This window comes from Pseudomonas sp. (assembly GCF_030684895.1).
In the GTDB taxonomy this organism is placed as follows: Bacteria; Pseudomonadota; Gammaproteobacteria; order Pseudomonadales; family Pseudomonadaceae; genus Aquipseudomonas.
This window is the reverse complement of the sequence record NZ_JAUXXP010000076.1, coordinates 1-52,919: the sequence shown is the minus strand read 5'-3', so window position 1 is coordinate 52,919 and position 52,919 is coordinate 1. Positions and strand designations below refer to the sequence as shown.

Annotated in this window: 51 protein-coding genes, 2 tRNA genes and 1 pseudogene; 37 read left to right on the top strand and 17 right to left on the bottom strand. The window is 61.1% G+C overall.

The window, feature by feature from the left end; genetic code table 11:
* Positions 1-193 (top strand): hypothetical protein (locus tag Q8M42_RS17040; protein ID WP_304863271.1); only part of this gene is annotated, 193 nt, incomplete at its 5' end.
* 55 nt (positions 194-248) lie between these two features.
* Here Q8M42_RS17040 and typA read toward each other — a convergent pair.
* Positions 249-2,069, bottom strand: coding sequence for a translational GTPase TypA (gene typA / locus Q8M42_RS17035; RefSeq protein WP_304863273.1), 1,821 nt, complete (start codon positions 2,067-2,069; stop codon positions 249-251).
* A 161-nt stretch (positions 2,070-2,230) separates the two neighbouring features.
* The gene (gene thiI / locus Q8M42_RS17030; protein ID WP_304863275.1) at positions 2,231-3,685 is read right to left on the bottom strand and encodes a tRNA uracil 4-sulfurtransferase ThiI; all 1,455 of its coding nucleotides are present in this window, start codon (positions 3,683-3,685) and stop codon (positions 2,231-2,233) included.
* A gap of 326 nt (positions 3,686-4,011) precedes the next feature.
* Between thiI and glnA the strand changes: the two genes are divergently transcribed.
* From glnA to ntrC, 5 genes are all read left to right on the top strand, one after another.
* The gene (gene glnA, locus Q8M42_RS17025) at positions 4,012-5,418 is read left to right on the top strand and encodes a glutamate--ammonia ligase (RefSeq protein ID WP_275962192.1); all 1,407 of its coding nucleotides are present in this window, start codon (positions 4,012-4,014) and stop codon (positions 5,416-5,418) included.
* Between the two features lie 174 nt (positions 5,419-5,592).
* A complete protein-coding gene (locus Q8M42_RS17020; RefSeq protein ID WP_304863281.1) occupies positions 5,593-6,147 on the top strand; it encodes a DUF4124 domain-containing protein in 555 nt (184 codons plus the stop codon).
* Positions 6,148-6,150: 3 nt separating this feature from the next.
* Positions 6,151-6,768, top strand: coding sequence for a DUF4124 domain-containing protein (locus Q8M42_RS17015; protein WP_304863283.1), 618 nt, complete (start codon positions 6,151-6,153; stop codon positions 6,766-6,768).
* 210 nt (positions 6,769-6,978) lie between these two features.
* Positions 6,979-8,061: a nitrogen regulation protein NR(II) gene (gene glnL, locus Q8M42_RS17010; protein ID WP_304863736.1), complete on the top strand. Its 1,083-nt coding sequence runs from the start codon at positions 6,979-6,981 to the stop codon at positions 8,059-8,061.
* The gene (gene ntrC / locus Q8M42_RS17005) at positions 8,058-9,491 is read left to right on the top strand and encodes a nitrogen regulation protein NR(I) (RefSeq protein ID WP_304863284.1); all 1,434 of its coding nucleotides are present in this window, start codon (positions 8,058-8,060) and stop codon (positions 9,489-9,491) included. Before glnL ends, ntrC begins: the two co-directional genes overlap by 4 nt.
* 290 nt (positions 9,492-9,781) lie before the next feature.
* On the opposite strand, the gene Q8M42_RS17000 is transcribed toward ntrC, so the two are convergent.
* On the bottom strand, positions 9,782-10,213 hold the full coding sequence (locus Q8M42_RS17000; protein WP_304863286.1) for a hypothetical protein: 432 nt from the start codon (positions 10,211-10,213) through the stop codon (positions 9,782-9,784).
* On the opposite strand from Q8M42_RS17000, the gene trmL reads away from it, so the two are divergent.
* Positions 10,212-10,673, top strand: a complete 462-nt coding sequence (trmL, locus tag Q8M42_RS16995; RefSeq protein WP_304863288.1) for a tRNA (uridine(34)/cytosine(34)/5-carboxymethylaminomethyluridine(34)-2'-O)-methyltransferase TrmL — start codon at positions 10,212-10,214, stop codon at positions 10,671-10,673. The genes Q8M42_RS17000 and trmL overlap by 2 nt on opposite strands.
* 196 nt (positions 10,674-10,869) lie before the next feature.
* On the opposite strand, the gene secB is transcribed toward trmL, so the two are convergent.
* Genes secB through Q8M42_RS16980 form a run of 3 tightly spaced genes read right to left on the bottom strand, consistent with a single transcriptional unit; the run spans position 10,870 to position 12,065 of the window.
* A complete protein-coding gene (secB, locus tag Q8M42_RS16990) occupies positions 10,870-11,355 on the bottom strand; it encodes a protein-export chaperone SecB (RefSeq protein ID WP_304863290.1) in 486 nt (161 codons plus the stop codon).
* A 40-nt stretch (positions 11,356-11,395) separates the two neighbouring features.
* Positions 11,396-11,650, bottom strand: coding sequence for a glutaredoxin 3 (gene grxC / locus Q8M42_RS16985; protein WP_304863292.1), 255 nt, complete (start codon positions 11,648-11,650; stop codon positions 11,396-11,398).
* Between the two features lies 1 nt (position 11,651).
* Entirely contained in the window at positions 11,652-12,065 is a 414-nt protein-coding gene (locus tag Q8M42_RS16980; protein ID WP_304863294.1) for a rhodanese-like domain-containing protein, read from the bottom strand.
* Between the two features lie 147 nt (positions 12,066-12,212).
* Here Q8M42_RS16980 and gpmI point away from each other — a divergent pair, with 147 nt between their 5' ends.
* The 3 genes from gpmI to Q8M42_RS16965 all read left to right on the top strand — a co-directional run bounded on the left by gpmI (position 12,213) and on the right by Q8M42_RS16965 (position 16,491).
* Positions 12,213-13,748, top strand: a complete 1,536-nt coding sequence (gene gpmI, locus Q8M42_RS16975) for a 2,3-bisphosphoglycerate-independent phosphoglycerate mutase (protein WP_304863296.1) — start codon at positions 12,213-12,215, stop codon at positions 13,746-13,748.
* A gap of 159 nt (positions 13,749-13,907) precedes the next feature.
* Entirely contained in the window at positions 13,908-15,149 is a 1,242-nt protein-coding gene (locus Q8M42_RS16970; RefSeq protein WP_304863298.1) for a murein hydrolase activator EnvC, read from the top strand.
* A 40-nt stretch (positions 15,150-15,189) separates the two neighbouring features.
* Complete coding sequence (locus Q8M42_RS16965; protein ID WP_304863300.1) at positions 15,190-16,491, top strand: S41 family peptidase; 1,302 nt, start codon at positions 15,190-15,192, stop codon at positions 16,489-16,491.
* Between the two features lie 97 nt (positions 16,492-16,588).
* Here Q8M42_RS16965 and Q8M42_RS16960 read toward each other — a convergent pair whose 3' ends face one another.
* The 8 genes from Q8M42_RS16960 to hisB all read right to left on the bottom strand — a co-directional run bounded on the left by Q8M42_RS16960 (position 16,589) and on the right by hisB (position 22,352).
* Entirely contained in the window at positions 16,589-17,344 is a 756-nt protein-coding gene (locus tag Q8M42_RS16960; RefSeq protein ID WP_160089766.1) for an ABC transporter substrate-binding protein, read from the bottom strand.
* Positions 17,345-17,481: 137 nt separating this feature from the next.
* Positions 17,482-18,237, bottom strand: coding sequence for an ABC transporter substrate-binding protein (locus tag Q8M42_RS16955; RefSeq protein WP_304863306.1), 756 nt, complete (start codon positions 18,235-18,237; stop codon positions 17,482-17,484).
* A gap of 97 nt (positions 18,238-18,334) precedes the next feature.
* Positions 18,335-19,072: an ABC transporter substrate-binding protein gene (locus Q8M42_RS16950; RefSeq protein ID WP_304863308.1), complete on the bottom strand. Its 738-nt coding sequence runs from the start codon at positions 19,070-19,072 to the stop codon at positions 18,335-18,337.
* A 164-nt stretch (positions 19,073-19,236) separates the two neighbouring features.
* Entirely contained in the window at positions 19,237-20,007 is a 771-nt protein-coding gene (hisF, locus tag Q8M42_RS16945; protein WP_090379512.1) for an imidazole glycerol phosphate synthase subunit HisF, read from the bottom strand.
* Positions 20,008-20,084: 77 nt separating this feature from the next.
* Positions 20,085-20,822 carry a 1-(5-phosphoribosyl)-5-[(5-phosphoribosylamino)methylideneamino]imidazole-4-carboxamide isomerase gene (gene hisA / locus Q8M42_RS16940; RefSeq protein ID WP_304863311.1) on the bottom strand — a complete coding sequence of 246 codons (738 nt, stop codon included), beginning with the start codon at positions 20,820-20,822 and terminating at the stop codon, positions 20,085-20,087.
* 36 nt (positions 20,823-20,858) lie between these two features.
* Positions 20,859-21,119: a DUF2164 domain-containing protein gene (locus tag Q8M42_RS16935; protein ID WP_304863314.1), complete on the bottom strand. Its 261-nt coding sequence runs from the start codon at positions 21,117-21,119 to the stop codon at positions 20,859-20,861.
* On the bottom strand, positions 21,120-21,758 hold the full coding sequence (hisH, locus tag Q8M42_RS16930; protein ID WP_304863316.1) for an imidazole glycerol phosphate synthase subunit HisH: 639 nt from the start codon (positions 21,756-21,758) through the stop codon (positions 21,120-21,122).
* Positions 21,759-22,352: an imidazoleglycerol-phosphate dehydratase HisB gene (gene hisB, locus Q8M42_RS16925; RefSeq protein ID WP_304863738.1), complete on the bottom strand. Its 594-nt coding sequence runs from the start codon at positions 22,350-22,352 to the stop codon at positions 21,759-21,761.
* Positions 22,353-22,681: 329 nt separating this feature from the next.
* On the opposite strand from hisB, the gene Q8M42_RS16920 reads away from it, so the two are divergent.
* The 22 genes from Q8M42_RS16920 to rfbD all read left to right on the top strand — a co-directional run bounded on the left by Q8M42_RS16920 (position 22,682) and on the right by rfbD (position 44,055).
* On the top strand, positions 22,682-24,916 hold the full coding sequence (locus tag Q8M42_RS16920) for an AsmA family protein (RefSeq protein WP_304863318.1): 2,235 nt from the start codon (positions 22,682-22,684) through the stop codon (positions 24,914-24,916).
* Positions 24,913-25,989 (top strand): A/G-specific adenine glycosylase, encoded by a 1,077-nt coding sequence (mutY, locus tag Q8M42_RS16915; protein WP_304863320.1) that lies wholly within the window; start codon positions 24,913-24,915, stop codon positions 25,987-25,989. Before Q8M42_RS16920 ends, mutY begins: the two co-directional genes overlap by 4 nt.
* Positions 25,986-26,258, top strand: a complete 273-nt coding sequence (locus Q8M42_RS16910; protein WP_304863321.1) for an oxidative damage protection protein — start codon at positions 25,986-25,988, stop codon at positions 26,256-26,258. The genes mutY and Q8M42_RS16910 overlap by 4 nt, the downstream gene beginning before the upstream one ends.
* Before the next feature lie 220 nt (positions 26,259-26,478).
* Positions 26,479-26,554: transfer RNA gene (locus Q8M42_RS16905), tRNA-Phe, on the top strand.
* A gap of 131 nt (positions 26,555-26,685) precedes the next feature.
* Positions 26,686-26,931, top strand: coding sequence for a hypothetical protein (locus Q8M42_RS16900; protein ID WP_304863323.1), 246 nt, complete (start codon positions 26,686-26,688; stop codon positions 26,929-26,931).
* 19 nt (positions 26,932-26,950) lie between these two features.
* Entirely contained in the window at positions 26,951-28,465 is a 1,515-nt protein-coding gene (locus Q8M42_RS16895; RefSeq protein ID WP_304863324.1) for a type I restriction-modification system subunit M, read from the top strand.
* A complete protein-coding gene (locus tag Q8M42_RS16890; protein WP_304863326.1) occupies positions 28,455-29,699 on the top strand; it encodes a restriction endonuclease subunit S in 1,245 nt (414 codons plus the stop codon). The genes Q8M42_RS16895 and Q8M42_RS16890 overlap by 11 nt, the downstream gene beginning before the upstream one ends.
* A 305-nt stretch (positions 29,700-30,004) precedes the next feature.
* Positions 30,005-30,670: a YecA family protein gene (locus tag Q8M42_RS16885; RefSeq protein ID WP_304863329.1), complete on the top strand. Its 666-nt coding sequence runs from the start codon at positions 30,005-30,007 to the stop codon at positions 30,668-30,670.
* Between the two features lie 261 nt (positions 30,671-30,931).
* Positions 30,932-31,234, top strand: a complete 303-nt coding sequence (locus tag Q8M42_RS16880; protein ID WP_304863331.1) for a type II toxin-antitoxin system HigB family toxin — start codon at positions 30,932-30,934, stop codon at positions 31,232-31,234.
* On the top strand, positions 31,234-31,593 hold the full coding sequence (locus tag Q8M42_RS16875; RefSeq protein ID WP_304863333.1) for a type II toxin-antitoxin system HigA family antitoxin: 360 nt from the start codon (positions 31,234-31,236) through the stop codon (positions 31,591-31,593). The genes Q8M42_RS16880 and Q8M42_RS16875 overlap by 1 nt, the downstream gene beginning before the upstream one ends.
* 62 nt (positions 31,594-31,655) lie before the next feature.
* Entirely contained in the window at positions 31,656-34,913 is a 3,258-nt protein-coding gene (locus tag Q8M42_RS16870; protein WP_304863335.1) for a type I restriction endonuclease subunit R, read from the top strand.
* Positions 34,913-35,641, top strand: coding sequence for a M48 family metallopeptidase (locus tag Q8M42_RS16865; protein ID WP_304863337.1), 729 nt, complete (start codon positions 34,913-34,915; stop codon positions 35,639-35,641). The genes Q8M42_RS16870 and Q8M42_RS16865 overlap by 1 nt, the downstream gene beginning before the upstream one ends.
* A 250-nt stretch (positions 35,642-35,891) precedes the next feature.
* Complete coding sequence (locus tag Q8M42_RS16860; RefSeq protein WP_167146445.1) at positions 35,892-36,665, top strand: ABC transporter ATP-binding protein; 774 nt, start codon at positions 35,892-35,894, stop codon at positions 36,663-36,665.
* Positions 36,666-36,684: 19 nt separating this feature from the next.
* On the top strand, positions 36,685-37,437 hold the full coding sequence (locus tag Q8M42_RS16855; protein ID WP_304863341.1) for an ABC transporter substrate-binding protein: 753 nt from the start codon (positions 36,685-36,687) through the stop codon (positions 37,435-37,437).
* 50 nt (positions 37,438-37,487) lie between these two features.
* Entirely contained in the window at positions 37,488-38,183 is a 696-nt protein-coding gene (locus Q8M42_RS16850; RefSeq protein ID WP_304863344.1) for an ABC transporter permease, read from the top strand.
* Positions 38,180-38,950: an ABC transporter permease gene (locus Q8M42_RS16845; RefSeq protein ID WP_304863347.1), complete on the top strand. Its 771-nt coding sequence runs from the start codon at positions 38,180-38,182 to the stop codon at positions 38,948-38,950. Before Q8M42_RS16850 ends, Q8M42_RS16845 begins: the two co-directional genes overlap by 4 nt.
* A 36-nt stretch (positions 38,951-38,986) precedes the next feature.
* Positions 38,987-40,216, top strand: coding sequence for a methyltransferase (locus Q8M42_RS16840; protein WP_370692673.1), 1,230 nt, complete (start codon positions 38,987-38,989; stop codon positions 40,214-40,216).
* Between the two features lie 293 nt (positions 40,217-40,509).
* A tRNA-Thr gene (locus Q8M42_RS16835) sits at positions 40,510-40,585 on the top strand.
* A gap of 128 nt (positions 40,586-40,713) precedes the next feature.
* Entirely contained in the window at positions 40,714-41,766 is a 1,053-nt protein-coding gene (gene rfbB / locus Q8M42_RS16830; RefSeq protein WP_304863349.1) for a dTDP-glucose 4,6-dehydratase, read from the top strand.
* An 11-nt stretch (positions 41,767-41,777) separates the two neighbouring features.
* On the top strand, positions 41,778-42,644 hold the full coding sequence (rfbA, locus tag Q8M42_RS16825) for a glucose-1-phosphate thymidylyltransferase RfbA (RefSeq protein ID WP_304863351.1): 867 nt from the start codon (positions 41,778-41,780) through the stop codon (positions 42,642-42,644).
* A gap of 2 nt (positions 42,645-42,646) precedes the next feature.
* A complete protein-coding gene (gene rfbC, locus Q8M42_RS16820) occupies positions 42,647-43,192 on the top strand; it encodes a dTDP-4-dehydrorhamnose 3,5-epimerase (RefSeq protein ID WP_304863354.1) in 546 nt (181 codons plus the stop codon).
* Positions 43,189-44,055, top strand: a complete 867-nt coding sequence (gene rfbD, locus Q8M42_RS16815; protein WP_304863357.1) for a dTDP-4-dehydrorhamnose reductase — start codon at positions 43,189-43,191, stop codon at positions 44,053-44,055. Before rfbC ends, rfbD begins: the two co-directional genes overlap by 4 nt.
* Here rfbD and Q8M42_RS21030 read toward each other — a convergent pair.
* Both Q8M42_RS21030 and Q8M42_RS21025 read right to left on the bottom strand, forming a co-directional pair.
* Entirely contained in the window at positions 44,052-44,780 is a 729-nt protein-coding gene (locus Q8M42_RS21030; protein ID WP_370870355.1) for a methyl-accepting chemotaxis protein, read from the bottom strand. The two genes, rfbD and Q8M42_RS21030, sit on opposite strands and share 4 nt — an antisense overlap.
* 135 nt (positions 44,781-44,915) lie before the next feature.
* A pseudogene (locus Q8M42_RS21025) lies at positions 44,916-45,677 on the bottom strand (MCP four helix bundle domain-containing protein); the annotation flags it as partial.
* 168 nt (positions 45,678-45,845) lie between these two features.
* Between Q8M42_RS21025 and Q8M42_RS16805 the strand changes: the two are divergent.
* The 5 genes from Q8M42_RS16805 to dctM all read left to right on the top strand — a co-directional run bounded on the left by Q8M42_RS16805 (position 45,846) and on the right by dctM (position 52,374).
* A complete protein-coding gene (locus Q8M42_RS16805) occupies positions 45,846-47,660 on the top strand; it encodes an ATP-binding protein (protein ID WP_304863361.1) in 1,815 nt (604 codons plus the stop codon).
* The gene (locus tag Q8M42_RS16800) at positions 47,657-49,051 is read left to right on the top strand and encodes a sigma-54 dependent transcriptional regulator (protein WP_304863363.1); all 1,395 of its coding nucleotides are present in this window, start codon (positions 47,657-47,659) and stop codon (positions 49,049-49,051) included. Before Q8M42_RS16805 ends, Q8M42_RS16800 begins: the two co-directional genes overlap by 4 nt.
* A 293-nt stretch (positions 49,052-49,344) precedes the next feature.
* Entirely contained in the window at positions 49,345-50,334 is a 990-nt protein-coding gene (gene dctP / locus Q8M42_RS16795) for a C4-dicarboxylate TRAP substrate-binding protein DctP (RefSeq protein ID WP_304863366.1), read from the top strand.
* Positions 50,335-50,461: 127 nt separating this feature from the next.
* Positions 50,462-51,094 (top strand): TRAP transporter small permease, encoded by a 633-nt coding sequence (locus tag Q8M42_RS16790; RefSeq protein WP_304863368.1) that lies wholly within the window; start codon positions 50,462-50,464, stop codon positions 51,092-51,094.
* The gene (gene dctM / locus Q8M42_RS16785) at positions 51,091-52,374 is read left to right on the top strand and encodes a C4-dicarboxylate TRAP transporter large permease protein DctM (RefSeq protein WP_304863372.1); all 1,284 of its coding nucleotides are present in this window, start codon (positions 51,091-51,093) and stop codon (positions 52,372-52,374) included. The genes Q8M42_RS16790 and dctM overlap by 4 nt, the downstream gene beginning before the upstream one ends.
* Before the next feature lie 195 nt (positions 52,375-52,569).
* Here the strand turns inward: dctM and Q8M42_RS16780 are convergent.
* Positions 52,570-52,919: FAD-dependent monooxygenase (locus Q8M42_RS16780; RefSeq protein ID WP_305284918.1), on the bottom strand; the 350-nt coding region annotated here is incomplete at its 5' end.

Below are 52,919 nucleotides of genomic sequence, written 5' to 3'. Positions count from 1 at the left end.
TCCTTTGAATAGCGGATTAACAGAGGAAAATGCGGCGCGCATTAGAACACATGGCGAGTTGCCATCACTCGCACGACGCGTGACCTACCTCACAGAACCGGCCGCTCATCCTGAACTTCTGACCACCGGTTGCTGTCGCGCAACTTACAGAAAACGCCCCGAGCCGACAATGCCGACTGATCAACCAGAATAAAAAAGCCCCCGCAGGCTCTCGCCGGCGGGGGCTTTATAGTCAGCTAGAACTGGTATCAGTTCTTGGCTTTCTTGGCAGCGCGGGTGCGCTCGCCTTCGTCGAGGATCTTCTTGCGCAGACGGATCGACTTCGGCGTAACTTCGCACAGCTCGTCGTCCTGGATAAATTCCAGAGCCTGTTCCAGGGTGAATTTCACCGGTGGAACCAGGGCGATGGTTTCGTCCTTGCCGGAAGCGCGCATGTTGTCGAGCTTCTTGCCTTTGGTTGGGTTTACGCCCATGTCGTTGTCACGGCTGTTCAGACCAACGATCTGACCGTTGTAGATTTCCTGGCCGTGCTCAACGAACAGCTTGCCGCGCGCCTGCAGGGTTTCCAGGGAGTAGGTCAGTGCCTTGCCGGTTTCTACCGAGACCAGTACACCGTTCTGACGGCCGGACATGTCGCCGGACTTCATGGTGTCGTAGCGATCAAAGATCGAGGTCAGGATGCCAGCACCGTTGGTCAGGGTTAGGAACTGGTTACGGAAACCGATCAGACCGCGAGCAGGGATGTTGTATTCCAGACGCACACGGCCTTTGCCATCCGGCACCATGTTGGTCAGGTCGCCTTTACGCAGACCCATCTCTTCCATGACCTTGCCCTGGGATTCTTCCGGGGTGTCGATGGTGACGTTCTCGAAGGGTTCCTGCTTCACGCCGTCAACCTGACGGATGATCACTTCCGGACGACCCACACCCATTTCGAAGCCTTCGCGACGCATGGTTTCGATCAGTACCGAGAGGTGCAGCTCACCACGGCCGGAGACTTTGAAACGGTCAGCGCTGTCGCCTTCTTCAACACGCAGGGCCACGTTGTACAGCAGCTCTTTGTCCAGACGCTCTTTGATGTTGCGGCTGGTAACGAACTTGCCTTCTTTACCGCAGAACGGCGAATCGTTGACCTGGAAGGTCATGGATACGGTCGGCTCGTCAACGGTCAGCGGCTTCATCGCTTCGACGTGGTTGATGTCGCACAGGGTGTCGGAGATGAACAGCGAGTCCATGCCGCTGACGCAGACGATGTCACCGGCGGTGGCTTCTTCAACGTCGATGCGATGCAGACCGTGGTGGCCCATCAGCTTGAGGATACGGCCGTTGCGCTTTTTGCCGTCAGCGTCGATGGCGATCACCGGGGTGTTCGGCTTGACGCGACCACGGGCGATACGGCCAACGCCGATAATGCCGAGGAAGCTGTTGTAGTCCAGTGCGGAGATTTGCATCTGGAACGGGCCGTCGATATCCACCTTGGGGGACGGCACGTTGTCGACGATGGACTGGTACAGCGGGGTCATGTCTTCGGCCATATCGGTGTGATCCAGACCGGCAATGCCGTTCAGGGCCGAGGCGTAGACGACTTTGAAGTCCAGCTGCTCTTCAGTAGCACCGAGGTTGTCGAACAGGTCGAAGATCTGGTCCAGAACCCAGTCCGGACGCGCGCCTGGACGGTCAACCTTGTTGATTACCACGATTGGACGCAGGCCGGCTTCGAAGGCCTTCTTGGTCACGAAACGGGTTTGCGGCATCGGGCCGTCTTGGGCGTCGACCAGCAGCAGCACGGAGTCAACCATCGACATCACGCGCTCAACTTCACCGCCGAAGTCGGCGTGGCCGGGGGTGTCAACGATGTTGATGTGGTAGCCGTTCCAGTTGATCGCGGTGTTCTTGGCGAGAATGGTAATGCCGCGCTCTTTTTCCTGGTCGTTGCTGTCCATCACGCGCTCGTCGTTGAGCTCGTTGCGCTCAAGGGTGCCGGACTGACGCAGGAGTTTGTCTACCAGGGTGGTCTTACCATGGTCAACGTGGGCAATGATGGCGATGTTGCGTAGATTTTCGATCACGTGTGTATCTCGATCAGAGGATTCGGTGTGCCGCTTATTCTAGGCGGCGAGTATTAACTAATTGCGTTTTCTGCCAGGCGGCGTACGAGCGTTGTGGCTGTTACGCCGCCTGTGGGTCGGGAGGGCGATGGCGGATACTGCCGCCATTCAACCCGGGCGTTTTATGCCGGACGATAAACGCGCACATTGGCATGCCCCTCACTCAGCAAGTGGTGGGCGTGCAAACGACTCATCACACCTTTATCGCAATACAACAGGTACTGACGCGCCTCATCCAGCTCCTTGAACTTACTGTTCAGGGCATAGAACGGCAGCGCCATAACCTCGACGCCTGACAAGGCGAGCGGCTCGTCCTCGGCGGCATCGGGGTGACGAATATCAATAATCACATGGCTGGCCAGGGCTTCGCTGACTTCCTCGACCTGCACATCCTTGCCCAGCTCGTCGATCACTTTGTCGATCGGCAGCAAGGTCGCGCGCTCCAGGGCGCGCTCGAGGATGGCCATATCGAACTGGCTTTCCTCGTATTCGATGCGCAGCTTCTTCGCCTTGGTGGTCGGGTTGACCGAAATCACCCCGCAGTATTCCGGCATATGTTTGGCGAACTCGGCGGTGCCAATGCGCGTGGCGGTGTCGATGATGTCCTGCTTATGGCTGGCCAGCAGCGGGCGCAGCACCAGCATGTCGGTGGCCGAATCGATTACCGCAAGGTTCGGCAGGGTCTGGCTCGACACCTGGGAAATCGCTTCACCGGTGACCAGCGCATCAATCTGCAGGCGCTCGGCCATGCGCGTGGAGGCGCGCAGCATCATGCGCTTGAGGATCACGCCCATCTGGCTGTTGTCGACCTTGCCGAGAATCTCGCCCAGCACTTCCTCAAACGGCACGCTGATAAACAGCACGCGCTGCGAGCTGCCGTACTTCTGCCAGAGGTAATGTGCCACTTCCATCACGCCCAGCTCGTGGGCGCGGCCGCCGAGATTAAAGAAGCAGAAATGGGTGATCAGACCGCGACGCATCATCTGGTAAGCAGCGACGGTGGAATCGAAACCGCCGCTCATCAGCACCAGGGTCTGCTCCAGCGAGCCGAGCGGGTAACCGCCCAGACCTTCGTGCTGGTGGTGAATCACAAACAGGCGCTGGTCGCGGATCTCCATACGTACGACAACGTCTGGATCTTTCAACGAGATGCCGGCGGCACCGCACTGCTGGCGCAATTGGCTGCCGACATAGCGCTCGACATCCATGGAGCTGAACGCGTGCTTGCCGGCGCGCTTACAGCGCACGGCGAAGATCTTGCCCGGTAGCTGATCGGCGAAGTGCAGCTTGCACTTTTCCAGCACATCGTCGAAATCACCCAGCGGGTATTCATCCACTTGCAGGAAATGGGTGATGCCTGGCGTGCAACTCAAGCGCTCGATCATCGCCTGCAGGGTTTTCGCCTCACTGATCTGGGTTTCGACTTCCAGGTTGTCCCACACACCGCTGACCTGCAGCTGTGGATCGAACTCACGCAAAACCGAACGAATGTTCTTCGCCAGCTGCCGGATAAAGTGCTTACGCACCGGCCGACTTTTAATGGTGATTTCTGGGAAGACTTTAACGATCAGTTTCATGAAAACAGGGGGTGCCGAGGCCGCGAAAAAACAGGGGCGCGGATTATAGCGGAAATTGCTCACGCTTTGATCAAAAATCCTCACACGCGCAAAACGCGCACTATTAAAGTGCGACCAACAAATACAGCGACCCATAACAGTGCAAATATTTATCGAGCAGCGCCGCGCAGCCCCCGTCAGCCCTGAGTTTCAGGGCTTACACCCATTCCTGTGCACTGGCATGCAATTTGCTCCCTTGTGAGGCAGGATGCCCTGGCGGAGTATGCCGCGGCCGTACCGTACTATTGAGGGCTCACGATTCGAGCCTTATCCACCTGGAGGACAGCATGTCGAAGTCGATTCAACTTATTAAAGAACACGACGTGAAGTGGGTTGACCTGCGCTTCACCGACACCAAGGGCAAACAGCACCACGTGACCATGCCGGCACGCGATGCGCTGGACGACGAGTTCTTCGAAGTCGGCAAAATGTTCGACGGCTCCTCCATCCACGGCTGGAAAGGCATCGAAGCCTCCGACATGATCCTGCTGCCGGTTGACGAAACCGCCGTACTCGATCCGTTCACCGAAGAGCCAACCCTGATCATCGTGTGCGACATCATCGAGCCGAGCACCATGCAAGGCTACGATCGTGACCCGCGCTCGATCGCCAAGCGCGCTGAAGAATTCCTGAAAACCACCGGTATCGGCGACACCGTATTCGTCGGCCCAGAGCCTGAGTTCTTCATCTTCGACGAAGTGAAGTTCAAGTCCGACATCTCCGGTTCGATGTTCAAGATCTTCTCCGAGCAGGCGTCCTGGAACACCGACGCCGACATCGAAGGCGGCAACAAGGGCCATCGCCCAGCCGTCAAAGGTGGTTACTTCCCAGTTCCGCCGTGCGACCACGACCACGAAATCCGTACCGCCATGTGTAATGCCATGGAAGAAATGGGTCTGGTCATCGAAGTTCACCACCACGAAGTGGCGACAGCCGGTCAGAACGAAATCGGCGTGAAGTTCAACACCCTGGTGGCCAAGGCTGACGAAGTTCAAACCCTGAAGTACTGCGTACACAACGTGGCTGATGCCTACGGCAAAACCGCAACCTTTATGCCGAAGCCGCTGTACGGCGACAACGGTTCGGGTATGCACGTACACATGTCCATCTCCAAAGATGGCAAGAACACCTTCGCCGGCGAAGGCTATGCCGGCCTGTCCGACACCGCCCTGTACTTCATCGGCGGTATCATCAAGCACGGTAAAGCACTGAACGGCTTCACCAACCCGTCGACCAACTCCTACAAGCGCCTGGTCCCAGGTTTTGAAGCTCCAGTGATGCTGGCCTACTCGGCGCGTAACCGTTCGGCTTCGATCCGTATTCCTTACGTGTCGAGCCCGAAAGCTCGCCGTATCGAAGCACGCTTCCCGGACCCGGCTGCCAACCCATACCTGGCCTTCGCTGCGCTGCTGATGGCCGGTATCGACGGCATCCAGAACAAGATTCACCCTGGCGATGCTGCTGACAAAAACCTGTATGACCTGCCACCAGAAGAAGGCAAGTTGATCCCACAGGTTTGCGGCAGCCTGAAAGAAGCCCTAGAAGAGCTGGATAAAGGTCGTGCATTCCTGACCAAAGGCGGCGTGTTCTCTGACGACTTCATCGACGCTTACCTTGAGCTGAAAAGCGAAGAAGAAATCAAAGTACGTACCTTCGTACACCCGCTGGAATACGACCTGTACTACAGCGTCTAATCCTGCACGCACTACAAGAGGCCACCTTCGGGTGGCCTTTTTGCGTTTGGCGGCGCGTCCGCAACACCTTTTAACCCGATGATTGCTGCGCTGGTACACGCCCAGCCATCAACACGCTTGCCAGCACGCGCTACCAGTGCAAGGCTTAGGGCACACCACTAGGGAGAGTCAGGCATGCGCCCTCTACTTATCTGCCTGTTACTTAGCCTGGCATTGCCAGCCAGTGCGCAGATCTACAAATACACCGACGCCAATGGCAACACGGTATTCACCGACCAACCGCCGGAAGGCCAGGCGACGCAGAATGTCGAGCTGCCGAAAACCAATAGCGTATCGATGCCAGCACCCAGCCTGCCCGCCGCCACCACCCCCGACCCAGTCAGCAACGCCGCGCCTTACAGCATCCTGCAGCTAACCGGCATCCCCGACGATGAAGCCATGCGCGCGAACAACGGCACCTTCAGCGTTGGCGTGGACATCCAGCCGCGCCTGGCCAGCAACCATCGCCTGCGCCTGTTGCTCGACGGCAAGCCTTACGGCCAACCGAGCAACGTACCGCGCCTGCAAGTGAGCAATGCCGACCGTGGCGAGCACAGCCTGGCCGTGGAAGTACTCAGCGGCGAGCAATCGATCCAGCAGAGCGCCACCAGTATCTTTACCGTACAGCGGGTCAATACCAGCAGCCCGGCCCTGCGTCCACCGCCCCCCAAACCCAAGCCAGCCCCCTGACCTATGCGCAATCTGCTGTTCTGCGGCCTGATGCTGCTCGCTCTACCTGCCTTCGCGCAGGTCTACACCTATATAGATGGCGAAGGGAATCGCGTCTTCACTGACAAGCCCAAGTCAGGCAATGCCGAGCGCGTCGAACTGTCGCCCAGCAACTCGATGCCGACCATCCAGACGCAAACCGCGCCCGTTATTGAGGCCCCGCCCGAGCCCAGCCAGCGCTACAGCCTGCTGCGCATTCTGGTGCCGCAGCCCGACGCGACCATCCGTGACAGCGCCGGCAACCTGATTGTCAGCATCAACAGCGAACCGAAACTCTTCCCCCTGCACAGCTATCGCCTGCTGCTGGACGGCGTACAGGTGGGTGAAACAGGCAGCAGCCCGGTGTTCCCACTGGAGAATATCGACCGCGGCACGCATCAACTGGCGGTGGAAATCATCGACCAGCAAGGCCGCATCATCGAACGCACGCCCACCCAGCCATTCCATATGCTGCGCATCTCCCTGGCGCAGAAGCGCATGGTAAATCCCTGCAAGAAGACCGATTACGGCGTACGCCCAGAGTGCCCACTCAAGGACAAACCGCCGGAAAAGAAAGACATACCCTTCCTGCCCTTCTTCTAAATCAGCATGGCGCACCAACTTAGTGCGCATATTGCCCGGCATTTCTATACTCTCCCTGTTTTGGGTCGCCGTGCGTGACCCGGCTGCGCTGAAAAGCAGCTAATTCCCGGCATCCCACGGCCAAACACGCTTCTTTTCGGGGCTTTGGTTTGCTTCTTGCATTTTCCAGCTGCATTGCTGGAACCCAAGGGTCTGCTGACATCCCATATGATCATCAACGACGCACTGCATCGCCTGCTGCTGGACAACCTGACCACTGCCACGCTGCTGCTCAACGACGACCTGCGTCTTGAGTACATGAACCCGGCAGCGGAGATGCTCCTGGCCGTCAGCGGCCAGCGCAGTCACGGTCAATTCATCAGCGAGCTGTTTACCGAATCCAGTGAAGCACTGAGCGCCTTGCGCCAGGCCGTGCAGCACGCCCACCCCTTCAACAAGCGCGAAGCGGTGGTAACGTCGGCCAGCGGCCAGACCCTGACTGTCGACTACGCAGTAACGCCGGTGCTCAGCAAAGGCGAAACCCTGTTGCTACTGGAAGTGCATCCGCGCGACCGCCTGCTGCGCATCACCAAGGAAGAGGCGCAGCTGTCCAAGCAGGAAACCACCAAACTGCTGGTGCGCGGCCTGGCTCACGAGATCAAGAATCCACTCGGCGGCATCCGTGGCGCCGCGCAGCTGCTGGCCCGCGAGCTGCCCGAGGAAAGCCTCAAGGATTACACCAACGTGATCATCGAGGAGGCCGACCGCCTACGTAACCTGGTCGACCGTATGCTCGGCTCAAACAAACTGCCATCCCTGGCGCTGACTAACGTGCACGAAGTGCTGGAGCGCGTCGGCAGCCTGGTAGAAGCGGAGAGCCAGGGCAGCATCATTCTGGTGCGCGACTACGACCCGAGCATCCCGGATGTGCTGATCGACCGCGAACAGATGATCCAGGCCGTGCTGAATATCGTGCGAAACGCCATGCAGGCGCTGTCCGGGCAGAGCGATCTGCGCCTGGGCCGCATCACCCTGCGCACCCGCGCCCTGCGCCAGTTCACCATTGGCCATTGCCGCCACCGCCTGGTGACCAAAATCGAGATCATCGACAACGGCCCGGGCATACCAACCGAGCTGCAGGAAACCATCTTCTACCCCATGGTCAGCGGGCGTGCCGACGGCACTGGCCTGGGTCTGGCCATTACCCAGAACATCATCAGTCAGCACCAAGGCTTGATCGAGTGCGAGAGCCACCCGGGTCACACCGTGTTCTCGATCTTTCTGCCGCTGGAACAAGGAGTATCACCGTCATGAGTCGCAGTGAAACCGTCTGGATTGTCGATGACGACCGCTCCATCCGCTGGGTCCTGGAAAAGGCCCTGCAACAGGAAGGCATGACCACCCAGAGCTTCGACAGCGCCGATGGTGTGCTCAGCCGCCTGACCCGCCAGCAACCTGATGTGATCATCTCCGATATCCGTATGCCCGGCTCCAGCGGCCTGGATCTGCTGGCGCGCATCCGCGAGCTGTACCCGCGCCTGCCAGTGATCATCATGACCGCCCATTCCGACCTGGACAGCGCAGTGGCCTCCTACCAGGGCGGCGCATTTGAATACCTGCCCAAACCCTTCGATGTCGACGAAGCGGTGTCGCTGGTCAAGCGCGCCAATCTGCATGCCCAGGAGCAGCAAAGCCTGGCCGTGCCGGTCGAGCAGCCACGCACGCCAGAGATCATCGGCGAAGCGCCGGCCATGCAGGAGGTGTTTCGCGCCATCGGTCGCCTCTCGCACTCCAACATCACCGTGCTGATCAATGGCGAGTCCGGCACCGGCAAGGAGTTGGTCGCTCACGCCCTGCACCGCCACAGCCCGCGTGCTACCTCGCCGTTTATCGCGCTGAACATGGCGGCGATCCCCAAGGATCTGATGGAGTCCGAGCTGTTCGGCCACGAAAAAGGCGCCTTTACCGGCGCGGCCAACCAGCGTCGCGGCCGCTTCGAGCAGGCCGATGGCGGCACACTGTTTCTCGATGAAATAGGCGACATGCCCGCCGACACCCAGACTCGCCTGCTGCGCGTACTGGCCGATGGGGAGTTTTACCGGGTCGGCGGGCACACCCCAGTCAAAGTGGACGTGCGCATCATCGCCGCCACCCACCAGAACCTGGAAAACCTGGTGCAGGCCGGCAAGTTCCGTGAAGACCTGTTCCACCGCCTCAACGTGATCCGCATTCATATCCCGCGCCTGTCGGATCGCCGCGAAGACATCCCCACCCTGGCCCGCCACTTCCTCAGCCGTGCCGCGCTGGAGCTGGCGGTCGAACCCAAGCTGCTGAAAAGCGAAACCGAGGACTACCTGCAGCAGCTGCCGTGGCCCGGCAACGTCCGCCAGCTGGAGAACACCTGCCGCTGGATCACCGTGATGGCCTCGGGCCGTGAGGTGCATGTCGACGACCTGCCGCCAGAGCTGCTCAGCCAGCCGCAGGAAAGCGCACCAGCAAGCAACTGGGAGCAGGCGCTGCGCCAATGGGCCGACCAGGCGCTGGGCCGTGGTCAATCCAGTTTGCTGGACACTGCCGTACCGGCCTTCGAGCGGATCATGATCGAAACCGCGCTCAAGCACACCGCCGGTCGCCGCCGCGACGCCGCCGTGCTGCTGGGCTGGGGCCGCAATACGCTGACGCGCAAGATCAAAGAACTGGGCATGAACGTCGAAAGCGCCGATGACGAGGACAGCGACGACTAAAACCGCTGACGCAGTGCTGTATGCAAAACGGGCCCACCAGGGCCCGTTTTGCATTTACACAAAAAACGACCTGGAAATGCGCCAGAGCAATGCACTCACATCGACCCAGTGCACAGCTGCGGTTCACATCCCAGCACTTACGCACCGCCCTCAGCATCCACCAGGAACGCTGAAACCCAGTATTTACGCGGCCCGCAGCCTGCGTAATAAAACTGGCACACAGCCTGCATAGACTCAAGTAATCCCAGTTTTGGGGACCTTGGTACAGGCAGGCCGGGGATTCCCCTCTTTTATTGCTCCATCAGGCTGACCAGCAGCCGCCAGCGCCCATCCACCTCCTCAGCGCGCCACTCACCGCGCAATGGACGGGCCGCCACCACTCGCAGTAGCAAATCCTTTCTTTCGCGCTGCAAACGCCAATTGGCCAACCGTCCCTGCACCTGCAGCTGACCCTGTTGCTGGCGGCCAAAACTCTGTAGGCGCAGGATAAATACGCCGCCGGCATGCTCTTCGCGCGGTGTCGGCTCAACGTTGAACCACAGTTCAAGGCCCTGCTCGCGCACGTTTACCTGCTCCAGCCACAGCGGGTCCGGCTGCAGCAGACGACCGATCATCAAACCAATCAAAAAACCAATCACCGCCAATGAAGCGATCACCCGCACCCACGGACGGGGGCGCGGGTCTGTAGAATGCTGCTCGTCTTCAAGCTCGGAGCCGCGCATGTTTCACGTCATCCTTTTTCAACCGGAAATTCCACCCAATACCGGCAACATTATCAGGCTCTGCGCCAACAGCGGCTGCCACCTGCACCTGATCGAGCCGCTGGGCTTCGAGCTGGACGACAAACGCCTGCGCCGCGCTGGTCTGGATTACCACGAATACGCCACCCTGCAGCGCCACGCCGACCTCGACAGCTGCCTAGCCAGCATCGGCCAGCCGCGCGTGTTTGCCTTTACCACCAAAGGCTCGCAAGCATTCCACCAGGTCAGCTACCAGCCGGGTGACGCCTTTCTGTTCGGCCCGGAAAGCCGCGGCCTGCCCCAGGAGATTCGCGACAGCCTGCCGCCCGAACAACGCCTGCGCCTGCCAATGCGCGAAGGCTGCCGCAGCCTGAACCTGTCCAATACCGTCGCCGTGGCGGTCTACGAGGCCTGGCGTCAGCAGGGTTTTGCCGACGCGTAGGGTGGGTTAGGCGCAAAGCCACGGATTATCTGCTGCCACATAGATCCGTTGCGCCGTAACCCACCAGACATACTGCGATCTGTTGGGCTTCGCTACGCTCAACGCCAACCTACGATTTATCGCCTCGCAACACGCAATGAGTACATAGCCATAAAAAAAACGCCCCGTAGGGCGTTTTTTGTTCCAGCCGCAAACCTTAGTGTGCGGTGGCCACTTCGCCAGCCTGCTGCATGCGCTGCAGCTCCTGGGCGTAGAGGGCGTCGAAGTTCACCGGAGCCAGCATCAGCGCCGGGAACGAGCCACGCACCACCAGGCTGTCCAGGGTTTCGCGGGCATAGGGGAAGAGGATGTTCGGGCAGAACGCGCCCAGGGTGTGGCTCATGGACGCCGCGTCCAGGCCCTTGATCAGGAAGATGCCGGCCTGCTGCACTTCAGCGATAAAGGCGGTTTCTTCGCCCGTTTTCACGGTCACCGAGAGGGTCAGCACCACTTCGTGGAAATCGCCGTCCAACGACTTCTGACGGGTATTGAGGTCCATCGCGACGCTCGGCGCCCACTCCTGACGGAAGATTTCCGGGCTCTTCGGCGCTTCGAAGGACAGGTCACGTACATAGATACGCTGCAGGGAGAATTGCGGGTTTTGTTCGCCCTGAGCGGCGCCGTTGCTAGCTTGTTCTGTCATGGCAAAGCCTTCTTGTCGTTAGGTACGGGTAAACAGGGAATTAAGCCTTGAGCAGCGCATCGAGCTTGCCGGCGCGCTCCAGGGCGTAAAGGTCATCGCAACCACCCACATGGGTGTCACCGATCCAGATTTGCGGCACCGAGGTCTGCCGCGCCTTGCGGGTCATTTCCGCACGCAGATCCGGCTTGCCATCAACCTTGATCTCGTTAAAGGCCACGCCTTTATGCGTCAGCAGTTGCTTGGCGCGGATGCAGTACGGGCACCAGTCGCTGGAATAGATGACGACAGACTGCATCTCACTTCACCAGCGGAAGATTGTCACCGCGCCAGCTGGCGACACCGCCAGACAGCTTGGCCGCCGTGAAACCCGCCTTTTTCAGGTCGCGGCACACAGCACCGGCATGCTGGCCCATGGCATCGACCACGATGATGGTCTTGGCCTTGTGCTTGTCCAGCTCAACCATACGGCTGGCGAGTTTTTCGAAGGGAATATTCAGCGCGCCGACGATATGCCCGGCGGAAAAATCTTTCTGCCCGCGGATATCCAGCACCACGCCCTGCTCGCTGTTAACCAGTGCGGTCAGCTCGCGGCTGCTCAGGCTCTGCCCGCCCTTGCGCGCCTCGGTGAAGATCAGCAGCGCGAGCAGAGTTGCGAACAAACCGCTCAGGACATAGTGGGTAGTGGCAAATTCAATCAAGTTGGCAAGCATTGTGCGGTTCCGGGGCGGTAAAATGTCGGCCAGTATACACAGCCACACAGGTCGGCCAAACCCCGCCCGGCGGTGACGTTTGCGCCACTTGGCCGTAAAATGCTCCTCCTTTGTTTCCCGCCCATCGACCCAGAGCGAACCAGCTTTATGAGCGCCACGCCCAAACCCCTGGTACTGATCATCCTCGATGGCTTCGGCCACAGTGACAGCCCCGAATCCAACGCCATCATGGCCGCCAACACGCCGGTCTATGACCACCTGCGCGCCACCCAGCCCCACGGCCTGATCTCGGGCTCAGGCATGGACGTGGGCCTGCCGGACGGGCAGATGGGCAATTCCGAGGTCGGTCATATGAACCTCGGCGCGGGCCGCGTGGTGTATCAGGACTTCACCCGGGTGACCAAAGCGATTCGCGATGGCGATTTCTTCACGAATCCAGCCATCACCAGCGCCGTGGATAAGGCAGTTAGCGCCGGCAAGGCCGTGCATATCCTCGGACTGCTCTCCGACGGCGGCGTGCACAGCCATCAGGACCATCTGGTGGCCATGGCCGAACTGGCCGCCCAGCGCGGTGCCGAGCGTATCTACCTGCACGCTTTCCTCGACGGCCGCGACACCCCGCCGAAAAGCGCTCAGCCGTCCATCGAGCTGCTCGACGCCACCTTCGCCAAACTCGGCAAGGGCCGCATTGCCAGCCTCAGCGGCCGCTACTTCGCGATGGACCGCGACAACCGCTGGGACCGCGTCGAGCAGGCCTACGGCTTGCTGGTCGACGGTAATGGCCAGTTCAACGCCGCCACTGCCGTGGAAGGCCTGCAGGCTGCCTACGAACGTGGCGAAAGCGATGAATTCGTCAAAGCCACTACTATTGGCGAGCCGGTGCGCATGGAAGACGGCGACGCCGTGGTGTTTATGAACTTCCGCGCCGACCGCGCCCGCGAGCTGACCCGCGCCTTTGTCGAGCCGGGCTTCAAGGAGTTCGAGCGCACGCGCGTGCCGCAACTGGCCGGTTTCGTCATGCTCACCCAGTACGCCGCAAGCATCCCGACGCCCAGCGCCTACAAGCCGGAAGCCCTGACCAATGTGCTTGGCGAATACCTGGCGAATAACGGCAAGACCCAGCTGCGCATCGCCGAAACCGAGAAGTACGCCCACGTCACCTTCTTCTTCTCCGGCGGACGTGAAGAACCCTTTGCCGGCGAAGAACGCATCCTCATCCCTTCGCCAAACGTCGCCACCTATGACCTGCAGCCGCAGATGAGCGCGCCGGAAGTCACCGACAAGATCGTCGCCGCGATCGAAAACCAGCGTTACGACGTGATCATCGTCAACTACGCCAACGGCGACATGGTCGGCCACACCGGCGTGTTTTCCGCCGCCGTGGCCGCCGTGGAATGCCTGGACGGCTGCGTCGGCCGCATCGTCGCGGCGCTGGACAAAGTCGGCGGCGAAGCGCTGATCACCGCCGATCACGGCAACGTCGAGCAGATGGCCGACGAAAGCACCGGCCAAGCGCACACCGCACACACCTGCGAGCCGGTGCCATTTATCTATGTCGGCAAGCGCCCAGCGACTATCCGCCCAGGCGGCGTACTGGCCGATGTTGCCCCGACCCTGCTGACCCTGATGGGCCTGCCAGTTCCGGCGGAAATGACCGGCACCAGCATCGTCGAGCTGAACTAAGCCACTGCCCGCAGCCAGGTGCAACGCCTGGCCTGCGGGCAAACTGCCGGCTACTTCACGCTGTCGATTTGCCCCCGTGGGCAGCACCGATGACTTGCAGCTTGCCGCTGCATTTTTAGGCATACTAGGCGCGTCCTTGCCCCAGGTGCTGCCAGCCCCATGTTTCGTGCCCTCGCCCTTATTTTCCTGACCCTCCTGCTGACGCCGGCCATCGCCGACGAGAAGAGCGACGCGCAGAAGCAATTGGACGCCGCCCGCGCCGATGTCGCCGAGCTCAAGCAACTGCTGGATAAGTTGCAGCAGGAAAAATCCGGCGTACAGAAAGACCTGAAAAAAACCGAAAGCGAGATGGGCCAACTGGAGAAACAGGTCAAAGGCCTGCAGCAGGACCTGAAAAAGAGCGAAGAGGAAATCCAGCGCCTCGATAAAGAGAAAAAAAAACTCGAGGGCGCGCGCCTTGAACAGCAGCGCCTGATCGGCATACAAGCCCGCGCTGCCTATCAGAGCGGTCGCCAGGAATACGTCAAACTGCTGCTCAACCAGCAGAATCCGGAAAAATTCTCGCGCACCCTGACCTACTACGACTACCTCAGCGAAGCGCGCATGGAACAACTCGCCACCTTCAATGAAACCCTGCGCCAGCTGGCCAACGTCGAGCTGGACATCGCCAACCAGCAAAGCCAGTTACTGGAGCAGAAAAGCGCCCTGGATGGCCGCCGCGAACAACTCGCCAGCGTGCGCAAGGAGCGTCAGTTGGCCCTGGCCAAGCTGAACACGGAATTCTCCGCCCGCGACCAGAAGCTCAAGGCCCGCCAACAGGAACAAGCCAATCTGGCGCGGGTGCTGAAAACCATCGAGGAAACCCTCGCCCGCCAGGCCCGCGAAGCTGAAGCCGCGCGCCAGCAAGCCCTGCTCGCCGAACGCGAACAATCACGCAGTAGCACTAATCCGGCACCGACGGGTCCACTGGTGAGTTCCGGCGCCAGCTTCGGCGGCCCGTTCGCCAAGGCCCGCGGCCAGTTGCCCTGGCCGGTCAACGGTCGCCTGGTGGCCCGCTACGGCACACCACGCGGCGGTGATGCCCGCACCAAATGGGATGGCGTGCTGATCGGCGCCTCCGCCGGCAGCCAGGTGCATGCCGTGCATGGCGGTCGGGTGGTGTTTGCCGACTGGTTGCGTGGCGCCGGGCTTCTGGTCATCCTCGACCATGGCAATGGCTACCTGAGCCTCTATGGGCATAACCAGAGCCTGCTCAAGGATGCCGGCGACGTAGTCAAGGCCGGTGAAGCCATCGCCACCGTTGGCAACAGCGGCGGCCAGGAAACCCCAGCACTGTATTTCGCAATTCGCCAGCAGGGCCGCCCGATCGACCCCGCTCAATGGTGCCGCACACAAGGATAAGTGCTGCGATTAATGATTCAGGACCAGGAGTACGTTCGACATGCCGCATCTGTTCCGCCTCACCACCCTCGCGCTGGCCGTTACCCTGCTGGGCAGCACCGCCGTGTTTGCCGCGCCAGCCGCAGCACCGGCCACCGCCAACGACAGCGCGCCACTGCCGCTGGACGACCTGCGCACCTTTGCCGAGGTAATGGACCGTATCAAGTCCGCGTATGTCGAGCCGGTCAGCGACAAGACCCTGCTGGAAAACGCGATCAAGGGCATGCTCAGCAACCTTGACCCGCACTCAGCCTACCTGGAGCCGGAAGCCTTCCGCGATCTGCAGGAAAGTACCAGCGGTGAATTTGGCGGCCTGGGTATTGAGCTAGGCAGCGAAGATGGCTTTCTCAAAGTGGTCTCGCCAATTGATGACACCCCGGCGTCCGCCGCAGGCATCCAGCCGGGCGACCTGATCGTGAAGATCGACGGCCAGCCCACCAAGGGCCTGTCGCTGATGGAAGCCGTCGAGAAGATGCGCGGCAAAGCCGGCAGCGACATCGAGCTGACCCTGGTACGTGAAGGCGGCAAACCCTTCGAGGTCAAGCTGACGCGCGCAGTGATCAAGGTCAAGAGCGTGAAAAGCCAGCTGCTCGACGATGGCTACGGCTACATCCGCATCACCCAGTTCCAGGTCAACAGCGGCGAAGAAGTCGGCAAGGCTTTGGCCAAGTTGCGCAAGGACAACGGCAAGAAGCTGCGCGGCCTGGTCCTCGACTTGCGCAACAACCCCGGCGGCGTGCTGCAGGCGGCCGTGGAAGTCACCGACCACTTCCTCAAGAAGGGCCTGATCGTCTACACCGAAGGACGCATCGCCAACTCTGAGCTGCGCTTCAATGCCGACCCGGCCGACGCCAGCGAAGGCGTGCCACTGGTGGTGCTGATCAACGGCGGCAGCGCCTCGGCCTCTGAGATTGTCGCCGGCGCTCTGCAGGATCACAAACGCGGCGTGCTGATGGGCACCGACAGCTTCGGCAAAGGTTCGGTGCAAACCGTGCTGCCACTGAACAATGACCGCGCGCTGAAACTCACCACCGCGCTGTATTTCACTCCCAAGGGCCGCTCGATCCAGGCTCAGGGCATCGTCCCGGACATCGAGGTAGCGCGCGCCAAGCTCACCCGTGAGCAGGATGAAAGCGGCATCAAGGAAGCCGACCTGCAAGGTCATCTGGGCAATGGTAACGGCGGCGCCGACAAACCCAGCAAGGGCAAAAGCAGCACCCCGGCACGCCCACAGGATGACGACTACCAGCTGAGCCAGGCCCTCAACCTGCTCAAGGGCCTAAGCGTTACCCGCGGCGACTAGACGTGCGTTTGTAGGAGCGGGCCATGCCCGCGAAACTGCAGCAACAAAAAGCCCGACCTTGATCACTCAAGGTCGGGCTTTTTAATAACGCCTGAGACTACAGGTAGTTATTGGTCATCTCGTCAATAAAGCCTTCGGCGCGCAGTTCATCCAATGCTTTCTGCAGACGCTGCACCACCTCATCCGGAGTGTCCTTGTTGAGCGCCAGGTACAGCTCAGCCTCGTTAAAGCGCAGCGCGGTATTCAGACCACTGACGCCCTCCTGCTTGGCCAGATAGCGCCCCACGGGATCAGTGGTGGCCCACAGGTCGATCTTGCCGCTGAGCAGCTTCTTGATGTTCTCCTGATCACGCAGCGCATTGACCGGACTCAGCCCCTGGCTTTCCAGATGCTGGCTAACCGCGTCATTTTTGTAGGCACCAATTTGATACTGCGCTGCATCTTTGAGGCTAGCGACACTGACGTTATTACCTGGCGCCGCCAGCAGCACCCAACCGGTTTTAGCCAATGGCCCCACCCACTTGAACAGAGGCTGACGTTCGGCGGTGAACGTGGTGGAGAACAAGCCGTAGTTGGGTTTGTCCAGGGTCAGGCGGTACAAGCGGTCCCAAGGGAAGCGCAGGGTCAGCGTGTAGTTGATGCCGGCACGCTTGAACATCGCACGGACAATCTCGGCACTGATGCCGTCGATACCGTCATCACGGGCAAAGTTCTTGTCATCCACCGCCATGTTGAACGGCGGGAAGTTCTCGGTCAGCAACACCACTTTGTAATCGGCTGGAAGCTCTGCACGGGCAGCACAGGCACTCAGAACAAGCCCGAACAACAGGCTGGCTTTCAGGGTTTTCAACATAGGTCATTCCGCTCGCATGAATTGTGATTATGGCTAGCGGCATCCTTGCTCGGGCGGGTGCCCGGCGACGTATGGTACGTGGCGTCAACCATCCATGGCCGCGGGCCGGTTTGTGACCGGCCCACTGGTTTTGCGTATTACAGATAGTTGTTCAGAATATCGTCGACAAAACCTTCGCTGCGCATCTTGTCCAGCTCGGCTTGCAGCTTCTGTACAACTTCATCCGGCACGTCTTTGTTGAGTGCCAGGTACAGCTCGGCGCTATCGAAACGCAGAATGGTTTTCAGCCCGGAAATACCGTCTTGCTTGGCCAGGTAGCGGCCGGCAGGGTCACCAGTGGCCCACAGGTCAATCTGACCGGCCATCAATTTCTTGGCGTTTTCCGTGTCGCGCAGGGCGGTAATCGGCTCCAGGCCTTTTTCTACCAGATGCTCGGCAATCGCGTCGCCCTTGTAGGCGCCCACCTTGTACTGCTTGGCGTCCTCCAGACTGTTCAGAGTAATGCTGCTATCGGACCTGCCGAGCAGCACCCAATCGTCCGGACCAATCGGGCCGACCCACTTGAACAGCGCCTCACGCTCCGGTAGTCGCGCAGCAACAAACACACCATAGCCTGGTTTTTCCAGCGCCAGTTTGTAGATACGATCCCAGGGAAAGCGCAGGGTCATGCTGTACTTGATCCCGGCGCGCTTGAACATCTCGCGGATGATATCCACAGCAATGCCGTCGATATTGTCTTCCTGAGCGAAGTTCTTGCCGTTGATCGCCATGTTGTACGGCGGGAAATTCTCGGTCAGCAGCACCAGGCTGTAATTCGGGTCGACTTCGGCCCGGGCACTGCCCGCGAGCACCATAACAGTGCCGGCAAGGGCGACTAGCAATTGTTTGAACATGATGTCTCACATCGATAGTTGGGCTAAGCATGCAAGCATACCCAGCACTGCCGACTAAGCCCAGCCCAGGGTTTACGCAGATACGGTCACAAGAGAGTTACAGATAACCGTCTTTGATCGTGCCCAGTTCACCTTGAGCGCGCATCTCGTCCAGGGCCTGCTGCAACTTCTGCACCACATCATCGGGCGTCTCTATATTCAGCGCCAGATAGAGCTCGGCACTATTAAAGCGATGCACCACCTTGAGCGCACCCAGTGGCGACTGCTTGGCCTGATAGCGCCCACCAGCTTCATCGGTAGCCCACAGGTCGATCAACCCCTTCTCCAGCTTGCTGAGGTTTTCCTTGTCCTGCAGGCTGGTTTGCACAGTAACGCCGCGGTCGATCAGGAACTGCGAAATCGCGTCATCGCGATAACCGCCGATGCGATAAGCGCCCGCCTGCTCCAGGCTGTTCAACGCAATGCTGCTATCGGCCTTGGCCAGTAACACCCAATCGCTCACCGCAATCGGCCCAACCCACTTGAACAGCGACTCACGGTCCGCCGTGCGAGCAGTGGAAAACACCCCGTAGCCCTTGCTCTCGAGCGCCTGCTTGTACTGACGCTCCCAGGGGAAGCGCAGGATCACCTGACATTCAAGCTGCGCCTTGCTGCATAGCGCACGTACCGTATCGCTGCTGATGCCCTGCACATCAGCATCCTTGGCAAAATTGCCGCCACTGGCCGCCATGCTGAACGGCGGCAGGTTTTCGGTAAGCAGAACCAGTGGTTCCGCGTGAGCCAGGCTGACGGCACACAACAGCCAAACCGCAGTGAATAGCCGGATAGCGGACATAAGAACTCCGTGTATGAAACAACCAATTATTAGAAAGAGGAGCGCTCACAGGGATGCCCAAAGCATCGACCCGAGCGCAAACATTCTGATTTTAGCGGGCCAGTCGACATTTTGCTGTCGACTCGCCCGCAGCAGTGACCGGCAGGGCTGCCGGTCAGCGAGGTTTAGCGCACCACAATCCCACGAGCGGCCATATAGGCCTTGGCTTCGGGCACGGTGTATTCGCCGAAGTGGAAGATGCTTGCAGCCAGTACGGCAGCGGCTTTGCCTTCGATGATGCCGTCGGCCAGGTGCTGCAGGTTGCCGACGCCGCCGGAGGCGATCACCGGGATGCCGACCATTTCGCTGATGGCGCGGGTCACGCCCAGGTCATAGCCACTCTTTACGCCGTCCTGATCCATGCTGGTCAGGAGAATTTCACCCGCGCCGAGGTCTTCCATCTTCTTCGCCCACAGCACCGCATCCAGGCCGGTGGGCTTGCGCCCGCCGTGGGTGAAGATTTCCCAGCGCGGCGTTTCGCCCGGTTTGGACACCTTCTTCGCGTCGATGGCAACGACGATGCACTGCGAGCCGAAGCGCGAAGCCGCTTCGCCGACGAACTCCGGGGTGAATACCGCCGCGGTGTTGATCGACACCTTGTCGGCGCCGGCATTGAGCAGGTTGCGGATGTCCTGCACGGTGCGCACGCCGCCCCCCACAGTCAGCGGGATAAACACCTGGCTGGCCATGCGCTCGACGGTGTGCAGCGTGGTGTCACGGCCATCGACGCTGGCGGTGATGTCGAGAAAGGTAATCTCGTCGGCGCCCTGCTCGTCGTAACGGCGGGCGATTTCCACCGGGTCACCGGCGTCACGGATGTTCTCGAACTGCACGCCCTTGACCACGCGGCCGTTGTCCACGTCGAGGCAGGGGATAATGCGTTTAGCCAGTGCCATACGGAGCTCCCGTAGGGTGGGTGCAACCCACCGATAAAGATTGCGTCAATTGCGGCGGGTTTCACCCGCCCTACGGTTTAGCCCTTGAAGTTATCGCAGAAGGCCTGGGCCTCGGCCACATCCAGGGTGCCTTCGTAAATGGCCCGGCCGGTGATCGCGCCGATGATGCCGGGCGAGCGCGCCAGCAGCAGTTTCTCGATATCACCCAAGTTGTGGATGCCGCCGGAGGCGATTACCGGAATGCGGCTGGCCGCAGCCAGGGCCGCAGTGGCTTCAACGTTGCAGCCCTGCATCATGCCGTCTTTGGCGATGTCGGTATAAACGATGGCCGAGACGCCATCAGCCTCGAAACGCTTGGCCAGGTCAGTCGCCAGCACGCTCGACACTTGCGCCCAACCGTCGGTGGCGACGAAGCCGTCTTTGGCATCCAGACCGACGATGACCTTGCCGGGGAAGGCTTTGCAGGCGTCGGTGACGAACTGCGGATCTTTCACCGCCTTGGTGCCGATGATCACGTAGCTGACACCCGCGCGCACGTAGTGCTCGATGGTTTCCAGGGTACGGATGCCGCCGCCGATCTGAATCGGCAGGGTCGGGTAGCGCTTGGCGATGGCTGTGACCACCTCGCCGTTAACCGGCTGGCCCTCGAAAGCACCGTTGAGGTCAACCAGGTGCAGGCGGCGGCAACCACCTTCGACCCACTTGGCGGCCATGCTCACCGGGTCATCGGAAAACACCGTGGAGTCTTCCATGCGGCCCTGGCGCAGACGCACGCAAGCGCCGTCCTTCAGATCGATAGCGGGGATAATCAGCATCGGTTGAACCTGCTCAAGTCGTGTGAATTCGGTGGGTCAGCTCTTTTCAAGTGCCCAAAGGTCGCTTTCGATGCTCTCGAACCGTTCTTTCAGGTGAGTCTGCACATCGAAAATCGCCCGGTTGTAGTAATGCGGCGCAATCTCACGGGCAAATAGCTCGAGCACCTCGGCGGCCTCGAAGCTACCCAGCTCCAGCTCGAAGCGCTCGGCCATAAACCGCTTGATCGCCAAACAGGCTTCACGCTCCTGCTCAGCGCTCAAGGTCATGATCGGCGGCTTCTGCTTGGCCCGGCTCATTTACCAGCGACCATCCCAAGCGGCGAAGTTCTGCAGCAATTGCAGGCCGTGGGTATGGCTCTTTTCCGGGTGGAACTGCACGGCAAAGCGCGAGCCTTCGGCCAGCGCGGCGGCGAAGTCCTTGCCGTAATGACCACGACCGACCACCTGCTTGGGGTTGCCGGCCTCGATGTAATAGCTGTGCACAAAGTAGAAGCGCGCCAGGTCCGGGATGTTGTGCCACAGCGGGTGCTTGACCGACTGTGCCACCTCGTTCCAGCCCATGTGCGGCACCTTCAGCGGTTCGCCGTCTTCGACCATGCTCTTGCCGAAGAAACGCACCTTGCCGGGGAACAGACCGATGCAATCGACGCCATCGTTCTCTTCGCTGTGCTCCAGCAGCGCCTGCATGCCCACGCAGATGCCGAGAAACGGCCGGTCAGCGCTGACTTCACGCACCAGGCTGTCGAAGCCCAGACGCTTGATCTCAGCCATGCAATCGCGGATCGCGCCCACACCGGGGAATACCACCCGGTCGGCTTCGCGAATCACCTGGGCATCGCTGGTCACCAGCACCTTACCGGCACCCACGTGCTCAAGCGCCTTGGCCACCGAATGCAGGTTGCCCATGCCGTAGTCGATTACTGCAACTGTCTGCATTTACAGGCAGCCCTTGGTCGACGGCATCTGCCCGGCCATGCGCGGGTCCAGCTCGACGGCCATGCGCAGGGCGCGGCCGAAGGCTTTGAACACCGTTTCGATCTGGTGGTGGGTGTTGGTGCCGCGCAGGTTGTCGATGTGCAGGCTGACTAGCGCGTGGTTGACGAAGCCCTGGAAGAACTCCTGGAACAGATCCACATCGAAGCCACCGACCACCGCGCGGGTGAACGGCACGTGCATCTGCAGGCCCGGACGACCGGAGAAGTCGATCACCACGCGCGACAGCGCTTCATCCAGCGGCACGTAAGAATGGCCGTAACGGGTCATGCCACGCTTGTCGCCGATGGCCTTGGTAAACGCCTGGCCGAGGGTGATACCGACGTCTTCCACGGTGTGGTGGTCATCGATATGCAGGTCGCCCTTGCACTGGATATCCAGGTCGATCAAGCCGTGACGGGCGATCTGGTCGAGCATGTGCTCAAGGAATGGCACGCCAATATCGAACTTGGCCTTGCCAGTCCCATCCAGGTTGATCGAGACCTTGATCTGGGTCTCCAGGGTATTGCGCTCGACGGATGCCGTACGTTCGGCCATCACCAGCTCCAGAAATTGCCCACGGAAAAAGGCGAGCATTATAGGCGGGCATCCGCCTGGGCGGCTACCGGCGGCGATCAGAGGCATCACTATCGCCAACATAATCAGGGAACCGGCTGCCGACTTGTCGATCCAAACGCCTTGACTGCACCAGCGACCAGGCATGCGCTGGCCGCTCTCCGCCCGCGCATGCCCGCCACCTGCAAAAGCCGCTTGCAAAATCACCGCACAAACGGGACTGTCGGCGGTCCAGGTAAAAGCGCTGGCGCTATACTCGCCGGCTTGAATTGCTGCTCTTCACCACCCCGTTTCGAAACAAGGATTCGCACATGAAAGCGCTCGGCAAAATTCTCGGCCTGTTTTTTCTCGGGCTCTTGCTGATCATCGTGGCGCTGGGCTTTGCCCTCACCCACCTGTTCGATCCCAATGATTACAAAGACGAAATCCGCCAGCTTGCACGCGACCAGGCCAATCTAGAGCTGACCCTCAAGGGCGATATCGGCTGGAGCCTGTTCCCCTGGCTCGGTCTGGAGCTGACCGACGCCACCCTCGCCAGCGCCAACACACCGGACAAACCCTTCGCCGACCTGCGCTTGCTCGGCCTGTCAGTGCGCGTGCTGCCGCTGCTGCGCAAAGAAGTGCAGATGAGCGATATCCGCATCGACGGCCTCAACCTCAACCTGCAGCGCGACGCAAAAGGCCACAGCAACTGGGAAGATGTCGGCAAACCGGCCAAGGCCGCGACCACAACAGCCGATACCCCGCCAGCAACCAGTGACAGCGCGCCGACTACAGGCACTACAGCGGCAGCAACAGGCAGCAGCCAGCCGCTGAAACTGGACATCGACAGCCTGATCGTCAACAGCGCGCGCATCGACTACCACGACGCGCAGAAAGGCCAGCAATTCAGCGCCGAAAGCATCCAGCTGACCACCGGAGCGATCCGCGAAGGCGCAGGCATCCCGGTCAAACTCAGCGCCTTCTTCGGCGTCAACAAGCCGGTGCTGCGCGCCCGTAGCGAGCTGCAGGGTGAACTGCGCTTCGACCGTGCCCTCAAGCGCTACCAGCTGGAAGACGCCAAGCTCTCCGGTGAAGTGTCCGGCGAGCCCTTCGACGGCCAGACCCTGACCTATTCGGCCCAGGGCCAATTGCTGGTCGATCTGGCCGCCCAGGTCGCCGAATGGAATGGCCTGAAGTTTTCCGGCAACCAGCTACGCGCCCTCGGCGAGCTGAAAGTCCGCGACCTCGACAAACAGCCAAAACTCAGCGGCGGCCTGTCCATCGCACCGCTTAACCTGCGTGAGTTCCTCAGCACCATCGGCCAGAAACTGCCGCCGATGAACGACGACAAAACCCTCAGCCAGTTCGAGCTGGTCACCCGCCTTAGTGGCAACGACAACAGCCTGACCCTCGAAGACCTCAAGCTGACCCTGGACGACAGCCACTTCAGCGGCCAGTTGGCGATTGCCGACTTCGCCAAGCAAGCCCTGCGCGTGCAGCTCAAGGGCGACCAGCTGAACCTCGACCGCTACCTGCCCGCACCCTCCAAGGACGCCAAGGATGCCGGCGCCGCGCGCAAGGCCGAGGTCAAGGCCAGCGTCGCCAGCGCCGGGCAGAGCGGCAGCACGCCGCTGCCCGATGCGCCGACCCAACACGCCTGGAGCAGCAGCGAAGTGCTACCAATTGAGGCGCTGCGCAAGCTCGACCTGCAACTCGACCTCAGCCTGGGCCAGCTCACCGCCCAACAGCAGGTGATCAGCAACTTCAGCGCCAAGGCACAAAGCAAAGGCGGCCTGCTGACCCTGCAGGATGCACGCGGCACCATCGGCAACGGCAGCTTCGACGCCCAGGCCAGCATCGACGTGCGCCCGGCTATCCCGCTGCTCAGCGTGCAAAAGAACCTCAGCAGCATCCAGATTGAGCCCTTCCTGAAGAAGCCCGACCAGCCTTCACCGGTCAAAGGCCTGCTGGATTTCAAAGCCAACCTGACTACCAGCGGTAACAGCCAGCGCGCCTGGGTCGATGGGCTGACGGGTGACGCCAGCTTCCTGCTCAACGACGGCGTGCTGGTCGACGCCAACCTGGAACAACAGCTGTGCCGCGGCATCGCCACGCTCAACCGCAAATCCCTGAGCAGCGACCCACGCGGCAAGGACACGCCCTTCGAAACCCTGCAAGGCCGCCTGATCCTGCGTAACGGCGTAGCCCACAACCCCGACCTCAAGGCCGTTATTCCGGGCCTGGCGGTCAGCGGCAATGGCGATCTGGACCTGCGCATCCTCGGCCTCGACTACCGCGTCGGCATCACCGTTATCGGTGATCAACGCGAAATGCCCGACCCGGCCTGCCAGGTCAACGAGCGCTATGTCGGCATCGAATGGCCGGTGCGCTGCCGCGGCCCGCTGGAAATGGGCGGCAAGGCCTGCCGCCTGGATCAGGACGGCCTGGGCAAGGTTGCCGCCAAACTGGCCGGCAACAAGCTCAACGAGAAAATCGAAGAAAAACTCGGCGACAAGGTCAGCCCCGAGCTGAAAGACGCGCTCAAGGGCCTGTTCAACCGATGAGCCCCGAGCAGTTTTCTGACGCGGTACTGCACTGGTACGACAGCCACGGACGCAAGGACCTGCCCTGGCAACAGGGCATCACGCCGTACCGCGTATGGGTCTCGGAGATCATGCTGCAGCAGACCCAGGTCAGCACCGTGCTCGGTTATTTCGACCGCTTTATGGCCGCATTGCCGACGGTAAATGACCTGGCCGCCGCGCCAGAAGACGAAGTGCTGCACCTGTGGACGGGCCTCGGTTACTACACCCGCGCGCGCAACCTGCAGAAGACCGCGCAGCTCGTTATGCGCGAACATGCCGGCAAATTCCCCCGCGATGTCGACCAGCTCACCGAACTTCCCGGCATCGGCCGCTCCACCGCCGGCGCCATCGCCAGCCTGAGCATGGGCCTGCGCGCGCCGATCCTCGACGGTAACGTCAAACGCGTACTGGCGCGCTACGTGGCGCAGGAAGGCTATCCGGGCGAGCCAAAAGTGGCGAAACAGCTGTGGGATGTAGCCGAGCGCTTTACCCCGCACGCCCGAGTCAACCACTACACCCAGGCGATGATGGATCTCGGCGCCACCCTGTGTACCCGCAGCAAACCGAGCTGCCTGCTCTGCCCACTGAAAAGCGGCTGTCAGGCGCACCTGCTCGGCCTGGAGATCCGCTACCCGATCCCCAAACCGCGCAAGGCGTTGCCGCAGAAGCGCACGCTGATGCCGATCTTCGCCAACCGCCACGGCGAGGTGCTGCTCTACCGCCGCCCGTCCAGCGGCCTCTGGGGCGGCCTGTGGAGCCTGCCGGAGCTGGACGAAGCCACAGCCATCGCCACACTGGCCAGCCGCCACACCCTGCAGCTCGGCGCACAGCGCGAACTGAGCGGCCTGACTCACACCTTCAGCCACTTCCAGCTGGCCATCGAACCCTGGCTGATCCAGGTCGACGCCGCGCCAGTCGCCGTGGCCGAGGCTGACTGGCTCTGGTATAACCTCGCCACCCCGCCGCGCCTGGGCCTCGCCGCCCCAGTGAAGAAACTGCTGAAGCGCGCGGCCGATGCACTCGCAACCCCGAACACTGGAGAAACACCATGACCCGCACCGTACAGTGCCGCAAACACAAGCAGGAACTCCCCGGCCTGGACCGCCCGCCGTATCCAGGCGCCAAAGGTGAGGACATCTTCAACAACGTCTCCAAGCAAGCCTGGGACGAATGGCAGAAGCACCAGACCCTGCTGATCAACGAACGCCGCCTGAACATGATGAACGCCGAAGACCGCAAGTTTCTCCAGACCGAGATGGACAAATTCCTCTCCGGCGAGGAATACGCCCAGGCCGACGGCTACGTGCCGCCCAGCGAGTAAGCGGCCAGGCACTACAGCCGTAGCCCGGATAAAGCGCGGCACGCGCTGCAATCCGGGACGGTACCCTCCCGGATTGCGCCAAGGCTTATCCGGGCTACCCAACCACCCTGTACACCCGCCCCCGAACCCTCGCTCGAACCTAAGCGCCCGTAATAATTAAATATTTTTCAAACTCACGCTTGACACCTACCCCTCAAATCCGTCTAATAGCGCCCCGTTAGCCCGGGTAGCTCAGTCGGTAGAGCAGGGGATTGAAAATCCCCGTGTCGGCGGTTCGATTCCGTCCCCGGGCACCAAATACAGAGAAAGGCTCACAGCGATGTGGGCCTTTTCTTTTTCTACAGAAAGCAATCTGCAGAAAAAGCTGGCGACCTCGCTCGCCCTGCGCCATGTTCAGCACCGTCAGCCACCAGGGACGCCCGCTGCCATGCATGATCTGATTCTCTACAGCACCGACGACGGCAAGCTCACGCTGCAACTGCGTGCCTGCGTCTGGGCGAACCAGCAGGCATTCGCCAAGCGGCTTATCAGCCTGCCTATCCGCAGCACGCCCTACCGAGGCGCACCCAGCCCGGCAACTATCAAGCAATCCTTGACAGTTAAGCCCGTGGCCAGCCGCCAGATCAGCCGCCGCACCCAGCGCAACACAGCACTCGCCGTCCGCCAACCCTGATTCAGCCAAGAAGAAGCCCATGAGCCACAGCCCCATCAGCCAGGACGAAATCAACGCCATCATCTGGAAGTCGTGCGACACCTTCCGTGGCAGCGTGGATGCCAGCGACTACAAGAACTACGTGCTGACCATGCTGTTCTTGAAGTACCTCAGCGACGTCTGGCAGGACCACTACGAGGGCTACCAGGCCAAATACGGCAACGAGCCGGCGCTGATCGCCGCCATGATGAAGACCGAGCGCTTTGTGCTGCCCGAGTCGGCCAACTTCTACAGCCTGCACGACAAGCGCCACCTGCCCGGCAATGGCGAGCGCATCGACGAAGCCCTGCACGCCATCGAAGACGCCAACAGCGCCAAGCTGCGCGGCGTATTCCAGGACATCAGCTTTAACGCCAACAAGCTCGGCGAAGAAAAAAGCAAAAACAACCTGCTGCGCCACCTGCTGGAAGACTTCGCCCAGGCGGACATGAACCTGCGCCCCTCGCGCATCGGCAGCCAGGACATTATCGGCAACGCCTACGAGTTTCTGATTTCGCGCTTTGCCGCCGGCGCCGGCAAAACCGCTGGCGAGTTCTACACCCCGGCCCAGGTCAGCGACCTGCTCGCCGAACTGCTCGACCCGCAACCCGGCGAGCAGATTTGCGACCCGGCATGCGGCTCGGCGTCGCTGCTGATGAAATGCGGGCGCAAGGTGCTGGAGAAAACCGGCTCACGCAATTACGCCCTGTTCGGCCAGGAATCCATCGGCGCCACCTGGGCCCTGGCCAAGATGAACCTGTTTCTGCACGGCGAGGAAAACCACGACCTGCGCTGGGGCGACAGCATCCGCCACCCGCAATTGCTCGACGCCAGCGGCGGCCTGATGCACTTCGACGTAGTAACCGCCAACCCGCCCTTCTCCCTGGAGAAATGGGGCGTCGAGCAGGCCGAGAACGACAAGTACGGCCGCTTCCAGCGCGGCATCCCGCCGAAAACCAAGGGCGACTACGCCTTTATCCTGCATATGATCGAAACCCTGAAACCGGGCACAGGCCGGATGGGCGTGGTGGTGCCCCATGGCGTGCTGTTCCGTGGCGGCAGCGAAGGCAAGATCCGCCAGGCACTGATCGAAGAAAACCTGCTGGATGCGGTGATCGGCCTGCCGGAAAAACTGTTCTTCGGCACCGGCATCCCGGCAGCGATTTTGCTGTTCCGCAAAACCAAGAGCACGCAAGACGTGATCTTTATCGACGCCTCCCGCGACTTTATGGCCGGCAAAAACCAGAACCAGCTCGGCCCACAGCAGCTTGAGCGCATCGTTGCCGCCTACCGCGCCCGCCAACAGCAGAGCCGCTACGCCGAATGCGTCAGCCTGCAAGCCATCCGTGATAACGACTACAACCTGAATATCCCGCGCTATGTGGATACCTTTGAGGCCGAAGATGAGATTGATCTGCTGGCGATCAAGGCTGAGCGTGAGGGGTTGGAGCGGGAGTTGATGGGGTTAAAGCTGGAGATGGATGGGTATTTGGGGGAGCTGGGTTATGCTTCCTAAAGACTGGAAAACCCTGCGTTTATCGGATATTGCCAAAATTTCCTCAGGTGGAACCCCAAGTAGAGACACACCCTCATACTGGAATGGTGATATTCCCTGGGTAAGAACAACCGAGGTTCAGAACTGCCATATCCACCCAGAAGACATACAAGAACATATTAGCCAGCACGGCCTGGAAAACTCTTCAGCAAAGATTGTGGCTGCTAACTCAATCCTTCTAGCCATGATTGGACAAGGAAAAACACGTGGCCAAGTTGCATTACTTCGACTAAATGCCGCGACAAATCAAAACTGCGCCGCAATAACGCTCAACAAAGACCAATGCCCAGACTTTTACTTCCAGCAGTTACTCAGCAAGTACCAATCCATTAGAGACCTAAGTAACTCCGCCGGACAGAGCAACTTAAGTGGAGCGCTCGTAAAGTCAATTGAAGTAATAGCTCCACCGCTGCACGAACAAACCAAGATCGCCAAAATCCTTTCCACCTGGGACAAAGCCATCACCACCACCGAGCGTCTGCTTGCCAATAGCCAGCAGCAGAAGCAGGCACTGACCTGGCAATTGCTGACTGGAAAAAACCGCTTTGCGGGTTTCAGTGACACATGGGGCAAGCAGAAACTAAGCGAAATCAGTACCCGCATCCAAGAAAAGACCGACGGGGAAGCGCATCCCATCCTGACCATTTCGTCACTTTCCGGCTTTGTCACCCAAGAGGAGAGATACAGCCGCTACATGGCCGGCGAAAGCGTCAACAACTACATACTGCTGAGCCGAGGCGAGTTCGCCTACAACAAAGGCAACTCCAAAACCTACCAATACGGCTGCATCTTTAAGCTGGATACTTTCGATACTGGCCTGGTACCCCATGTCTACGTGTGTTTCAAGCTTAATCAGGGGTTCGACCCGGAGTATTACGCTCAACTGTTTGCCGCCGACTACCTGAAAGATCAACTGGCCGGCCTGGTTAATACAGGCGTACGCAATAACGGGCTACTCAATATCAAGCCCAGCGCATTCCTCGACACCACGGTGCCCGTTCCACCACTGGCCGAACAACAAAAAATCGCCCAAGTGCTCTCCACCGCCGACGCCGAAATCAGCAATCTGCAAGCCCAGCTAGCGAAGCTAAAACTGGAGAAAAAAGCCCTGATGCAGCAACTGCTCACCGGCCAGCGCCGGGTGCGGCTGGACGACGAGCTGGAAGAAGAGCCGCAGATTCGTAGGGTGGGTTAGGCGCGCCCAGGACCCGCCGGGCGACACAAATACAGACTGCGCCGTAACCCACCATGGCGGCCTAGCGGTAAACCGCAATATTGATCGTTCCCACGCTCCGCGTGGGAATGCAGCATGCGACGCTCTGCGGCGCAGGGGCGCGGAGCGTGCCGCCAAGGGTTTCTACACCGAGCATAGGAACCATCCGCAATCGGCGTGGGAGGGGCTTTAGCCGCGACTTGCACCATCGCGGCTAAAGCCCCTCCCACAGAGCGACCCTACCTCGACCAAACACCGCCGCTATCACCCGAACCACGGAACTGCATATGAAAACCGCCCCACTCAGCGACGCCGAACTGGATTTTGTCGAAAGCATCCTGCTCAAGTACGGCAACGATGACTCGATTCTGGACGCCTGCGAGCTTGACGGTTTTTTCACCGCGCTGATCTCCGGCCCCGAGGTAGTGCCGCCCAGCCGTTGGCTGCCGGCGCTGTGGGGCGGCGTAACGCCCAAGTTCGCCAAGGACGCCGAACTGCAGCGGTTTATGAACCTGCTGATTCAACACATCAATAATTGCGTATTGATGCTGATGGAATACCCAGCCGAGTTCGCCGCACTGCTCAGCACCCGCGAGTACGAAGGCGAAACCCTGACCATCGTTGAGGAATGGTGCTTCGGCTATATGCGCGGCGTGGCCCTGGGCCAATGGCCGGCGCTGCCGGAAGCCGAGGCCGCGCACCTGGCAGCCATCGAGCTGCACGGCAGCGAAGCCAACTTCGCGCTGCTGGAGCACATGAGCCAGGCCGAGCACCAGCAGTCGGTCACCGCCATCGAACCCGCCGTGCGCGCCCTGCATGCCTACTGGCTATCGCAACGCAGCCAAGCGGCCAGCTCGGCACAAGCCCCCGTGCAGGCAGCGCCCAAAGCCGGCCGCAACGATCCCTGCCCGTGCGGCAGCGGCAAGAAGTTCAAGCAGTGCTGCCTGCACTAAGCGCCAAGCCAAACCGTAGGGTGGGTTAGGCGCGCCCACGGTTATGCAAACAACGCAAAACCCAAGCGCGCCGTAACCCACCATGGCGGCTGACCGGCAAATCGCAATGGTGGGTTACGCGACGCTCGACTGACGCGGCGACACCTACATTTACGACCTCCGCCGCTAACCCACCCTACGATCCGCAGCATTGCGTCTGAGGCGCGGCTTGTCGCAAGGGCGCTTGCCGGATAGACTCACTCCCAAAACGGGAGAACCTCCATGCGAGTGATTGCCCGAGGCACCTTGCGCGCCTTCTGGGAAAGCAGCCCGGCCTATGCCGATGCCATGACACCGCTGGTGGAGTGGTATCGGCATATGGAAAAAGCCGTTTACCCCACGCCGCAAGCGCTCAAGGCTGAGCTGCGCACGGCCAGTATCCTGAAAGGCAGCCGGGTGGTATTCGACATCGCCGGCAACAAGTACCGGGTCATCCTGGCTATCGACTATGAGCGCCAACTGGGCTTTATTCGCTTTGTTGGCAGCCACGCCCAGTACGACCTGATCGACGCGGAGACCGTGTGATGAACATCAAACCGATTCGTAATGACGACGACCTGGCCAATGCACTGGCCCGCATGCAGCAGCTATGGGGTGCGCCGGTCGGCTCGCCCGAGGGCGATGAGCTGGAAATTCTGGCCGTGCTGATCGAGAAATACGAAGAGCAGCACCAGCCGCTACCGGCCAGCGACCCAATCGATGCGATCAAATTCCGCATGGATCAACAAGGCCTGGCACCGCGCGACCTGGAGCCCTTCATCGGCTCCAGCGGCCGGGTGTCGGAGGTGCTGAACCGCAAGCGCAAGCTGAGCCTGGCCATGATCAAACGCCTGCACGACGGCCTGCACATCCCCTATGAAAGCCTGCTGGCTGGCGCGGCCTGACAGGCCATTGCGAAACCCTGCACGCTTTACCTTTTATGCTTGGCCGAACAAGGAATAGTGCTGTGAGCGTCACGCCACGTTTTCAGGAAGAGTACAGCGCCAAGATCCCCGCCCTGGCCCTTTTGGCCAACTTGGGGTTCACCTACCTGAGCCCCAGCCAGGCGCTGGCGTTACGCGGCAGCAAGGAGCGCGTGGTGCTGGCCCCAGTACTGCGCGCCGAACTGGCCAAGCGGCGCTTTTGCAGCAATGGCGTGGAACACGGCCTGAGCGAGGCGGCGCTGAGCAAGCTGGTGAGCGAGATCAGCCATCCGCCGCTGAACGAGGGTTTGCAGGCAGCCAACCAGCGCCTGTCTGACCAGTTGCTGTATGGGGTGAGCGTGGGTGACTTCATAGCCGGGGCCAAGGTCAACCCGACCATTGCGCTGATCGACTGGAACACCCCGAGCAACAACAGCTTCCACCTGACCGAGGAGTTGGGCGTAGGCTGCACCAGCGGTATCGGCCAGCGCCTCCCGGATATCGTGCTGTATGTAAACGGCCTGCCGCTGGTGGTGATCGAGGCCAAGCGCCCGGACTCCAATAGCGGCAAGGATCTGATCCAACAGGGCATTTCGCAGATGCTGCGCAATCAGCGCGCCGAGGAAATCCCCCAGCTGTTCGCCTTTAGCCAGTTGCTGCTGGTGGTCGATGGCAGCGGCGGGCGTTACGGCACGGTCGGCACCACCGAGAAGTTCTGGGCGGCCTGGCGCGAAGAGGAAATAGGCGAGGTGGCCTTCGCTGAGCTAAAGAACCGCCCGCTGGACGCCGCCCAGGAGCAGGCGATATTCGCCCAGCGCCCCGCTGCCAGCCTGGCCTGGTACCGCACTTGGCTGGCCGGCGGGCTGCTGGCCAGCCAGCAAGACAAATTGCTCGCCAGCCTGTGCCGACCGGATCGCCTGCTGGAGTTGGTGCGCTTTTACACTTACAGCGACAACAAGCACGGCAAGATCGTCGCCCGTTATCAGCAGGTGTTCGGCATCCGCGCGCTGATTACGCGCATCCAGCAGCGCGATGTGCGCGGCGCACGCCAGGGCGGGGTGATCTGGCACACCACCGGCTCGGGCAAGTCGATCACCATGCTGTTGCTGGCCAAGGCGCTGATCTTCCACCCGGACCTGCAAAACTGCCGGGTGCTGGTGATCACCGACCGCACCGACCTGGAAGCGCAGCTGAGCAAGACCTTCGCCAGCGCCGGGGTACTCACCGCACGCGACCAGCAGGAGGCGCTGAGCCAGTCCGGCCGGCACCTGGCCCAGCAGATCGGCAAGGGCACGGCGCGGGTGATGTTCAGCCTGATCCAGAAATTCAATTCGGCGGCCAAGCTGCCGGAGTGCCGCAACGACAGCAGCGATTTCATCGTATTGGTGGACGAAGGCCATCGCTCCCAGGGCGGCGAAAACCATGTGCAGATGCGCCTGGCCCTGCCCAATGCGGCCTTTGTCGCCTTTACCGGCACGCCGCTGCTGCAGAACGAGAAAACCCAGAACAAGTTCGGCCCCATCGTGCATGCCTACACCATGCAGCGCGCCGTGGAAGACGGCACGGTAACGCCGCTGCTGTACGAGGAACGGCGCCTGGAGCTGGATGTGAACGACCGCGCCATCGACAGCTGGTTTGAGCGCAGCACCCGAGGCCTGAGCGAGGCGCAGCAGGCCGACCTGAAGAAAAAATTCGCCAAGAAGGGCGAGCTGTACAAGGCGCTGGGCCGGCTGGAGCTGATCGCCCATGACATCAGCGAGCACTTCGGCAACATCCCCGATGGTTTGAAAGGCCAGGTGGCCTGCGATAGCCGGGTCTCGGCAATTCGCTTGAAGGGGTTTCTCGATGAGATCGGCCAGGTCAGCTCGGCGCTGGTGATGTCCGCCCCGGACAGCCGCGAGGGCAATAGCGACAGCGACGAAGACAGCAAGTCGGTGGTGCAGGCCTGGTGGGACAAGCATGTCGGCAAGGAAGACGGCACCGTCTACAAGCAGCGCATGATCGACGCCTTTGCTCAGGACGACGGGCCGGACCTGCTAATCGTTATCGACCAGTTGCTGACCGGCTTCGACGAGCCGCGCAACGCGGTGCTGTATATCGACAAGAACCTCAAGCAGCACAACCTGATCCAGGCCATCGCCCGGGTCAATCGCCTGCACCCGAACAAGAAGCACGGCCTGCTGATCGACTATCGCGGCATCCTCGGCGAGCTGGATATCACCATCGCCCAGTACCAGGACCTGGCCACGCGCACCCAGGGCGGTTACAGCATCGAGGATCTGGACGGCCTGTACAGCCCGATGAGCACCGAATACAAAAAACTGCCGGGCCTGCACCAGCAGCTGTGGGCGATCTTCGCCGAGGTGAAAAACACCCAGGATATCGAGCAGATGCTGGCGGTGCTGTTGCCGCGCCTGCAGGAGGTGGACGGCGCGCAGGTGGATATGCGGCAGAAGGCCCGTGATGACTTCTATGCGCTGCTCAGCGAGTTTGCCGCCTGCCTGGCGATTGCCTTGCAGTCCCAGGCGTTTTTTCAGGACAAGAGCGTCAGCGAGGACACCCGCCGCCAATACAAGGAGACGGTCAAGCAACTGTCCAACCTGCGCCAGCGCCTCAAGCAGGCCACCGGCGATACCGTGGATTACGACGAGTACGCAGTGCAGGTGAAGAAGCTGATGGACAAGCATGTGCTGGGCATCGGCGTGCGCGAATCCAAGGGCGCTTATGTGGTGGGCGATATGGGCGCGCACAAGCCGGAGGCCTGGAGCGAGGAGAAGACCCGCAACGAGAAGGACATCATCCAGACGCGGCTGACCAAGGAAATCGACCAGTTGCTGGACGACCCTTATGCGCAGAAGCGCTTCTCCGAGCTGCTACGCCAGGTGATCGCCGAGGCCGATGCACTGTTCGATAACCCACTCAAGCAGTACCTGCTGTTCAAGGAGTTTGGCGAGCAACTGCAGCAGCGCCAGCTCGACGAGCTGCCGGATGCAGTACGCGGCAACCCCCATGTGCAGGCGTATTACGGCGCCTTCAAGCTGCTGTTGGATGAGCAGCGCGTGGCCGCCGAGGCCATTGATACGCCGCAGTGGGTTCTGCTGGCCGAGCAGACCGATGCCATCGTCAGCCAGGCGGTACGCGAGTTTTCCATCAACCCGCTAAATATCGAGGCGGCCGTGCGCCAGCAATTGCTGCCGCTGTACTTTATGGCGCTAAAAGCCCTGGGCCTGGGGATGGATCAGGTGCAGGCGCTGGTCGAACAGGTGGTGCAGATCGTCCGCGCCGGAGCGCGCAAAGCCTGATGGCCAGCCTGCATTACGGCGGCGAGACAATTGCCTATCAGGTGCAGCACGTTCCACGCCCGGCGCGCAAACTGACCATCAAGGTGCAGCCCGATGGCCAGGTGCTGGTGCTCGCACCACAGGACGCCAGCGCCGAACAGATCAGCGCCGGGGTCAACAAGCGCGCCCGCTGGATCTGGGAGCAGCTGCAGCCGATCCGCGAGCGCCTGCTGCATGTGCGCCCGCGCCAGTACATCAGCGGCGAAACCCACTTCTACCTAGGCAAACGCTACCCGCTGAAAGTCCAGGAAGACGCCCGTGCGCCGCAACAGGTCAAGCTACTGCGCGGCATGCTGTGCATCACTCTTCGCCAGGCTAGGCCGGAAAAAGTTCGCGAGCTGTTATTCGCCTGGTACAAGGCCCGTGCCCGCGAGCAGTTCAATCAGCGCCTGGAACGTCTGACACCCCAGGCCCGCTGGCTGACGCAGAAGCCTGCCCTGCGCTTGCTGACCATGCAGACGCAGTGGGGCAGTTGTTCGCACTCCGGCACCCTGACGCTCAACCCGCACCTGGTCAAAGCACCGCCCGAATGCATCGACTATGTATTGCTGCACGAGCTTTGCCACCTGGCCGAGCACAACCACTCGGAAGCCTTCTGGCGCTTGCTCGATCAATTGATTCCGGATTGGCAGCCGATCAAGGCGCGTTTGGATGAGATGGTGGAGCTGTATCTGAATGATGTGCGTTGAGGCGTTTTTATATGGCCTGCCATCCATGGCGGCCACCCTTCGGGCCGTCGCTGCGCGACGTTAAACATGTGTCCCGTCCATTTTTTTGCATCTGCGCGACAGCCAGCTGTAACCAGGCGACACCGTGACCGGCCAAGCCCGGCACGGCCGGTAAACGGCTTGGCGGTCAGCGAAACGCTATGCTAGCTTGACGCCTCGCCAGGAAGGCCACGCAACGCCTGAGCGCATTCGAATAAGAGGAAAGCATCCCATGGCTGAGGCCACGCCCGCGCTGGAAATACGCGACCTGCACAAACGCTACGGCGACCTTGAGGTGCTCAAGGGCATCTCCCTCACCGCTCGCGACGGCGATGTGATTTCCATCCTCGGTTCTTCCGGCTCCGGCAAGTCGACCTTTCTGCGCTGCATCAACCTGCTGGAAAACCCTCACAAGGGGCAGATCATCCTCGCGGGCGAAGAACTCAAGCTCAAAGCCGCAAAGAATGGTGACCTGGTCGCCGCCGACAGTCGCCAGATCAATCGCCTGCGCAGCGAAATCGGCTTCGTCTTCCAGAATTTCAATCTGTGGCCGCACATGAGCGTGCTCGACAACATTATCGAGGCGCCGCGCCGCGTATTGGGGCAGAGCAAGGCCGAAGCTATCGAAGTAGCCGAGGCGCTGCTGGCCAAGGTCGGTATCGCCGACAAGCGCCACGTTTATCCGAATCAGCTTTCTGGCGGCCAGCAACAGCGCGCAGCGATTGCCCGCACCCTGGCCATGCAGCCGAAAGTCATCCTGTTCGATGAGCCCACTTCGGCCCTCGACCCGGAGATGGTACAAGAAGTGCTTAATGTGATCCGCGCACTCGCCGAGGAAGGCCGCACCATGCTGCTGGTCACCCATGAGATGGGCTTTGCCCGTCAGGTGTCCAGTGAGGTGGTGTTTCTGCATCAGGGCCTGGTTGAAGAGCAGGGTTCTCCGGAGCAGGTGTTCGACAACCCGAACTCGGCGCGCTGCAAACAATTCATGTCCAGTAATCACTGAAAACACGGAGCAACTACGCATGCAGAACTATAAGAAGATCCTGCTGGCCGCGGCCGCCACCCTGGCCTTCGGCACCAGCGCCGTCGCCGCGGACAAGTTGAAACTGGGTACCGAAGGCGCTTACCCGCCCTTCAACCTGATTGACGCCAGCGGTCAGGTCGGCGGTTTTGACGTGGAAATCGGCCAGGCCCTGTGCGCCAAGATGCAGGCCGAGTGCGAAGTGGTCACCTCCGACTGGGACGGCATCATCCCGGCTCTCAATGCGAAGAAATTCGACTTCCTGATCGCCTCCATGTCGATCACCGAAGAGCGCAAGGCTGCGGTGGATTTCACCGAGCCCTACTACACCAACAAGCTGCAGTTCATCGCCCCGAAAGGCGGCGATTTCAAGACGGATAAAGCCAGCCTGAAAGGCAAAGTGATCGGTGCCCAGCGCGCTACCATCGCCGGCACCTGGCTGGAAGACAACCTCAATGGCGTGGTCGATATCAAGCTGTACGACACCCAGGAAAACGCCTACCTCGACCTGTCTTCGGGCCGCCTCGATGGCGTGCTGGCTGACACCTTCGTTAACTGGGAATGGCTGAAGAGCGACGCCGGCAAGAGCTTCGAGTTCAAGGGCGACCCGGTTTTCGACAACGATAAGATCGGCATTGCCGTACGCAAGGGCGACGCCCTGCGCGACAAGCTGAACGCCGCACTGGCCGAGATCGTGGCTGACGGTACCTACAAGAAAATCAACGACAAGTACTTCCCCTTCAGCATCTACTAAGCTGCCGGCACTGCGTCGCCCGCCCGGGCGGCGCAGGCTTCTGAGCCCCTATGAATTTCGATCTCTACGGATTCGGCCCGGCCCTGGCTGCTGGCACCCTGATGACCATCAAGCTGGCGCTTAGCGCGCTGTGCCTGGGTCTGGTGCTCGGCTTGCTCGGCGCCCTCGCCAAGACTTCCCCGTACAAGCCGCTGCAATGGCTTGGCGGTACGTATTCGACCATCGTGCGCGGGATTCCCGAGCTGCTCTGGGTATTGCTGATCTATTTCGGCACCGTGCAGCTGATGCGCTACCTGGCGGACCTGCTCGGCATCGAAAGCCTTGAGCTGAACGCCTTCGCCGCCGGCACCATCGCCCTCGGCATCTGCTTCGGCGCGTACGCCACCGAGGTGTTTCGCGGCGCGATCCTGGCCATCCCCAAGGGCCACCGCGAAGCCGGTCAGGCTTTGGGCATGTCCAAGCCACGGATTTTCTGGCGACTGATCCTGCCGCAGATGTGGCGCATCGCCCTGCCCGGCCTGGGCAACCTGTTTATGATTCTGATGAAGGACACCGCGCTGGTGTCGGTGATCGGCCTGGAAGAAATCATGCGCCGCTCGCAAATCGCCGTGACCGCCAGCAAGGAGCCCTTCACCTTTTATATGGTGGCGGCCTTTATCTACCTGGGCCTGACGGTGCTGGCGATGATCGGCATGCACTTCCTGGAAAAACGCTCCAGCCGTGGCTTTGTCAGGAGCGCGTCATGAGAAAAATCTCTGAAATAGCCGCCTGGTCGGCTGCCGTTGCGCTGATTGCCTATGCGCTCTGGGGCGGCCTTACTGCGCTTAACTGGGACGTGATTATCAAGTGGCTGCCGCGCCTGTCGGAAGGCGCCCTGCTGACCCTGGAGCTGGTGGCCATCGCGGTTCTCGCCGGGCTTATTCTCGCCCTGCCCATGGGTATCGCCCGCGCCTCGCGGCACTGGTATGTGCGCGCCCTGCCCTACGGCTACATCTTCTTTTTCCGTGGCACACCACTGCTGGTGCAGCTGTTCCTGGTCTATTACGGCCTGGCGCAGTTCGATGCGGTGCGTGAAGGCCCGCTCTGGCCCTATCTGCGCTCCCCGTACTGGTGCGCGGTGCTGACCATGACCCTGCACACCGCTGCCTATATCGCCGAGATTCTGCGCGGCGCGATTCAGGCCGTGCCGCCGGGTGAGATCGAAGCCGCTCGCGCCCTAGGTATGTCACGGGCCAAGACCATGATCTATATCGTGCTGCCACGCGCCGCGCGTATCGGCCTGCCGGCTTACAGCAACGAAGTGATCCTGATGCTCAAGGCCAGCGCCCTGGCCAGCACCGTGACCCTGCTGGAACTGACCGGCATGGCCCGCACCATCATCGCCCGCACCTATCTGCCGGTGGAGATCTTCTTTGCTGCGGGGATGTTCTACCTGCTGATCGCCTTCCTCCTGGTACGCGGCTTCAAGCTGCTGGAACGCTGGCTGCGCGTCGACGCCTGCCAGGGCCGCTGATTGCCTGAGGGCTCGCGCCCTCAGGCACAACCCATCATGCCTACCACCACTCCCGCCCCGATTCTGCAAGACGCTGCCTTGCTGCAGCGTTTTCAGGCGCTCGACAGTTTCCTTATCGAGCACCAGGCGCTATGGCGACCACGGCCCTTTGTGCATTACCCGGCATTGCCCTGGGAAGCCAACCACCCACAGCTGGCAACCTGGCTCAGGGCACAAAGTCTGGAGCATGCCGAAGCGGCGCATAACCAGCCGCACCTGCTGCAAGCACCCGCACCCTTCCCGCAACTGGCCGCCCAGGCTCATGACCTAAGCCAGATAGGTGAACTGCCACAGTCACCCGTACAGGTATTACCCGCCCGTTTTAGCAGCGATGTACCGGGGCGCAAGTGGCAGCAAATCGACGCCTTCGCCCGCAGCCTGAGCTTTAGCCATGCGCCGCAACACTGGCTGGACTGGTGCGCTGGCAAAGGCCACCTCGGCCGGATGCTTGCACATGGCGGCGGCAACCTGACCTGCCTGGAATACAACCCGCAACTGGTGAGCAGCGGTCAACAACTCAGCCATAAACTCGGCATCGCCGCCCAACATATTGAGCAGGATGTGCTGGCCGCCGACGCAGCGAAGCAACTGCAGGCGCAACACACGCCCGTGGCGCTGCATGCCTGCGGCGAGCTGCATACGCGCCTGCTGCAACTGGCCAGCCAGGCCGGCTGCCAGCAACTGGCCGTAGCGCCCTGCTGCTACAACCGCATCAGTACAGCGACCTATCGACCGCTGTCAGCAAGCGCTCAGGCCTCAACACTGCAACTGGCCATCGACGACCTCAGCCTGCCGCTGAGCGAAACCGTCACCGCTGGCGCACGGGTACGCCGCCAGCGCGACCAATCCATGGCCCGCCGCTTGGCCTTCGACCTGCTGCAACGCCAGTTGCGTGGCGTCGACGAATACTTACCAACGCCATCCCTGCCGCCGGCCTGGCTGGACAAGCCCTTTACCGATTACTGCCAAGACCTCGCGGCACTCAAACAACTGCCTACACCCACCGCACAAAATTGGCAGCTGCTTGAACACAATGGCTGGCAACGCCTCGCCGAGGTGCGCAACCTGGAACTGCTGCGCAACCTGTTCCGCCGCCCACTGGAGCTCTGGCTGCTGCTCGACCGAGGCCTGTTTCTGCAAGAGCAAGGCTACAACGTGCGCCTTGGCACCTTCTGCAGCTACCAACAGAGCCCGCGAAACCTGCTGCTACTGGCAGAACACCCATGAAAGTTTCCCACAGCATCTGTGGATAACTCTGTTGACAGAATCTGAGCAAACCGCGCAAACGCCCGTTCCAGCTGCATGTCGCCAATCTGCGCATTTTTTAATCTGAAAATATAGCTTGTAAAAACATGCACTTAGCCAATACCGCGAACCAGCGCACAAAGCTCGCGCACGTTCGTACCAGATACCCTGCATATGTGCATAAGCATATTGCTACTGATAACAATGCCTGCACAGAACTACGCTCAGACGGCTTTACTCAGCCAAATGAATGGATATAATGGCGACCCTCAAAGGCCGGTATAGCTCAGCTGGTAGAGCAACTGACTTGTAATCAGTAGGTCCCGGGTTCGATTCCTGGTGCCGGCACCATATAAAGAAAGCCCCGCAGCGATGCGGGGCTTTTTTATGCAAAGAATACTGCACTTGCCCCATTCTGCATGGCTTGTAACACTGCCCAGCAATGTTCACCGAGCATATAAACAGGAAGGTGTGGGTCCGTGCATATCCTTATCACCGGCGGCGCCGGCTTTATCGGTTCGGCGCTGATTCGTCATCTGCTGAATCACACCGAGCATCAGGTGCTCAACCTCGACAAGCTGACCTATGCCGGCAATCTCGAGTCGTTGACCAGTGTTGCCGATCATCCTGGCTATCGCTTTGTGCAAGCGGATATTGCCGATAGCGCGGCGGTCAGCCAGGCACTGGCTGAATTTCAGCCGGACGCGATCATGCACTTGGCGGCTGAGTCGCACGTCGACCGCTCCATCGACGGCCCAGCGGCGTTTGTCCAGACCAATATTGTCGGCACCTATGCGCTGCTTGAGGCCACTCGCAGCTACTGGTCGCAGTTGGACCCTGCGCGCAAGGCAGCGTTTCGCTTTCACCATATTTCCACTGACGAGGTGTATGGCGACCTGCATGGCGTAGACGATCTATTTACAGAAACCACACCCTATGCCCCCAGCTCGCCCTACTCGGCGAGCAAGGCCGCCTCAGATCACCTGGTCCGCGCCTGGCAGCGCACCTACGGCTTGCCGGTACTGCTGACCAACTGCTCGAACAATTACGGCCCCTATCACTTTCCGGAAAAGCTGATCCCGCTGGTGATCCTCAACGCCCTGGATGGCAAGCCGCTACCGGTCTACGGCAATGGCCAACAGGTGCGCGATTGGCTGTATGTGGAAGACCATGCCCGCGCACTATTAAAGGTGGTAAGCGAAGGCAAGGTCGGCGAGACCTACAACATCGGCGGACACAACGAGCAGAAGAACTTGCATGTGGTGGAAAGTATCTGCGGGCTATTGGACGAGCTGGCGCCACGCCAGAACGGCTCATATAAAGAGCAGATCAGTTTCGTCACTGACCGCCCAGGCCATGACCTACGCTATGCCATCGATGCCAGCAAGATTGAGCGCGAACTGGGCTGGAAACCCGCCGAAACCTTCACCAGCGGCCTGCGCAAGACCGTGCTCTGGTACCTGGACAACCTCGACTGGTGCCGCCGCGTGCAGGATGGCAGCTACCAACGCGAACGCCTCGGCGCACTTTAAGGAGCAGCACAATGAAAGGCATCATTCTCGCCGGTGGCTCCGGTAGCCGCTTGCACCCCATCACCCTCGGCGTGTCCAAGCAGCTGCTGCCGATCTATGACAAGCCGATGATCTACTACCCGATCTCGGTGCTGATGCTCGCCGGTATTCGTGAAATCCTGATCATATCCACCCCGCAGGATCTACCGAATTTTCGCAAGATGCTCGGTGATGGCAGCCAGTTTGGTGTGCACTTCGACTACAGCGAACAACCCTCACCCGACGGTCTCGCCCAGGCCTTTATTCTTGGCGAAGACTTTATTGGCGCGGATTCGGTGTGCTTGATCCTCGGCGATAACATTTTTCACGGTCAGCACTTCACCGAGAAACTTCTGCGCGCGGCCGCAGAGCCATCAGGGGCTACGGTGTTCGGCTATTGGGTCAAGGACCCGCAGCGCTTTGGCGTGATCGAGTTCGATACTGAGGGTAAGGCCATCGCCATTGAGGAGAAGCCTACAGTTCCGAAGTCCAGCTATGCGGTGACCGGCCTGTATTTCTACGACAACGACGTGATCGAAATCGCCAAGGCGGTCAAACCTTCGGCGCGCGGCGAGCTGGAAATCACCGACGTCAACAACGCTTACCTGGTGCGCGGTGACCTGCGTGTAGAGCGTTTCGGCCGTGGCTTTGCCTGGCTCGACACCGGCACCCACGACAGCCTGCTCGACGCCTCGCAATACGTGCAGACCATCGAGCACCGCCAAGGCCTGAAAGTTGCCTGCCTGGAAGAGATCGCCTACCAGCAAGGCTGGATTGATCGCCAACAACTACTGGAACAGGCCAAAGCCTTCGGCAAAACCGGCTACGGCCAATACCTGTTCAAACTGGCCGAGGATTAACCATGCAAGCTGTTAACACCGAACTACCCGGCATGATCATTCTCGAGCCCAAGGTGTTCGGCGATCAGCGCGGTTTTTTCTTCGAGAGCTTCAATGCCCGCAGCTTTGCCGATGCCACCGGCCTGCAGCGTGAGTTCGTTCAGGACAATCACTCGCGCTCAGCCAAAGACGTGCTACGCGGCCTGCATTATCAAGTGCAGCAAGCGCAGGGCAAACTGGTACGGGTCACCGCTGGCGAAGTCTATGACGTGGCCGTGGACCTACGTCGCAGCTCGCCCACCTTCGGCAAATGGGCGGGCAATCTATTGTCCGCTGAGAACAAGCGGCAACTATGGGTGCCGGAAGGTTTTGCCCATGGCTTTGTCGTGCTCAGCGAGTTCGCCGAATTTCTCTACAAGACCACCGACTACTATGCCCCCGAACACGAGCGCTGCATCCGCTGGGATGACCCGACCCTGGCCATCGACTGGCCACTGGATGGCGCGCCGCAGTTATCAGCCAAGGATCAGGCTGGGCTCAGCTTCGCTGATGCGCAGGTTTTCCCATGAAGATTCTCCTGCTCGGCCAGCATGGCCAGGTCAGCCAGGAACTTCAGCGCGCCCTGCAAGGCGCAGGCGAACTGACAGTACTGGGCCGCGAGCAGCTGGACCTGGCTCAGCCCGAACTAATTCGTCAGCACGTCCAGCGCCTGCGCCCCGAGCTGATCATCAATGCCGCCGCGCACACCGCGGTGGATCAGGCCGAGAGCGAGCCGGAGCTGGCCTTCGCGATCAACGCCAGCGCGCCCGGCATCCTCGCCGAGGTCGCTGCCGAGCTGGGCGCTCCGCTGCTCCATTACTCCACCGATTATGTATTCGACGGCAGCCACGCCAAACCTTACCGCGAAAGCGACGCCACCCATCCGCTGAGCGTATACGGACGCAGCAAGCTGGCGGGCGAGCAGGCAATTCAGGCCGTGGGCGGTATGCACCTGATTCTGCGCACCAGCTGGGTCTATTCGCAGCACGGCAAAAACTTTCTGCTGACCATGCAGCGCCTGCTGCAGGAGCGCGAAAACCTTTCAGTGGTGGACGACCAGATCGGCGCACCAACCTGGGCCGGCACTATTGCCCAGACCACGGCGCAACTGATTGAGCAGTGGCGAACTGGCCAGGACGGCCCGTGGGGCGTGTATCACATGACTGCGCAGGGCGAAACCAGCTGGTTCGGTTTCGCCAGCGCGATTGCCGCGCACCTGCGCAGCCAGGGCAAACGCGTGGCGGCGCTGCAGCCCATTCCCAGCAGCGCTTACCCAACCCCGGCGCAACGCCCACTTAATTCACGTTTGGACTGCAGCCGCCTGCAGCAGGACTGGCAGGTTCAACTGCCAACCTGGCAAGCCGCGCTGGAGCAATGCCTCGCTCGCAGCTAAGCCCTGAAACGCTGAATCTGCTGCTGCAAACCGGTGGCCAGTTGCGCCAGATCGCGACTGGCAATCGAGCTCTGCTCGGCGCCGTTGACCACCTCGCCAATGCTGTCATTAAGGCTGCTGATGTTCTGGCTGATCTCGTTGGCCACCGCGGTCTGCTCCTCGGTAGCAGCGGAAATCTGCACATTGCCATCGGCAATGCCTTCGATGGCATGGGCAATATGATTGAGCACCTCACCTGCTTCACGGGCATGACTGACGCTGTTTTGCGCCTGCTCGCGCGATAGCTGCATGGCGCTTACCGCACTGCGCGCGCCGCCTTGCAGGGCATCGATCATGCTGCGAATCGACTCGGTGGCTTTCTGCGTATTACTGGCCAGGCTGCGCACCTCATCGGCCACCACGGCAAAGCCGCGCCCCGCCTCACCGGCACGCGCCGCCTCGATGGCCGCGTTGAGCGCCAGCAGGTTGGTCTGCTCGGCGATGCTCTGGATCACCCCAAGTACCTTGCTGATTTCATCGCTCTGGCTGTGCAGGGTGTCGATCACCTCGCCGGCTTTCTCCACCGACACCGACAACCCCTGAATCGATGTGAGGTTGGACTGCACCAACTCGCTGCCCTGGCGCGCTTCCTTGTTGGCGTCCGCCGCATTGCTCGCGGTGGACTGCGCATTGCGCGCCACCTCCTGCACCGCCACGCTCATCTGGTGCACGGCGGTGGCAACCATATTGGTCTGGTCACCCTGGGCCGAGGCGGCCTGGCTGACCTGGGCGCTGATCGCGCTCATTTCCTCAGAGGCAGCGGCCAGTTGAGTGGCGGTATCGGCCAGATGCCGGATCAACGCCTGCTGGTGCTCAAGCATGGTATTAAAGGCCCGCGCGGTATCAGACACCTCATCGCGACCGCTGGTATCGGCGCGCAGGGTCAGATTGGACGACTGCTGCACTTCGCTGATCAGGCTGCGCAAGCCAGCCAGCGGACGAATGATCGACAGGCTGATCAACAGCGCCGCCACCAGCACCAGCAACAACGCCACTGCGCCGATCAACACAAAGGTGTTGCGGATCGTCTGGTACTGCGCGGCGGTCTCGACGTTAAGTTGCTCGCCTTCACTCAGCTGTAGATTGATCAAGCCTTCCAGCTCGCCACCGAGCGGGTCGAACGTGTCATACAGGGTGCGATTGAACGGCCCGGCCTCCGCTGCCAATAGCTGGCCATTGCCGAGCTGCCCCAGATACTGATCGGCCAGTTGCTGCACCCGCAACAGATGCGGCTTGACCCGTTCGACCCGACTGCTTTCATCCCGGGTCAGACGGGTGGCGATGTATTCGGCCCAGGCCTTGTCGCCACGGCTGCGGGCATCACTGAATGCCTTGCGCAACGCGGATTCATCGAACACCCCGGCGCGGTATTTATGCAGTGCATCGACCATCGCCACCGCATAGGCATCAGAGACCACCTTGAGCTGGCTGATCGGCCGCATACGGTCGTTAAATAGCTCGTCAAAACTCTGATTGAGCTTGCCGGCGTTGGACAACGCCATAGCGATGACCACAATCAGCACCAGCAGCGGCACCACCGCCAACAGCAGCAGCCTCGCCCTTACCGTTATTTGTGCCAACATTGCAAACCTCCAGGGACCAAAGCGCAGCCGTCCATGCAGGGCGCAACCGGGGCGGCATCATTACTCCAAAGCGATGCCGAACGATTTGAGTATTGACCCATATCGGCGAGCTTGCCCACTTATTGCATAACCGCCACTCTCAACTGATCGCCCTGCCCGAGTAAGCGCATGTCCACCGCCCACCCTCACCCACGTCGTCCGCGTTGGCGCAGCCTGGCCGTCCTCGCCCTGCTGCTGACGCCCCTGCTGTGGCCGCTGCAGCAACTGGCCGAGCGTTACTACAGCGGCGTACTGGTCGAACAGAACCGCCAGACCCTCGACCTCTATGTGGCCAACCTGCTCGGTACGCTGCGCCGTTATGAAGTGCTACCCCCGATTCTCGGTGACCTGCCGGCCCTGCGTCTGGCCCTGCAGCAGCCAACCGAACGCGCCCTACTGGAGAACGCCAACCGCCTGCTTGACCGTGTGCGCGGGCAGACCGGGGCCGACGTGATCTACCTGATGGACCCCGACGGCAAGACCCTAGCAGCCTCCAACTGGGAGCAGAGCGATTCCTTCGTCGACCGCAACTTTGCTTTCCGCCCGTATTTCCGCGAAGCCATCGCCGGCCGGCCGGGGCGCTTCTTCGGCCTCGGCACCACCTCGGGCAAGCGCGGTTATTACTTTGCCGCCGCCGTGCGCGACGGTGAGCGCAACCTCGGCGCGCTGGTGGTCAAGGTCGACCTCGACCACACCGAAACCCTGTGGGGCAACACCCCGGAACAACTGCTGGTAACCGACGCCAATGGCGTGGTGATCCTCACCTCCAACAGCCAGTGGCGCTTTACCGCCAGCCGCCCGCTGGACGCCGCCGAGCGCGCCGCAATCGCCGCCAACCTGCCTTACCCGACCCAGGCGCCGCCACCGATCAAGCTGGATGCGCAGAACTGGATTCGCCAGGACCGCGAGCTCAAGGAAACCGGCTGGACCGTCAGTATTCTCGCGCCGCGCAGCCTGCTCGACCGCCCCGTACGCACCGCCCTGGTGGCCGGCGGCGGCATGCTGCTGTTGCTGATGCTGCTGCTCGGCCTGCTGATGCAGCGTCGCCGCCACTACCTGGAGCGAATCGCCCTCGACAGCCAGGCGCGTCAACAGTTGGAGCAACGCGTGCTGGAGCGCACCCTGGACCTGGAACGGCTGAATAGCCGGCTGAAACAGGAAGTGCTGGAACGTGAACAGGCTCAGCAGGAGCTGGTGCAAGCGCAGGATGAACTGGTGCAGGCCAGCAAACTCTCGGCCCTGGGCACCATGAGTGCGAGCATCAGCCATGAACTCAATCAGCCGCTGGCGGCCATTCGCAGCTACGCCGACAACGCCTGCGTGCTGCTCGACCACCAGCGCGGCGACGATGCCCGCGCCAACCTCAAGCTGATCAGCCAGCTTACCGAGCGCATGGCTTCGATCATTTCCCACCTGCGCGCCTTCGCCCGCCGTGACCGCCACGCCCCGGAAAGCGTGGCCCTGCAACCGGCCATCGACGATGCCCTGGCCCTGCTGGCCAAGCGTCGCCAGGCCATGCAGGTCGAGCTGATTCGCGACCTGCCCAACGCCACCCTGTGGGTGCAGGCTGGGGAAACCCGCCTGCGCCAGGTGCTCGGCAACCTGTTGGCCAACGCCCTCGATGCCTTGAGCGAAGTGCCGCAGCCCCGCCGCCTGTGGCTGAGTGCCGAACTTACCGCCGAGGGCGTCGACCTACACCTGCGGGACAATGGCCCCGGCTTTAGTCAGGAGGCCCTGCAACGCGCCCGCGAGCCATTCTTCACCACCAAAACCAGCGCTCAGGGCCTCGGCCTCGGCCTGGCCATTTGCGATACCCTGATGCGCGCCCTGGGCGGCGAACTGCTGTTCGCCAACCACCCCGACGGCGGCGCTCAGCTGACCCTGCGCCTGCGCGCCGCGGACCAGGGCATCAAAACCCAGTCGCCAGAGGACTTTGTTGTATGAGCATGATCGACTCCCGCACCCAGGTGCTGCTGATCGACGACGACCCGCACCTGCGTCAGGCGCTGAGCCAGACCCTCGACCTGGCAGGGCTCAAGGTCAGCAGCCTGGCCGACGCCCATGGCGTGGCCGCGCGCATCGAGCGCGACTGGCCGGGCGTGGTGGTCAGCGATATCCGCATGCCCGGCATTGATGGCCTGCAACTGCTGCAACAGCTGCAGGAGCAGGACCCGGAACTGCCGGTGCTGCTGATCACCGGCCACGGCGATGTGCCGCTGGCCGTGCAGGCCATGCGCGCGGGCGCCTATGACTTTCTGGAAAAGCCCTTCGCCAGCGACGACCTGCTCGACAGCGTGCGCCGTGCCCTGGCCCTGCGCCGCCTGGTGCTGGATAACCGCAGCCTGCGCATGGCCCTGGCCGACCGCCACACCCTGTCGGCGCGTTTGGTCGGCCAATCGCCAGCCATGCTGCGCCTGCGCGAGCAGATCGGCGCCCTGGCCGGGATCAACAGCGATGTGCTGATCCTCGGCGAAACCGGCGCCGGCAAGGAAGTGGTGGCGCGCGCGCTGCATGACCTGTCGAACCGCCGCGCCGGGCCGTTCGTGGCGATCAACGCCGGCGCCCTGGCCGAATCGGTGGTGGAAAGCGAGCTGTTCGGCCATGAACAGGGTGCCTTTACCGGCGCGCAAAAACGCCGCATCGGTAAGTTCGAATTCGCCAATGGCGGCACCCTGTTTCTCGATGAAATCGAAAGCATGAGCCTGGAAGTGCAAGTCAAACTGCTGCGCCTGCTGCAGGAGCGGGTGGTCGAGCGCCTCGGTGGCAACCAGCTGATTCCCCTGGATATTCGGGTGATTGCCGCGACCAAGGAAGACCTGCGCCAGGCCGCCGACCAGGGGCGTTTCCGCGCCGACCTGTATTACCGCCTGAACGTCGCCCCGCTGCGTATCCCGGCCCTGCGCGAGCGCGGCGAAGATGCCCTGTTGCTGTTCCAGCACTTTGCCGAGGCTGCCAGCAGCCGCCATGGCCTGGCCGAACGCAGCCTGCAACCGGGCCAGCGTGCAGCGCTGCTGCGTCATCCCTGGCCGGGCAACGTGCGCGAATTACAGAACGCCGCCGAACGCTTTGCCCTCGGCCTGGAACTTGACCTCGACCTGCAGGCACAGGCCGCTGCGCCGATGCCTGATGAGGACGGCAACAACGGCGGCCTGAACGCCCAGGTGGAAGCCTTCGAGCGCAGCCTGATCAGCGCCGAACTGAGCCGCTCGCACAGCTCGCTGCGCAGCCTGGCCGAGGCTCTGGGCGTGCCGCGCAAAACCCTGCACGACAAGCTGCGTAAACACGGCCTGAGCTTCGCCGACGCTGGCGGAAGCTCGCCAGACAGCCTCGAGTAGCCGGCGGATTTCCGCCAAAAGCTGCGCAAACGGCCTGCGCAGCAGCGCGCGAAATCTCCTGCAACAACCCGCCAGGCCTTGTCGCTGCTGCGTTTCACACTACTAACAGCGACCATTTCAGCGCCTGGCATGGCGGTTGCTCTAGCCTCCTGCAGGCGACTCACTAACGCACAGCTCTAGGCAATCTGCCCGACGCCCGTCATTTTCTGACAGGCCGCCTAGACTTGAGCCTGTTCGCCCGACTTGTAGCGCTGCGGCGCATCACGCAATACAAAAACAAGAGGAAAGACTCCATGTTCAAACTGACTGCCAAGGCGCTCGCGTGCGCCCTGTCGCTGAGCATCGCCGGCATGGCCCAGGCCGCCGACCCGATCGTGATCAAGTTCTCCCACGTGGTCGCCGACCACACCCCTAAAGGCCAGGGTGCCGTGCTGTTCAAGAAGCTCGCTGAAGAGCGCCTGGGCGACAAGGTCAAGGTCGAGGTTTACCCGAACTCCTCGCTGTTCGGCGATGGCAAGGAAATGGAAGCGCTGTTGCTCGGTGACGTGCAGCTGATTGCCCCATCGCTGGCCAAATTCGAGCAGTACACCAAGCAAATCCAGGTATTCGACCTGCCGTTCCTGTTTAACGACATGGCCGCCGTCGACCGCTTCCAGCTGAGCCCGGAAGGTCAGGCGCTGCTGAAGTCCATGGAAGATAAAAACATCACCGGCCTGGCCTACTGGCACAACGGCCTCAAGCAGCTGTCCGCCAACAAGGCGCTGCGTGAGCCGAAAGATGCCCGTGGCCTGAAATTCCGCGTACAGGCTTCCGCCGTACTGGAAGAGCAGTTCAAGGCCGTTAAAGCCAACCCGCGCAAAATGAGCTTCGCCGAGGTTTACCAAGGCCTGCAGACTGGCGTGGTTAACGGTGCCGAGAACCCCTACTCGAACATCTACAGCCAGAAGATGCACGAAGTGCAGAAGTTCATCACCGAGTCCAACCACGGTGTACTGGATTACATGCTGATCACCAACACCAAGTTCTGGAACGGCCTGCCTGCTGATGTACGCAGCGAGCTGGACAAGATCATCGTGGAAGTGACCGCCGAAGTGAACAAGCAGGCTGACGCCCTCAACGAAGGCGACAAGCAGCGCATCCTCGACGCGAAAACCACCGAGATCATTAGCCTGACCCCTGAGCAGCGTAATGAATGGCGCGATGCCATGAAGCCGGTGTGGAGCAAGTTCGAAGCTGAAATCGGTGCTGACCTGATCAAAGCCGCCGACGCAGCCAACCAGTAAGGCGGAGCAGGCTGCGGCCTGAGCCCAACCACAGCGCAGCCTTGCCGCTGCGCGATTGGCTGAATACCCAGGCAACCCTAGTGGGCTGCCTGGGTACGCCGCCCCTCAAACACTGGAGACTCTATCGATGAACGCCTTGCGGCGCGTCTGGGACCACTTCGAGGAAGGCTTTATCGCCTTTCTGCTGGCCGCCATGACGCTGGTGACCTTCGTCTACGTGATCCTCAATAACCTCTACACACTGTTCTACAACCTGGCGGATCGCTGGGAAGGCAGCAGTGAGTTGTTCTTCGCCATTGGCGACAGCATTCTCGGCATGGCCCAGTCAATGACCTGGAGCATTGCCCTGACCAAGGCGTTATTCGCCTGGTTGATCTTCTTCGGCCTGGCCTACGGTGTGCGCACCGCCGGGCACATCGGTGTCGATGCGCTGGTGAAACTGGCGAGCAAACCGGTGCAGCGGGTTATCGGCCTGATCGCCTGCCTGGCCTGCCTGGGCTATGCCGGGCTGATCACCGTGGCCAGCTTCGACTGGGTGAAAACCCTGTTCACCGCCGGCATCGGTGCTGAAGACCTCGGTCACTACGGCATCATGCAATGGCATATCACCCTGATCGTGCCGTTCGGCTACGCCATGGTGTTTATCCGCTTCTTGGAAATCTTCGTGCGCATCCTGCGCAACCAGCAGACCGGCCTGGGCCTGGCTGATGAAGCCGCCGAGGCGCTGAAGATCAATGAGCACGGGGAGCACAAACAATGACCATCCTGTTCCTCTTCCTTCTACTGTTCGTGCTGATGTTTATCGGCGTGCCGATTGCCGCCTCCCTGGGCCTGGCCGGCTCGATCACCATCATGCTGTTCAGCCCGGACTCGGTGCGTTCGCTGGCAATCAAGTTGTTTGAAACCTCCGAGCACTACACCCTGCTGGCGATTCCGTTCTTCCTGCTGTCTGGTGCGTTTATGACCACTGGCGGGGTGGCTCAGCGCCTGATCGATTTCGCCAACGCCTGTGTCGGCCATATCCGTGGCGGCCTGGCAATCTCGGCGGTGATGGCCTGCATGCTGTTCGCCGCGCTCTCCGGCTCATCCCCCGCCACCGTGGCTGCGGTGGGCTCGATTGCCATCGCCGGCATGGTGCGCTCGGGTTACCCGCAGGCGTTCGGCGCCGGTATCGTGTGTAACGCCGGCACCCTGGGCATCCTGATTCCACCGTCGATCGTCATGGTGGTGTATGCCGCTGCGACCGAGCAATCGGTGGGCAAGTTGTTTATGGCCGGCGTGGTGCCTGGCCTGCTGCTGGGCCTGGCGCTGATGGTGGCGATCTATATCGTCGCGCGGAAGATGAACCTGCCGGCCATGCCACGTGCCAGCCTGCGTCAGCTGCTGACCACGGCACGCAAGGCGATCTGGGGCCTGCTGTTGATGGTGATCATCCTCGGCGGCATCTACTCCGGCATGTTCACCCCCACCGAAGCAGCGGCGGTAGCGGCGGTCTACGCCGGCTTCGTCGCGTTGTTCGTGTACAAGGACATGACCATCCGCGAGTGCCCCAAAGTGCTGCTGGACTCCGGCAAGCTGACCATCATGCTGATGTTCATCATCGCCAACGCCATGCTCTTCGCCCACGTGCTGACCACCGAGCAGATCCCGCAGACCATCACCGCCTGGGTGATCGAGATGGGCCTGCAGCCGTGGCAGTTCCTGCTAGTGGTGAACATCGTGCTGCTGGTGGCGGGCGCCTTTATGGAGCCGTCGGCGATCATCCTGATCCTCGCGCCGATCCTGTTCCCGATTGCGGTACAGCTGGGCATCGATCCGATCCACCTGGGCATCATCATGGTGGTGAACATGGAAATCGGACTGATCACACCGCCAGTGGGGCTCAACCTGTTCGTCACCTCGGCGGTGACTGGCATGCCACTGACTGCCGTGATCAAAGCCGCCTGGCCGTGGCTGATGCTGCTGCTCAGCTTCCTGATGATCATCACGTACGTGCCTGCCGTATCCATGGCGCTGCCCACTTGGCTGGGCATGACCTGACAGCAACTCCGTGTGTACTTCCCTACACACTTTTCGCCCGGCCTTAGTGCCGGGCTTTTTTTGCCCGTAGCTTTTGTAGTGTGGGTCGGGCCGCGCAGGTTAGCCGCATGCAGCAATGGCCAGGTATCACGCCGCTCGAAACGCGGCGTAACCCACCATCGGTGTAACGCACGTCACTGTGTTAGATAGCCCGCGTTAAACCCGCGCCAACTCCGGCAAATCACCCGACAGCCCCAACGCCTGACGCACAAACAGCGCCTTGGCTTCCGGCAAATCATCCACCCAGTTGAGGCCGCTGTTGCGCAACCAGCGCAGCGGCAATGGGTCGGCCTGGAACAACCGCTCGAAGCCTTCCATCGCCGCCATCATCGCCAGGTTATGCGGCATACGGCGGCGCTCGTAACGGCTGAGCACCTTCACATCACCCAGGCGCTCGCCACGCTGCGCGGCATGCAACAGCACCTCGGCCAGCACTGCCACATCGAGAAAGCCCAGGTTGACGCCCTGCCCGGCCAGCGGATGGATGCTGTGTGCGGCATCGCCAA

Bases quoted from the DNA above. Each gene is read 5' to 3' on its own strand.
- Q8M42_RS17015 (WP_304863283.1), top strand. From the start codon at position 6,151: ATGCGCAATCTGCTGTTCTGCGGCCTGATGCTGCTCGCTCTACCTGCC.
- grxC (WP_304863292.1), bottom strand. From the start codon at position 11,650: ATGCAGTCTGTCGTCATCTATTCCAGCGACTGGTGCCCGTACTGCATC.
- hisH (WP_304863316.1), bottom strand. From the start codon at position 21,758: ATGCAGACAGTTGCAGTAATCGACTACGGCATGGGCAACCTGCATTCG.
- Q8M42_RS16980 (WP_304863294.1), bottom strand. From the start codon at position 12,065: ATGCTTGCCAACTTGATTGAATTTGCCACTACCCACTATGTCCTGAGC.
- Q8M42_RS16895 (WP_304863324.1), top strand. From the start codon at position 26,951: ATGAGCCACAGCCCCATCAGCCAGGACGAAATCAACGCCATCATCTGG.
- Q8M42_RS16970 (WP_304863298.1), top strand. From the start codon at position 13,908: ATGTTTCGTGCCCTCGCCCTTATTTTCCTGACCCTCCTGCTGACGCCG.
- Q8M42_RS16865 (WP_304863337.1), top strand. From the start codon at position 34,913: ATGGCCAGCCTGCATTACGGCGGCGAGACAATTGCCTATCAGGTGCAG.
- rfbC (WP_304863354.1), top strand. From the start codon at position 42,647: ATGCAAGCTGTTAACACCGAACTACCCGGCATGATCATTCTCGAGCCC.
- Q8M42_RS16845 (WP_304863347.1), top strand. From the start codon at position 38,180: ATGAGAAAAATCTCTGAAATAGCCGCCTGGTCGGCTGCCGTTGCGCTG.
- dctP (WP_304863366.1), top strand. From the start codon at position 49,345: ATGTTCAAACTGACTGCCAAGGCGCTCGCGTGCGCCCTGTCGCTGAGC.
- Q8M42_RS16800 (WP_304863363.1), top strand. From the start codon at position 47,657: ATGAGCATGATCGACTCCCGCACCCAGGTGCTGCTGATCGACGACGAC.
- Q8M42_RS16880 (WP_304863331.1), top strand. From the start codon at position 30,932: ATGCGAGTGATTGCCCGAGGCACCTTGCGCGCCTTCTGGGAAAGCAGC.
- hisA (WP_304863311.1), bottom strand. From the start codon at position 20,822: ATGCTGATTATCCCCGCTATCGATCTGAAGGACGGCGCTTGCGTGCGT.
- Q8M42_RS16805 (WP_304863361.1), top strand. From the start codon at position 45,846: ATGTCCACCGCCCACCCTCACCCACGTCGTCCGCGTTGGCGCAGCCTG.
- secB (WP_304863290.1), bottom strand. From the start codon at position 11,355: ATGACAGAACAAGCTAGCAACGGCGCCGCTCAGGGCGAACAAAACCCG.
- Q8M42_RS16955 (WP_304863306.1), bottom strand. From the start codon at position 18,237: ATGTTCAAACAATTGCTAGTCGCCCTTGCCGGCACTGTTATGGTGCTC.
- hisB (WP_304863738.1), bottom strand. From the start codon at position 22,352: ATGGCCGAACGTACGGCATCCGTCGAGCGCAATACCCTGGAGACCCAG.
- ntrC (WP_304863284.1), top strand. From the start codon at position 8,058: ATGAGTCGCAGTGAAACCGTCTGGATTGTCGATGACGACCGCTCCATC.
- Q8M42_RS16900 (WP_304863323.1), top strand. From the start codon at position 26,686: ATGCATGATCTGATTCTCTACAGCACCGACGACGGCAAGCTCACGCTG.
- dctM (WP_304863372.1), top strand. From the start codon at position 51,091: ATGACCATCCTGTTCCTCTTCCTTCTACTGTTCGTGCTGATGTTTATC.
- Q8M42_RS16890 (WP_304863326.1), top strand. From the start codon at position 28,455: ATGCTTCCTAAAGACTGGAAAACCCTGCGTTTATCGGATATTGCCAAA.
- hisF (WP_090379512.1), bottom strand. From the start codon at position 20,007: ATGGCACTGGCTAAACGCATTATCCCCTGCCTCGACGTGGACAACGGC.
- trmL (WP_304863288.1), top strand. From the start codon at position 10,212: ATGTTTCACGTCATCCTTTTTCAACCGGAAATTCCACCCAATACCGGC.
- Q8M42_RS16950 (WP_304863308.1), bottom strand. From the start codon at position 19,072: ATGTCCGCTATCCGGCTATTCACTGCGGTTTGGCTGTTGTGTGCCGTC.
- Q8M42_RS16855 (WP_304863341.1), top strand. From the start codon at position 36,685: ATGCAGAACTATAAGAAGATCCTGCTGGCCGCGGCCGCCACCCTGGCC.
- Q8M42_RS16960 (WP_160089766.1), bottom strand. From the start codon at position 17,344: ATGTTGAAAACCCTGAAAGCCAGCCTGTTGTTCGGGCTTGTTCTGAGT.
- thiI (WP_304863275.1), bottom strand. From the start codon at position 3,685: ATGAAACTGATCGTTAAAGTCTTCCCAGAAATCACCATTAAAAGTCGG.
- Q8M42_RS17000 (WP_304863286.1), bottom strand. From the start codon at position 10,213: ATGCGCGGCTCCGAGCTTGAAGACGAGCAGCATTCTACAGACCCGCGC.
- Q8M42_RS16860 (WP_167146445.1), top strand. From the start codon at position 35,892: ATGGCTGAGGCCACGCCCGCGCTGGAAATACGCGACCTGCACAAACGC.
- Q8M42_RS17020 (WP_304863281.1), top strand. From the start codon at position 5,593: ATGCGCCCTCTACTTATCTGCCTGTTACTTAGCCTGGCATTGCCAGCC.
- Q8M42_RS16850 (WP_304863344.1), top strand. From the start codon at position 37,488: ATGAATTTCGATCTCTACGGATTCGGCCCGGCCCTGGCTGCTGGCACC.
- gpmI (WP_304863296.1), top strand. From the start codon at position 12,213: ATGAGCGCCACGCCCAAACCCCTGGTACTGATCATCCTCGATGGCTTC.
- Q8M42_RS16965 (WP_304863300.1), top strand. From the start codon at position 15,190: ATGCCGCATCTGTTCCGCCTCACCACCCTCGCGCTGGCCGTTACCCTG.
- Q8M42_RS16885 (WP_304863329.1), top strand. From the start codon at position 30,005: ATGAAAACCGCCCCACTCAGCGACGCCGAACTGGATTTTGTCGAAAGC.
- rfbD (WP_304863357.1), top strand. From the start codon at position 43,189: ATGAAGATTCTCCTGCTCGGCCAGCATGGCCAGGTCAGCCAGGAACTT.
- Q8M42_RS16935 (WP_304863314.1), bottom strand. From the start codon at position 21,119: ATGAGCCGGGCCAAGCAGAAGCCGCCGATCATGACCTTGAGCGCTGAG.
- Q8M42_RS16920 (WP_304863318.1), top strand. From the start codon at position 22,682: ATGAAAGCGCTCGGCAAAATTCTCGGCCTGTTTTTTCTCGGGCTCTTG.
- mutY (WP_304863320.1), top strand. From the start codon at position 24,913: ATGAGCCCCGAGCAGTTTTCTGACGCGGTACTGCACTGGTACGACAGC.
- Q8M42_RS21030 (WP_370870355.1), bottom strand. From the start codon at position 44,780: ATGGTTGCCACCGCCGTGCACCAGATGAGCGTGGCGGTGCAGGAGGTG.
- Q8M42_RS16910 (WP_304863321.1), top strand. From the start codon at position 25,986: ATGACCCGCACCGTACAGTGCCGCAAACACAAGCAGGAACTCCCCGGC.
- Q8M42_RS16875 (WP_304863333.1), top strand. From the start codon at position 31,234: ATGAACATCAAACCGATTCGTAATGACGACGACCTGGCCAATGCACTG.
- glnA (WP_275962192.1), top strand. From the start codon at position 4,012: ATGTCGAAGTCGATTCAACTTATTAAAGAACACGACGTGAAGTGGGTT.
- rfbA (WP_304863351.1), top strand. From the start codon at position 41,778: ATGAAAGGCATCATTCTCGCCGGTGGCTCCGGTAGCCGCTTGCACCCC.
- Q8M42_RS16840 (WP_370692673.1), top strand. From the start codon at position 38,987: ATGCCTACCACCACTCCCGCCCCGATTCTGCAAGACGCTGCCTTGCTG.
- Q8M42_RS16790 (WP_304863368.1), top strand. From the start codon at position 50,462: ATGAACGCCTTGCGGCGCGTCTGGGACCACTTCGAGGAAGGCTTTATC.